Genomic DNA, 56,003 nt, shown 5'->3' with positions numbered 1-56,003 from the left:
GCCACCGGCGAGGTGGTGACGGCCGAGGACCTGGGCGGCGGCGACGTGCACACGCGCCTGTCCGGCGTGGCCGACCACCTGGCGCAGAACGACCTGCACGCGCTGTCGCTGGCGCGCACCATCGTCTCCAACCTGAACCGCGTCAAGCCCCAACAGGGCGCCTTGCGGGAGGCTGTGGAGCCGAGGTATCCGACCCAGGAGCTGTACGGCGTGATCCCGGTCGACACGCGCAAGCCCTTCGACATCCGCGAGGTGATCGCCCGCATCGTCGACGGCAGCGAGTTCGACGAGTTCAAGGCGCGCTACGGCGCCACGCTGGTGTGCGGCTTCGCCCACGTCTACGGCATGAAGGTCGGCATCATCGCCAACAACGGCATCCTGTTCTCGGAGTCGGCGTTGAAGGGCGCGCACTTCATCGAGCTGTGCGCGCAGCGCAAGATCCCGCTGGTGTTCCTGCAGAACATCACCGGCTTCATGGTGGGCCGCAAGTACGAGAACGAGGGCATCGCCCGCAACGGCGCCAAGATGGTGACCGCCGTGGCCACCGCCGCCGTGCCCAAATTCACCGTCATCATCGGCGGCAGCTTCGGCGCCGGCAACTACGGCATGTGCGGCCGGGCGTATTCGCCGCGCTTCATGTGGATGTGGCCGAACGCGCGCATCTCGGTGATGGGCGGCGACCAGGCGGCCTCCGTGCTGGCGACCGTGAAGCGCGACGGCATCGAGGGCAAGGGCGGCGCGTGGTCGGCCGACGAGGAGGCGGCGTTCAAGCAGCCGATCAAGAACCAGTACGAGCACCAGGGCCACCCCTACTACGCCACCGCGCGCCTGTGGGACGACGGCGTGATCGACCCGGCCGACACCCGCATGGTGCTGGGTCTGGGCCTGTCCGCCGCGCTGAACGCCGAGATCCCGGACACGAAGTTCGGCGTGTTCCGCATGTAAGCCATACACCAAGCAATCCATTCAAATACAAGAGAAGGCAGCCTATGTTCCAGAAAATACTGATCGCCAACCGTGGTGAAATCGCCTGCCGCGTCGCCTCCACCGCGCGCCGCATGGGCATCCAGACCGTGGCCGTGTACTCCGAGGCCGACGCCGGTTCCCGCCACGTGGAGATGTGCGACGAGGCCGTCCTGATCGGCCCGGCCGCCGCCCGCGAGAGCTACCTGAAGGGCGACGCCATCATCGCCGCGGCGCGCGCCACCGGCGCCCAGGCCATCCACCCCGGCTACGGCTTCCTGTCCGAGAACGAGGAATTCGCCCAGGCTTGCGCCGAGGCAGGGCTAGTCTTCATCGGCCCGCCCGCCTCCGCGATGCGCGCCATGGGCTCGAAATCGGCCGCCAAGACGCTGATGGAAAAGGCCGACGTGCCGCTGGTGCCCGGCTACCACGGCGACCGGCAGGACAGCGCCTTCCTGCGGCAGCAGGCCGACCGCATCGGCTACCCGGTGCTGCTCAAGGCCAGCGCCGGCGGCGGCGGCAAGGGCATGCGCATCGTCGAGCGCGGAGAAGACTTCGCCGACGCGCTGGCCTCCTGCAAGCGCGAGGCGATCAGCAGCTTCGGCGACGACAAGGTGCTGGTCGAGAAGTACCTGACCCGCCCGCGCCACATCGAAATCCAGGTGTTCGCCGACACCCTGGGCGAATGCGTCTACCTGTTCGAGCGCGACTGCTCGGTGCAGCGCCGCCACCAGAAGGTGCTGGAGGAGGCGCCGGCGCCGGGCATGACGGCCGAACGCCGCCGCGCCATGGGCGTGGCCGCCGTCAACGCGGCCAAGGCGGTCGGCTACGTGGGCGCCGGCACGGTGGAATTCATCGCCAACCAGGACGGCTCCTTCTACTTCATGGAGATGAACACCCGCTTGCAGGTGGAGCATCCGGTCACCGAGATGATCACCGGCACCGACCTGGTGGAATGGCAGCTGCGCGTGGCCAACGGCGAGGCGCTGCCGCTGACGCAGGAACAGCTGCGCATCGACGGCCACTCGATCGAGGCCCGCATCTACGCCGAGAATCCCGAGAAGGGCTTCCTGCCCTCCATCGGCCGCCTGCGCCACCTGCGCGCGCCGGACGCGGTGTGCTTCGCCCGCAACGCCGGCGGCGCGCCCGGCTCCCCGGCCGCGGTGCGCATCGACGCCGGCGTGCGCGAGGGCGACGAGATCTCCCCGTTCTACGACCCGATGATCGCCAAGCTGATCGTCTGGGGACCGGACCGCCAGCAGGCCCTGGCCCGCATGCGCCAGGCGCTGGCGGCCTACCAGGTGGTGGGCCTGTCGACCAACGTCGCCTTCCTGCAGCGCCTGATGGACAGCGAGGCATTCTCCAGCGCCGACCTGGACACCGGCCTGATCGAACAGAACCGCGAAACGCTGTTCCCCGCGCCGCGCCCTGCCACCGCCGCGACGCTCGCGCTGGCCGCCGCGGCGCTGCTGGGGGCCGAGCGGGCGCCGGCTGGCGCGCCGGCCAACAGCAAGCCATGGCTGCTGCAAAACGGCTGGCGCATGAACGGCCAACTGGCGCGCGCCCTCGCCTTCGGCGACGAGACCGGCCCGCGCGACGTGACCGCGAGCTACGCCGGCGACGGCTGGAGCCTGGCCGTCGACGGCGCGCGGCACACGCTGGAACCGGTGCGCGCCGATGGCAGCGAGCTGGCCGTGAAGCTGGACGGCCAGCTGCTGCGCGGCTCCGTGGTGCGCGAGGGCGACGTCTTCCACGTCTACGCCGCCGGGCGCCACACCGCGCTGGCCCACACCGACCCGCTGGCCCACGCCGGCGAGGCCGAGGCCGAGGCGGGAGCGCTCACCGCGCCCATGCCCGGCAAGATCGTCGCCATCCTGGTGGCGGCCGGCGCCACGGTGGCCAAAGGCGCGCCGCTGCTGGTGATGGAGGCCATGAAGATGGAACACACCATCTCGGCCACGCACGACGGCGTGGTCGAGAAACTGCTGTACGAGGTGGGCGACCAGGTGACCGACGGCGCCCAGTTGCTGACCCTGAGCGCCCTGGAGGACTGACCATGGCCACCCTGGATGCGAGGCTCGCGCCGGGCTTCGAATTCCTGCGCATCGCGGGCGGTTTCCGCCGCATCATGAAAACCGAACTGGGCCAGGAGCAGCTCTGCGCGCGCTGCAACGAGCCCTGGCCCATGGACCCGGAGTTCTTCAAGATCACCGGACGCAGCGTCGGCTACGAGTGCAAGGCCTGCATCCAGGAGCGCAAGCGCAAGTAGGCCGCCGGACGCGGCGGCGGGGCGCCCCGCCCGCCCCGTTTCATGGTACGGTTACGGCTATGCCGATCCGCGACACTCCACGCCCGTCCCCGAGCCGAGCCGCGCCCACCATCCGCGCCCGGCTCTCGATCGTGGTGCTGGCGTGCGCGCTGCCCGCCGCCATCGGCTACGGGCTGGTGATCCACCACTTCTACGACCGCGAGCGCACCCAGATCCAGCGCGACACGCTGCTGACCGCGCGCGCGCTGGCGCACTCGGTGGACCGGGACCTGAACACCGGCCTGGTGGTGGCGCAGGCGCTGTCGACCTCGCCGCACCTGCGCCGCGGCGACCTGCCGGCCTTCCACGCCCAGGCCAGGGAAATGCTGAACGACGAGTTCCCCGGCTTTAATTTCGTGCTCAGCGACCGCGACGCGCTGCAACTGTTCAACACGGCGCGTGCCCACGGCGCCGCCCAGCCGGACCCCGGCAGCCTGGAGCGCATCCAACGCGTGTTCGACAGCGGCCGCCCCGTGGTGTCCGACCTGTTCATCGGCGGCGCCCTGGGCAGGCCGGTGGCGGCCGTGCACGTGCCGGTGCGGATCGACGGGCGGGTCGCGTACTGCCTGTCGGTCGGCTTCCTGCCCGAGCGGCTGGGACGCATCCTGTCGCAGGCGCGGCTGCCGCCGGGGCACGTGGCCGCCATCCTCGACGGCCGCGGCGTGATCGTGGCGCGCACCCACCTGCCGGGGCAATTCGTCGGCAAGCCGGGCGCGCCCGCGCTGCTGGCGCGCATGCGCGAGACCGGCGAGGACATCATCGAGACCACCACCTTGGAGGGCATCCAGGTCTACTCCATGTTCAGCCGCTCGGCCATGTCCGGCTGGACGGTGGTGATCGGCGTGCCCCGCAGCGCCGTGTTCACCGAGCTGCTGTACTCGCTGGCCTGGATCAGCTGGACCGTGCTGGCCCTGTTCGGCGCAGGCCTGGCCGCGGCCTGGTTCCTGGCCCGCCGCATCTCCGCCGCCGTGCGCCGGCTGGCCGACGCCGCCGTCGCGCTGGGCACGGGGAACGCGCCGGCCGCGGCGGACGGCGCCACCTTCCGCGAGGCCGAACAGGCCGCCGCCACGCTGCGCCGGGTGGAGAGCGAGCTGCTGCGCCACCGCGACGAGCTGGAAAACCTGATCGCCGGTCGCACCGCCGAGCTGGAACAGGCGCGCGACGCGGCCCAGGCCGCCAACCTGAAACTGCGCCTGTCCGAGCGCGACGCGCTCGACAAGGAGCTGCGCATCCGCACCATGGTCGACAGCGTGGGCGACGGCATCGTCACCATCGACGAGCACGGCACGATCGAGACCTTCAACCGCGCCGCCTCGGCCATCTTCGGCTATCCGCCCGGGGAGGCCATCGGCCGCAACATCGAACGCCTGATGCCGCCCTCGCAGCGTCCCGCGCACCAGGCCGGCATGCGCCGCTACCTGGCCGGCGGCCAGGCCCACGTGATCGGCGGCGGCGGCGTGGAGGTGCCCGGCCTGCGCAGGGACGGCACCGTGTTCCCGCTGCAGCTGGGCATCAGCGCCATGCTCATCGAGGGGCGCCACGTGTTCGTCGGCGTGGCGCGCGACATCACCGAGCAAAAACGCGCCGAGCGGGAGCTGCGCGGCGCCAAGGAACAGGCCGAGCAGGCCAACCGCACCAAGAGCGCCTTCGTCGCCAACATGAGCCACGAGCTGCGCACGCCGATGAACGCGGTGCTGGGCATGGCGCAACTGCTGGCCGGCAGCAAGCTCACGCCCGAGCAGCAACGCTACCTGGACCTGATACGGGTGTCCGGCCACGCGCTGCTGCGGATATTGAACGACATCCTCGACCTGTCCAAGATCGAGGCCGGCAAGGTCACGCTGGCGCCGCAGCGCTTCCCGCTCGACGAGGTGCTCGACGCCGTGGCCGCCGTGATGGGCGTCAACAGCGGCGACAAGGACCTGGAGGTGGCGATCGGCGTCGAGCCCGAGGTGCCGCGGCTGCTGGTGGGCGACGCGCTGCGCCTGCAGCAGGTGCTGGTCAACCTGACCGGCAACGCCATCAAGTTCACCGAGCGCGGCGAGGTGGCGCTGTGGGTGGCATGCGAGACGCGGGGCGCGGACCAGGCGGTGCTGCGCTTCAGCGTGCGCGACACCGGCATCGGCATCGACGAGGAGCAGCAAAAGCGCCTGTTCACGCCCTTCACCCAGGCCGACGCCTCGACCACGCGGCGCTTCGGCGGCACCGGGCTGGGGCTGGCCATCTCCAAGGGCTTCGTCGAGGCGCTGGGCGGCGCGCTGCGCATGCGCAGCGCGCCCGGCCAGGGCAGCGAATTCAGCTTCTCCCTGCCCTTCGGCCTGACCGGGGCCGACGTCGCCCCCGGCCATCCGGACGGCATCCCCGACCGCCTGCGCCTGCTGGTGGTGGACGACAACGCCACCAGCCGCGCCGCGCTGGAGGGCGTGGTCGCCGCCTGCCACTGGCGCTGCGACTGCGTGGACTCCGGCGCCGCCGCGCTGGCCGCGCTGGCCGACACGGCGCCCGGCGAGCCCTACGACCTGGTGCTGGCCGACTGGCGCATGCCGGACATGGACGGGCTGGCCGCGATGCGGGCCATGCACGCGCTGCCCGGGCTGGAGGCGCTGCCGGTGGTGGTCATGGTGGGCGCCTACGGCCGCGGCGCGCTGGCGCAGCTGCCCGACGCGTCCGCCGCGGCCGCGCTGCTGACCAAGCCGGTCACCGCCTCCGGGCTGCTGCACGCGGTGCACGAGGCGCTGGCCCGGCGCGGAACCCGCGCCGGCGGACCGGCGCCGGCGCGGCCGGTGGAGGCCATCGCCGCGCGGGTGCTGCTGGTGGAGGACAACGAGATCAACCAGCTGGTGGCCGCCACCATGCTGCGGCAGGCCGGCGCCACGGTGGAGCTGGCCGACAACGGCGAGCGCGCCGTCGAGCTGCTGCGCGCCGACCCGGCCCGCTGCGACCTGGTGCTGATGGACGTGCAGATGCCCGTCATGGACGGCTTCACCGCCACCCGGCTGATCCGCGAGGAGCTGGGCCTGGAGCTGCCCATCCTGGCCATGACGGCCGGCGTGATGGCGTCCGAGCGGGCCGAGTGCATGGCCTGCGGCATGGACGACTTCCTGGGCAAGCCCTTCGAGGCGGACGAGCTGTACGGCGCGCTGCGGCGGCACCTGCCCGCGCGCGGCTGAGCCTGGCGATGCCGGCTAGTCCGCGGGTTTGGCGGTCGGCAAGCGCCACAGGTAGATGGTGACGCCGCAGGCGATCAGCAGCAGCAGGATGCGCACCGGCAGCAGCGGCACCCGGTACATCGAATAGAACATCGAGGGCCACATCATCGCCATCGCGATCACCTTGGCGCGCAGGGGGATGCCGTGGCCGTCCTCGTAGTTGCGCAGATAGCGGCCGAAGCTGCCGTGGTTGCGCAGCCAGTTGTGCAGCTTGGTGGAACTGCGCGCGAAGCAGGCCGAGGCCAGCAGCAGGAACGGCGTGGTCGGCAACAGCGGCAGGAACACGCCCAGCACGGCCAGCACCAGGAAAATGCCGCCCAGGGCGATCAGGATAGGTTTCATTGGCCTCGAATGGCGTGTCGATCGGCGTCGGGTCGCCGCTTGTGGAACACAGTATAAGCACACATGGGCGCGCCCCGCAATTGCAGAGTTCGGTGTGTCACCAGACATACGGGCCCGTCCGGCGGCCGTAGACTTCCCCGTAACGCAATCAACCGGGGAAACCATCATGCGCCTACCAGGAGGAATCCAACCACACCGCGGCGGTCGCCTCGCCATCGTCGTCGCCATCGCGGCGGTGCTCGTCATGTTGCTGATGTTCGTGCCGTGGTAGCATGCGCGGTCCGCACACACACATAGGCATAGCCATGATCCGTCGCATACTCGGCAAGGCCGTCCTCGCCGGCGCCCTGGGCTTTTCCATGCTGGCCCAGGCGGCCGGTCCCGTCATCCAGGTCTACAAGAGCGCCACCTGCGGCTGCTGCGGCCATTGGGTCGAGCACCTGAAGGGCCAGGGCTTCTCCGTGAAGGCCACGGACGTGCCCAGCCCCGCCGAGTACAGGGAAAAGGCCGGGATACCCGCGCAATACGGCTCCTGCCACACCGCCATGGTGGGCGGCTACGCGATCGAGGGCCACGTGCCGGCCAGGGAAATCAAGCGCCTGTTGAAGGAGCGTCCCAAGGCCGTCGGCCTCGCCGTGCCGGCCATGCCGATGGGCTCCCCCGGCATGGAGGGCCCGCGCAAGGACCCGTACGACGTCCTGCTGATCCAGGCCGACGGCAAGACCTCGGTCTACCAGCACTACAAATAAGGGAGCCCAGACCGGGAACCTGGACTTTAGGGCCATGTTCACCGGCGCGCGCCGCCGCTACACTGCCGCATAGCGCAACCAGACAGGAATCCACCATGACCTCCCCCGACCCCGCCCTCCGCACCAGGCTGACCGCGCTCACGCGCGCGCTGCGCGATCTGCACAAGCAGATGATCCACGTCGAAACCCAGTATTTCGGCGCCGTCGGCAGCCCGCTGGAGCACCTGCAGCTGGTGGCCAACCATCCGCACTTCGCCTGGCTGCAAAAGCTGTCCGGCCTGATGGCGCTGATCGACGAGCGCCTCGACGAGGCCGAACCCCTCGCCACCGCCGAGGCGCTGGCCTTCCGCGGCGCGCTGGAGGCCCTGATCGGCCCCTCGGAGCAAGGCGACATGGAGTTCCGGGCCAAATACAACGCCCTGCTGCACGACTCGCCGGAAATCGTCATGGCGCACGGCGCCGTGCGCCGCGCGCTGGCGGGGCTAACCCTTGCCCATTAGTCATTTATTTATAGCAACTTTACCTGCCTGCGTGATAACATACCGCGAAGAAACTCGCTAAATCACAAAGGATCTTGAACGAGATGGTACAGACGACGACACGCCTTGATTTCGACATTCAAACCTCTATCACAATCAATGGCGTGCCCATCAAGTTCTCTTCCGGCAGCGAGACATCGACATGGGTTTACGCGACCGCCAGCTTCAGGGTCGGAACGACGCCACCGACGGACTTGTCGGCATTGGCCGACTATGCCTACACCGCTCAGTCAAAGATAATATCGGAAGGCGAATACGTCGCGATCAGCAACGGGCTTGGTTCCTACGCCCTGGTGCAGATAGTCGATTCGCAATCCCTGCATCACGGCGGAGTCAAGAACGGCGTCGTCTTCAACAGCTCGACCGTCACCATCACCGCCCCCGCCGTGACGGAGTTTTCGCCGGCCGACGAACTGGTCGGCGTCCCCGTCGACGAGAATATACGGCTGACGTTCAGCGAACAGATTCAACGCGGCTCCGGCAGCATCGTACTGAAAAACGCCGCCGGCTCGGTGGTCGAGAAATATGACGCGGCCACCAGCAAGAACATCTCCATCAATGGAACCGTCCTCACCATCGACCCCGGCGCCAATTTCCAGTACGGCGCCGCCTACACACTCGAACTGGCGCCGGGAAGCGTCAAGGATCTGGCCGGGGAGAGCTACGCCGGCAGCTCGAATTACAACTTCGCGACCGCGCAAGATCCGGCCAGCCATGTCACCAGCACCAGCCTGAATTTCGACGTCCAGACGTCGGTCACCATCAACGGCGTGCCGATGCGGTTTTCGTCCGGCAGCGAGTCGGCGACGTGGATATACGCGAGTTCCAGTTTCAAGGTCGGCGGCACCGCGCCATCCGACCTGTCGGCGCTGGGGAAATACACCTACACCAGCGACTCCAAGCTGATTTCGGAGGGCGAGTACGTCGCCGTCAGCAACGGCCTCGGGTCCTATGCCCTGGTGCAGATCACCGATTCGAAATCGATACATCACGGCGGCCTGCTCAACGGCGTGACCTTCAATAGCTCGACTACGTTCATCGCCCCTCCCGACACGGTGGCGCCCGCGATAGTGGGCTACAGCCCCGCCAACTTCGCGCCGAACATCGCGGTCGGCACCGACATCGCCGTGACGTTCAGCGAGGCGATACAGCGCGGCGCCGGCAGCGTGGTCCTCAAGAATTCCGCCGGGGCCGTCATCGCGAGCTACGACGCGTCCAGCGCCAATATCAACATTTCGGGTTCGACGCTGACCATCAACCCCGCCAAAGACCTCGATCACGCGACCGGATACCGGGTCGAGTTCGGCGCCGGGGTGGTCAAGGATTTGGCTGGCAACGCTTTTTCCGGGACCAGCTCCTACACGTTCACGACGGCCGCGGCGCCGGACACCACCGCGCCGTCCATCTCCGCCTTCAGCGGCGACAACCACGCCAAATTCCCGGTCGCAAACGATATCGTCTTCACCTTCAGCGAGGCGGTACAGCGGGGCAGCGGCTCGGTCATCCTCAGGAATTCCACCGGCGCGGCCATCGCCGTTTATGACGCGGCGAGCAGCGCCAACCTGAAGTTCTCCGGTTCCTCGCTCACCGTCAACCCATCCTCGGATCTCGGCTATTCGTCCGAGTATTCCATTGAGATCACCTCGGGCGCCGTCAAGGACCTGGCCGGGAATGGCGTGGTTTTCAAGTCCTATCGTCTGGCGACGGCGGGCGCGCCCGAGGCGGTCAAGGGCAGCAGCGGCGCCGACCTCCTGCTGGGAAAAAGCGGCGACGATCTGATCGACGGCGGCGCCGGCATCGACACCTTGAAATACAGCGGCGCCAGCGCCAACTTCTCGATCGTCAGAACGTCGTCCGGCTTCAGCGTCACCGACAAGCTCGGCGTGAACGGCAACGACAACGTGACGAACGTCGAACGCCTGCACTTCACCGATTCCAGCATCGCGCTCGATATCGATGGCGTGGGAGGCCAGGCGTATCGCGTCTATCAGGCGGCGTTCAACCGCTCCCCCGACCTTGGCGGGCTTGGGTACTGGATGGCGCAAATGGACCAGGGCGCCAGTCTCAAGGAGGTGGCAAGCGGATTCGTGGCGTCGGCGGAGTTCAAGACCGCGTACGGCGCCAATCCCAGCAACGCGCAGATAGTGAACCAGCTCTATCAGAACGTGCTGCACCGCGCTGGCGAAACAGCGGGGCTCGACTACTGGGTCGGCGTCCTGGACTCGAAGGCCGCGTCGGTTGCGGAGGTGCTCGCGGGCTTCAGCGAAAGCGCGGAAAACCAGGCGGCACTGATCGGCACCATCGGAAACGGCTTCGCCTATACGCCGTATGGCTAGGGAGCGCCCGGCGGCGCGCGGCGGCCTTCAGGGCCGCCCGCCGCCCCGCGCCGCCCATTCCCGCACCGCCACGGGATCGTGCACATGCAGCTCCTTCGCGTCGCGGATCGCCCGCGCCATCGCTCCCCTGCCCGCCCCTTTCAGGTACTGGTCGAGGAACGCCAGCGTCGCGTCGCCGATCGCCCGCTGCGCCGCCTGGGCGTCCAGGCGCCCGAAACGCTGTTCGCTTCCGCCGCCGGGCAGCAACAGGCCGAGGTCGGTGAACCCCATGTGCCGCACGCCGTCGAGCCGCAGGCGCACCACGTGCGGGTTGTTCCCGGCCTCGCGCCAGCGCTCGTAGGCGTAGTCGTTCGGCGAGCCGTTCCGGTAGGCCGGATCGGCCTGCATCACCAGCAGCGGCCGGCCGATGTCCGCGTCGAACAGGGCGGGATCGTAGTTGGACCCGTCCAGATTGATCGCGGCGCCGCAATGGGCGATCGCGCGGCACACCGACGCCGCCACCGCGCCGCCGAACGACATGCCGGCGATCGCCACCCGGCGCGTGTCCGCGTGGCCGAACACCGCAGCCGCGCGGCCGCGCGTCCGTCCGGACTCGATCGCGCCCAGGGCCGCGCGCACGTCGTCGCTCCACCTGGCGTGGCTGGCGCCCAGGCGGGTCGGCGGCAGCGCGGCGGCGTAACGGTCCAGGCCGCGCGTGCGCTCCTCGTGCGTGGCGCCGGCCGAGATCCGCCTGCGCAGCTCGCCGAACGTGGCGTCGGTGACGGGCGCGCCGCTGGTCGGCACCACCCGCCCGTCGGCCAGCGCCAGATCGGCCGCGTCGCCCGGGTGGGAGATCGACACGACGATGTAGCCATGGCTGGCCCAGCGCTCCATCAGCACCGTGTTTTGCTGCGGGTAGCACTCGTAGCCGTGATTGAACAGCACCAGCGGGAACTTGCCCTGCAACGGCGTCGCGTCCTCCCCGCTATGCGCGATCACGGACTCGAGACCGTCGAGCTCAGTCTCGCCGTAGCGCTGATTGCGCGCGATCGCCCTGGCCTGGGTGGCCTGCTCGGTCCTGTTGAAATAGGGGCGGGAGGTTTTGGCGCCGGCCGCCGCCGGATACCACACATAGGCCGGCGCCCCCGCCACGTCGAAGCGCGCCATGCCCACCCGGTGCGGACCGTCCGGCGCGGGCAGCTGCACCGGCGCGGCGGCGGCGAAGCGGAACAACAACAGACATGCGGCGGCGGCGCAAATACGCGTAATCATCGGCTCGATCCCGGGAAAATGAACGGGAAGAGGATATCACTGCATTCTACTAACGTAAAATACAATTTAGTCATTCATCGCCGCTGGTAGATGTTCACCTCCGTCGCGTACAGGAAAAACGATTGCTCCGGACGGTAGAAGGCCGTCGCCGGGTCGGCGTTGATCTCGAGCAGCGCGCGCTCGTAGTCGCGGAACGCGCCCACCGAGGCCGCGTCGTCGAACCAGAGGCTGGCCACGCCCTCGTAGATCGGGACGTCCTTGCCGCCGAAATAGGCCAGCATGGGGTTGAACTCGGCCACCTGGCGGTTGTGCACGCAGCGCCGGACCGCCGCGGCCGCCGTGCGCGACGCCGCCAGCGCCCGCGCGTGCGCGCGCGCCCAGCGCTCGAAGAACTCCGGCAGCGCCATGCCTTGCGCGGCGCGCAGGTAGTGCAGCACCTTCGCGCCAACGCCCACGCCGGGGCCGGGGCCGGCGTTGACCACCGGCTGCGCGACCTCCACCACCACCACGCTCAGCGCCACGCTGGTGTCGCTGAAGTTCGCCCCGTCCGGCCCCACCCTGGTGCGCACGTGCTCGTGCGCGAACGTGGCCGCCATGTCTTCCGCGTGGTCCCAGTAGAGCTCCGTCACCGAATCGCGCGACACCGTCATCGTGTGCGCCGCCTCGGCGCCGGTGCCGAACGCCGCGTCGAACACGTGGTTCTGGTCGTAACGCCGCAGCGTCACCGGGTTTTCCCTCGTGATCGCGCCGTGCACGTCCCGCACGTAGGCGAGGTATTCTGCGTGGGTCATGCCGGGTCGCCGGCAAATGGCCGCCATCATCTTGATCATGTCGATTCCTCCAGGCCGTCCCAGCACAGGTATTTGAGTTCCATGAATTCGTCCATGCCGTAGTGCGAACCCTCGCGTCCCAGGCCGCTTTGCTTGACGCCGCCGAACGGCGCCACCTCGTTCGAGATCAAGCCGCAGTTGATGCCCACCATGCCCGACTCGATGCCGGCCGCCACGCGCCAGATGCGCGCCGCGTCGCGGCTGTACAGATAAGCCGCCAGGCCGAACTCGGAGTCGTTCGCCAGCCGCAAAGCCTCCTCCTCGTCGCGGAAGCGGAACAGCGGCGCCACCGGCCCGAACGTCTCCTCGCGGGCGATCAGCATCGACGGCAGCACGTCGACCAGCACGGTCGGCTCGAAGAAGCAGCCGCCCAGCGCGTGGCGCTTGCCGCCCAGCAGCAGCCGCGCGCCGCCCGCCAGCGCGTCGGCGATGTGCTCCTCCACCTTGGCCACGGCGCCGCCGTCGATCAGCGGGCCTTGCTGCGCGCCCTCCTCCAGGCCGTTGCCCACCTTGAGCAGCGCCACCCGCTCCACCATCCGTTGCGCGAACGCGTCGTAGATGCCGTCCTGCACATAGATGCGGTTGGCGCTGATGCAGGCCTGCCCGGTGTTGCGGAACTTGGAGGCGATCACGCCGTCCACCGCCGTGTCCAGGTCGGCGTCGTCGAACACCAGCGCCGGCGCGTTCCCGCCCAGCTCCATCGAGCACTTCTTGACGGTGCCGGCGGCCTGTCGCAGCAGCAGGCGCCCCACCTCGGTCGAACCGGTGAAGGTGATCTTGCGCACCAGCGGATGGGTGGTCAGCTCGTCGCCGAGGACACGGGTGTCGTTGCCGGTGAGGACGCTGAACAGTCCCGGCGGCACGCCGGCGCGCTGCGCCAGCTCGGCCAGCGCCAGCGCCGTCAACGGGGTCTGGCTGGCCGGCTTGACGACCATCGCGCAGCCCGCCGCCAGCGCGGGGCCGGCCTTGCGGGTGATCATCGCGGCCGGGAAGTTCCACGGGGTGATCGCGGCGCACACGCCGATCGGCTGTTTGAGCACGACGATGCGCTGGCCTTCCCTGGGCGCCGGGATGACATCGCCGCGCGCGCGCTTGGCCTCCTCCGAGAACCACTGGATGAACGAGGCGGCGTAGTCCATTTCGCCGCGCGCCTCGGACAGCGGCTTGCCCTCCTCCAGCGTGATCAGCGTGGCCAGGTCCTCCCGGTGCTGGACGATCAGCTCGTACCAGCGCCGCAGGATCTCGGAGCGGTGCCTGGCGGTGGTCTTGCGCCAGGCCAGGTGGGCCTGGTGCGCCGCCTCGATGGCGCGCCGCGCCTCGTCCCGCTGGCAGCGCGGCAGCTCGGCCAGCGCCTCGCCGGTGGCAGGGTTGCGCAGCAGGTAGCGTCCATGGGGCGTCTCGGCCAGCCATGCGCCGCCGACGTGGGCGGCCTCGCGCCACAGGCCGGGGTCCTTGAGCAGGTGTTTCATGGCGCGCTCCATCAGGCTGGATGACGGCCGGCGAAGAACGCCTCGTCCGCGTCGCCGGTGGGATTCAGGCCGGAAGCCTCCTGGCCACGCCGCAGCGCGGCCATGTCGCGCGCGTACACGCGGGCCGTGGGGTGGCGCAGCGGGCCGCCGTTGTAGCCCTGCAGCCAGCCCTCGTACTTCCACATCATGCGGTTGATCAGGCCATTGCCGGCCTGCGGTACGCTGCCGAAAGCCTTGCGGGCCGCGTCCAGCTGGTGGAAGACCGCCGTGGCCTCGTCGAAGCGGCCCTCCCGTATCAGCTTGTGCACCCTGGGCAGCACCGGGCCGTAGAAGGCCGAGTAATTGGTGCCGCAGAACGGGATGGGGATGAGCTGCGCCAGCGGCACGTACTCGTGCTCCATCGGCGAGGAGATCACGACCTCCTTGTGGAAGGCGCGGTGCACCTCGATGGCCGACATGATGTGCGGCGCCCCGCCCTCGGCCTTGATGGCCGCCACGTTGGGGCAATCGTCGATCAGGCGGCGCAGCAAGGGCAGCGGCAGGTCGGCCGGGTCCAGGCGGGAGAAGCCCCAGGTGGGTATCGGGAACAGCATCACCGCCAGGCTGGTGGCGTCGCACAGCGCCCGGGTGTACCGGTAGACCTCCTCCAGCGACTTCGGATGGAAGTACGGCGGATAGCCCAGCAGCACCAGTTCCGCGCCGGCCGCCTCGGCCAGCTTGAGCGCCTCGATGTTGTCTTCCAGCGTGTTGAACACGGCGTGGTGCACCACGAAGACGCGGCCCGCGGCCTGGTCCACCGCCACGCGCACGAAGCGCTCGTACTCCTCCAGCGTGATGGCCACTTCCGAGCAGGCCAGCGTGCCGACGAAGCCGTGCGCGATGGTGGTTTCCACGTCGTGCCGGATCGCCTTCTCGTTCAGGCGCTTGAAATCGGAGGTCATGGTGGGGATGATGACGTTGGCGACGCCGTCGAGGCGTTCGCGCGCCCAGTCGCGGGCTTCCTTGCGGGTGTAACTGGCCATTGTGGCTCCTTGGTGTGGTGGGTGTTGTGTGTTTTATTTGGCGACCGGCGCGATGGTGGCCGGCAGCGTGACGCCCAGCCCCCGTTCCCTGGCCAGCGCGAACAGCATTTCGGCGATCACCACGTCCTGCAGGGCCGAGCCGACCGACTTGTAGAGCACGATGTCGCCGTCGGCGCGGCGCGCGGCGGCCCCGCCGGCAGCCAGGTCGGCCAGGGAAACCGTCTTGCCGGCGACGTCGACGCCGGCGCGCGCGGCGGCCAGCGCGTCGCCGGTGTCGTGCAGCACCTCCTCCGGCATGTCGGCCACGACGCGGGCGGCGCGCGCCAGCGTGTCCTCGTCCACCTCGCGCTGCTCCGGCAGCGTCGAGCCCAGCGAGACGACCGTGGCGCCGGCCGGCAGCCAGGCGCCGCGCAGCACCGGCGACTCGTCGCGGCTGCGCGCCGCGCAGATCACCACGTCGGCGTCCCGCACCGCCGCCTCGGCGCTGTCCACGGCGGCGATGTCGATGCCCGGGCGGAAGCCCGCCGCGTAGCGCTCCCTGCTCGCCGGCGTGGGGCTGAACACGCGCACCGCGCCCAGCTCGCGCACGGCGTTCAGGCAATCGAGCGCGCCGCGCGCCTCGAAACCGGCGCCGATCACGCCCACGCGCAGCGCGCGGCGCGGCGCCAGCAGGTCCACGGCGAAAGCGGCCGTCGCCGCCGTGCGCAGGCCGGTGACGCGGTTGCCGTCGATCAGTGCGCTCAGGGCCATCGTGCGCTGGTCGAACAGGGAGATCAGGTAGCTGGCGCGGCCCGCGCGGGGCGAGGCGGCGATCAGCTTGCAGCCCAGGTGGCCGCCCGACGGCGACACGGCGGTCAGGCTGCGCAGCCACACGCCGTCGCCGCGCGCCATGGAGCGCGGCGGCACCATCGCGTCGGACACGGGCAGCGCGTAGGCGGCGGCGAGCGCGCGGACGGCGGACGGCCAGTCGGACAGCGCGGCCACGTCGGCGTCGGAAAGGAAAAGGGTGGTGGTATTGGCTGTGGCGGACGGAAGGTCGGACATGTCGCTGGCTCCTTGTTTGGATGCCAGCCACTGTACGGAACCGCACGCCGCGCCGGAACTGCCCGGTATCGAAAGCAGTTATGCGGAAAATCGATGGCCGGACTTGGAGGCCAGCCTCTTATCCAGCCATGTCCCGCGACGCGAGCTGACGGATCAGCCGCAGCACCTCGCGCGAGGCGCGCGTCCGCGGCCGCCGCGGCGACTCCGCCAGCACGACATATCGCTCCAGCACCGGCCGCGCGATGCGGCACGCGGCCAGGCGCGGATCCAGCCCGGCCGGCGGCACGATGGCGATCGCGTAGCCGCCGCCCACCGCCGCCACCTCGTACTGCAGCCGCACCGAATCGACTTCGACCGCCGCCCGCAGGCGCAGGCCGTGTTCGACGCCAAGGCGGTCCAGGCGCGCGCGCAGCACATGCGGCCGGCTGGGGACGATCAGCGGCAGGTCCGCCAGCGCGGCCAGGGGCACGTCGCCGCCGGCCAGCAGGGGATCGCCCAGGCGGCCCACCAGTTGCAGGGGCAGCCTGGCCAGCACGTGGCCGTCGTCCACGTGCGCCTCGTCCTCGCGCAGCACGATCGCCATGTCGAGCCGGCCCTCGCGCAGGTGCTCGTCCAGCTGCGCGCTGGCGCCCTCGGACAGGTGCAGGCGCACCCCCGGCATCTGTTCGCGCGCGGCGGCGAACAAGGCGCCCGCGTACTGCCCCACGGCCGAGGGCAGCATGCCCACCAGCACCTCGCCCACCGGCTGCCCGCGCACGCTGCGCACGTCGTCCGCCAGCGCGTCCGCCTCCTCTGCCAGCCTGGCAATGCGCGGCAACAGCAGTTCCCCCACCTCGGTCAGATGCACGCCGCGGCCGGTGCGCCGGAACAGGCGTTCGCCACATTCCCGCTCCAGCTGCGCGATGTGGCGGCTGACCATGGACTGCGGCATGTCCAGCGCGGCGGCCGCCTTGCTCAGGCTGCCGGAGGCCACCACGCGCAGGAACACCCGCCAGCGCGGATCGATGATGGTTGGGGTGGCTGCGTCCATGTCGGCTGGTCCTCTTGGCGAAAGGCGTATTTAACCACGCCATGCCGGAAGCCGATGGGACGTGCCCCGCCCATCCATGGCATCAATAGCTGGCATCCAAAAACGAAACTGTACAGTTCCTTCCGGGGTTTATATGCTCTGGCGCACTCACACTGAAAGGAACACGCGATGCCGCGCCGCTTTGTCGATCTCTCGATTTACCTGGAAAACGACGTGCTTTCGGACCCGCCCATGCTGGCGCCGAAGATCGAATACCAGACCCACAAGGACACCATAGGCGAATTCATGCACATGCTGCCCGGCACCAAGGCCTCGGACTTCCCCGACGGCGAGGCCGCCGCCGCCGAATGGGTGCGCCTGACCACGCACAGCGGCACCCACTTGGACGCGCCCTACCACTTCCACTCCACCATGAACCGCAAACTGGGCGAGCCGGAGCGCTCCATCACCATCGACGAGGTGCCGCTGGAATGGTGCTTCCAGAACGGCGTGAAGCTGGACTTCCGCCACCTGCCGGACGGCCACGTGGTCGGCGCGGCCGAGGTGGAGGCGGAGCTGGCGCGCATCGGCCATGTCCTCCAGCCGCTGGACATCGTGGTGGTCAACACGCGCGCCGGCTCGCGCTACGGCAGCAACGACTATGTGAACGCCGGCTGCGGCATGGGCTACGAGGCCACCATGTACCTGCTGGAACGCGGCGTGCGCCTGACCGGCACCGACGCCTGGAGCTGGGACGCGCCGTTCAGCCACACGGCCAGGCGCATCCAGGAAAGCGGCGACACCTCGCTGATCTGGGAAGGCCACAAGGCCGGCCGCGACATCGGCTACTGCCACCTGGAGAAGATGCACAACCTGGAAGCGCTGCCGCCGAACGGCTTCACCATCAGCTGCTTCCCGCACAAGATCCGCGGCGCCTCCGCCGGCTGGACCCGCGCGGTGGCCATCTTCGAGGAATAGTGTAGTGTTGCGTTCTTGGTGGGCGCGTATAAAAATGATGCGTTTGCTAGCCAGGCAAGGCGTAAACCGCAGCGGTAGCGAGCGGCCAAAAACCCGAGGGAAACATTTCTCCCGCCATGCGTGGTGCGGCGCTATTCCCAGGACGCTTGATCGCGCGGAAGCGCGTGGTTCGGATCGTAGACGTCGACGGCACACCGGCGCGAACGCCCATTTCGGGTCGTGCACACGATACGCGACGGTATCGAGCGCGGCCAGGATCATCCGGTGAATCCCGCCTGCAGCGATTGCAGGTAGCGGATCACATCCTCAGTGCGGCCGTCCGAGACCAGCGCCTGCGGCGTCTTGTAGTCGAAGGCCGGCAGCGGATGGTTCTTGAACCAGAAAATGGCCTTTTCGATGCTGCCGGAGACGTCGGTGGCGGCGCGCATGACGCGCACCGAATCGCGCAGGTGGCGCTGGACGCTCTCGGCCTCCGGCGCGCGCGAAATAGTGTTGCGGTGCACGTGCGCGTTCGCCGCCAGAGTCTGCATGTCCAGGTTCAGCACCTGGCCGAAGCGCTTCGGCGAGAGCGACGCGCGGCCGGCACCGCCATTGAGGAAATCGAGGAAGCGATCGAAGTTGCGCTCGAAAACAGGAACGGGATCAACCGCGACGGTCACCATACATCCTCCTTGTGCACTAAATCTGCACTATTATTGCACTCAACGCAGTCGGCCGCAAGCGCCCGCCGTTGCGGGAAAATTTAAGCGCCAACCATAGCGCAGCACTAGCCCAGGCCGGCATCCATGCGCAGCACGGCCTCGTGCAGCAGGCCGCGCAGCCACATCATGCCCGGGTCCAGGCTGCGGTACTTGTGCCACTGCATCGCCTGCTCCATGCCGTCGATCGGCACGGGCATCGGCAGCAGCGCGATGGGCAGCGCGGCGCCGAGCCGCCGCGCCATGCGGCGATGGACCGTGGCCACGCGGTCCGTCCCCACCACCAGGAAGGGCGCCGCCAGGAAGCTGTACGTCGTCACCTCCACCCGCCGCTCGATCCCCGTCCGCTTCATCGACAGCGCCTCCAGCGACTGCCCGGTGGAGGGCGGCTGCATCACCACGTGTCCCGCCGCGATGTACTGGTCGCGGCTCAGCCCATTGCGCGCGTGGCTGCTCTGGTCCCACACCACGCAGCAGAACCCCTCGTCGAACAGCCGCTCCGTGGGATGCGCGGGCGAGCAGAATTCCTGCGGGATCACCAGCAAATCGGCGTCGCCCTGCTCCAGCGCGTGCTGCGGATGGCGTTGCTGCGGCAGCAACTGGAAACGCACCGAGGCACCCTGCTGCTGCGCCAGCGCCAGCATGTGCGGCATCAGCACCGCCATCGAAAAGTCGGACACGAAGATGCGGAACTCGCGGTCCGACAGCGTGGCGTCGAAATACGGCGTCGCCGTGATGGTGGTGTCCACCCGCACCAGCACGTCGCGCACCGGCTCGCGCAGCATCTCGGCCCGCGGCGTGAGCTCCATCTGCCGCCCCACCTGCACCAGCAACTCGTCGTCGAAGTACTCGCGCAGGCGCCCCAGCGCGCTGCTGAGCGCGGACTGGCTCATGTGCAGATGCTCGGCCGCGCGGCTCACGCTGCGCATGCTGAACAGCGCGTCCAGCGCCACCAGCAGGTTCAGATCCAGTTTGTTGAAGCGCATGGGGTCTCCTCCTTATAAGTATCCACGCGATAGATACAACGCATGCAGAGAATCAATTTTACACATATACCGTCCATCGGCAAACTGGCGACTCCAAAAACACAATTCGACGGAGACAACATGCAGAACAAGGTGCTAAGGCCGACCGCCATCGCGGCGGCCCTGCTGGCGGCCGGCGCGGTCCACGCGGCGGAACTGGAACTGGCCGACCCGGACTGGAGCCTGCGCTTCGACAACACCCTCAAGGCGAGCACGCTGTACCGCCTGCACGACGCCGACCCGGCGCTGGTGGACAGCGTGCGCCTGCTGGCGCCCGGCGTGGCCGCGTCGGCCTTCCCGCAGGCGCTGAACTTCAACGCCGGCAACGACAACTTCCGCAACCGTGGCCTGGTGTCCAGGCGGGTGGACCTGCTGAGCGAATTCGACGCCGTGTACCGCAAGCGCTACGGCCTGCGCGTGAGCGCCGCGGCCTGGTACGACCACGCCTACGAGGGCGCCACCGACGCGGCCGACCGCGCCAACGGCCAGACCCCGTACAACGCCTTCCCCGAGTCCACCCGCCAACTGGCCGGCCGCAAGGCGGAACTGCTGGACGCCTTCGTCTTCGGCGGCTGGGACCTGGGCGACGGCGCCAAGCTGAACGCCCGCCTCGGCCGGCACGCCCTGGTCTACGGCGAATCGCTGTTCTTCGGCGACAACGGCATCGCCCGCGCGCAGGGACCGATCGACATCATGAAGCTGCAATCGTCGCCCAACGCGCAGTTCAAGGAGATCATCCGCCCGGTGCAGCAAGTGTCTGGCCAGTTGCAGCTCAATCCGGACGTGATGCTGGGCGCCTATTACCAGTTCCGCTGGGAGGCCGACCGCATGGCGCCGGCCGGCAGCTACTTCAACACCGCCAACAACATCTGGGGCGGCTCCACGCTGCCGGAGTTCATCGCCACCAACGTGCTGCTGCCCGGCGCCGAGCGCCAGCCCTCGGACCACGGCCAATTCGGCGCGCAGCTCAAATGGCGCCTGGACGAGACCGACCTGGGCTTCTACGCCGCGCGCTACCACGACAAGTCCGGCGTGTTCTATTCGCGCCTGAACGTGACCGGCCCGGCGCCGGGAAGCTGGTACTACGTGTTCCCGGACGCCGTCACCACGGCCGGCTTCAGCGCCACCCGTTCGCTGGACAACACCAACCTGGCGCTGGAGGTCTCCTTCCGCGACGACATGCCGCTGGTGAACGCCAACATCGTCTACCCCAACGTGCAGGCCGAGCCCCGCTACGCGCGCGGCCGCACCGCGCACGTCAACCTGTCCTGGCTCACAACCCTGGGCCCCAGCTTCCTGTCCCGCGAGGCCACGCTGATCGGCGAACTGGCGTGGAACCGCGTGCTGTCGGCCGACGACCCCGCGCACACGGTGGACGAACTGCGCACCCGCGACGCCAGCGCGCTGCAGCTGATCTTCTCGCCCGCCTACCGCCAGCCGCTGCCCGGGCTGGACCTGAGCGTGCCGCTGGGCCTGCGCTACGCGCTGCACGGCAATTCGGCCATCACTGGCCAAAGCTGGGGCGCGCGCCACACCGGCAGCGCCACGCTGGGCGTGGACGGCACCTACCAGGGCGTGTGGCAGTTCTCGCTCAACTACAACAAATACCTGGGCAAGGCCGAACCCTTCGTCAACTACAAGCCCTTGCTGACCGGCGGCCACGCCGTCTACAGCAGCGGCAACCCGCTGGCCGACCGCGACCACCTGTCGCTGTCCGTGCGCCGCACCTTCTGACCACAAGACACTGGAGACAAGCATGCAACGACACCTGATCCCCGCCATGGCCGCCCTGGCCGCCCTCGCCGCGGCGCTGCCCGGCCACGCCGCCGTGACGCCCGAGGAGGCGGCCAAGCTGAAAACCGAGCTGACCCCGCTGGGCGGCGAAAAAGCCGGCAACAAGGACGGCACCATCCCGGCCTGGACCGGCGGCCACCTGACGCCCATCCCCGGCGACAAGCCGGGCGGACGCCGCGGCGACCCGTTCAAGGACGAGAAACCCCTGTACACCGTGACGGCCAAGAACGCGGACCAGTACGCGGCCGTGCTCACCGACGGCACCAAGGCCATGCTGAAGAAGTATCCGGCCTACCGCCTCGACGTCTATCCCACCCACCGCACCGCCGCCGCGCCGCAGTGGGTATACGACAACACCTTCAAGAACGCCACGCGCGCCAAGCTGGTCTCGGACGCGGTCACCGGCGCCTACGGCGGCGTGCCCTTCCCCGTGCCGAAGACCGGCGCGGAGGTGATCTGGAACCACATCCTGCGCTGGCGCGGCACCTCGTGGCAGTTCATCGTCAACCAGTACCAGCTGACGGCCGACGGCAAGGCGGTGCTCACCACCAGCGGCGCGGCGGACCAGCAGATGCCCTACTACTTCCAGGACGGCACGCCCGAGCAGTTCGCCAAGTCGAACGAGTTCTGGCTGGTGCGCCTGATCAACAGCGGCCCGCCGATCCGCGCCGGCGAGGCCATCATCGGTCGCACCAGCGTCGACCCCAGCAAGGACCAGGCCTGGGTCTACCTGACCGGCCAGCGCCGCGTGCGCAAGCTGCCCAATCCCTGCTGCGACACGCCGACGCCGGCGACGGCGGGCGTGATGAGCTTCGACGAGCTGGAGACGTGGAACGGCCGCATCGACCGCTTCGACTGGAAACTGGTCGGCAAGCAGGAGATGCTGATCCCCTACAACGGCAACAAGCTGCTGCAGCCCAAGACCGACGCCGAGGTGATGGGGCCGAACTTCCTGAACCCGGACTTCGTGCGCTGGGAGCGCCACCGCGTGTGGGTGGTGGAGGCCGCGCTGCGCGCCGGCCAGCGCCACCAGGCGCCGAAGAGCCGCTACTACTGCGACGAGGACAGCTGGAACTGCGTGCTGGCCGACCGCTGGGACGCCAACGGCCAGCTGTGGAAGACGCTGTGGTCGCACACCTTCGTCGCGCCCGACCTGCCCGGCACCGTGATCGGCGCGTTCGGCTTCAACGACCTGATCTCGGGCACCGGCTTCATCGGCAACCTGTACAACAGCAAGAGCGCGCAGTACCCGCTCAAGCCGCGTTTCGAGGACAGCCTGTTCACGCCCGACGCGATGACCGGCGAGGGCGCGCGGTGATGCGACTGCCTTCGACCACCCTGTGCCTGCTGTTGCTGGCGGCGCAGGCCCAAGCCGCCGGCGCGGCGGCGCCGGGGCCGGCCGGCGCCGCCCTCGACCGCCCCGCGGTGATGTCGCCGCGCGCCGCGCAGGCGGTGATGCTGGGCGCGGCCATGGCCGGCGCGCGCATCGTCGCCGTCGGCGAACGCGGCCTCGTGCTCACCAGCGACGACGGCGGGGCCAAGTGGGTACAAGCCGCCGTCCCCACCAGCGTGACCTTGACGGCGGTGCGTTTCGCCGACGCCAAGCTGGGCGTGGCCGTCGGCCACGCCGGCGTGGCGCTGGTCACGCGGGACGGCGGCGGCCAGTGGCGGCGCGCGCTGGACGGCCAGCGCATCGCCGCGCTGGCGATGGAATCGGCCAAGGCCCGCAACGACGCCGCCGCCTTGCGGGACGCCGAGCGCCTGGCCGCCGACGGCGCCGACAAGCCGCTGCTGGACATCTGCCTGATGGGCGGCGGCCGCATGCTGGCGGTGGGCGCCTACGGCCTGGCCTTCGGCAGCGACGACGGCGGCCAGACCTGGACGCCCTGGATGGCGCGCATGGACAATCCCCAGGGCCTGCACCTGAACACGGTGCGCCAGCGCGGCGACACCATCCTGATCGCCGGCGAACGGGGCCTGGCCCTGCTGTCCACCGACGCCGGGCGCAGCTTCCAGCGCCTGCGCGTTCCATACGAGGGCAGCTTCTTCACCGCCGAACTGGTGGCCACGGTCCCGAATGGCGCAGAGGGCGGCCCCGAGGCGGCCATTCCGTCATTCCCGCGCAGGCGGGAATCCAAGGCTTGCTGCGGCGCCGGGGACGCGAACTTGGGCTCCCGCCTGCGCGGGAGCGACGGAATCGCATCCAACCCGGCGCCATCGGCCACGGGCCCCACCATCGTTCTCGCAGGCCTGCGCGGCAACGCCTGGCAATCGGCCGATGCCGGCCGCACTTGGCGGCAGCTCGCCAGCCCGGCGCCGGTGTCGATCACCGCGTCGGCAACCCGCGCCAACGGCAAGCTGGTCTTCGTCAACCAGGCCGGCATGCTGCTGGCCCGGGAAGGCCTGGCACTGGTCCCCATGCCCTCCGCCCCGCTGCCGCCGCTCACCGGCCTGCTGGAACTGAACAACGGCGCACTGCTCGCCTTGACCATACAGGGCCTGGTGCCGCTGCCCGCCCAAGCCGCTGGAGGCAAGCCATGAACATGTCCGACCAACTGGACGCACCCGTCCCCGCCGCCGGCGCCGGGCAGTTCGACAGCCGATCCGGCTCCCCGATCGAGCGCCTGCTGTTCAACCACCGCCTGCTGGTGCTGCTGGCTTGCGCGCTGGTCACCATCCTGCTCGGCTGGCAGACCACGAAACTGGGCATCAACGCCAGCTTCGAGAAGACCATCCCCAAGCGGCACCCCTGGATACAGAACTACCTCGCCCACCAGAACGAGCTGACGGGCCTGGGCAACGCCGTGCGCATCGCGGTCGACAACCCGAAAGGGAGCATTTACGACCAGGCCTACCTGGAAACGCTGCGCAAGCTGAGCGAGGAAGTGTTCCTGCTGCCCGGCGTGGCGCGCACCCAAATGAAATCCCTGTGGACGCCCGCCACCCGCTGGGTCGGCGTCACCGAGGACGGCCTGGAGGGCGGCCCCGTGATCCCGGACGGCTACGACGGCGGCCCCGCCAGCCTGGCGCAACTGCGGGCCAACGTGGCCCGCTCCGGCGAGATCGGCCAGTTGGTGTCCTTCGATGGCAAGTCCAGCGTCATCTACGTGCCGCTGCTGGTCAAGGACGGCGAAGGCAAGGCGCTGGACTACGGCCGCTTCAGCCAGCGCCTGGAAGCGCTGCGCGCCAAGTACGAGCAACAGGGCGTGCGCATCCACGTCACCGGATTCGCCAAACTGGTGGGCGACCTGATAGACGGCGTGCGCGCGGTGCTGGTGTTCTTCGCCATCGCCGTGGCCATCGCCACCGCCATGGTGTATTTCTACACCCGCTGCTCGCGCTCCACCGCGCTGGTGGTGCTGGCGTCGCTGATCGCCGTGGTGTGGCAACTGGGCGCGCTGCCCATGCTGGGCTACGAGCTCGATCCCTACTCCATCCTGGTGCCCTTCCTGGTGTTCGCCATCGGCATGAGCCACGGCGCCCAGAAGATGAACGGCATCATGCAGGACATCGGCCGCGGCATGCACAAGCTGGTGGCGGCACGCTACACCTTCCGCCGCCTGTTCCTGGCCGGCCTCACCGCCCTGCTGGCCGACGCCGTGGGCTTCGCCGTGCTGGCCACCATCGACATCGCCGTCATCCGCGAACTGGCGGTGGCCGCCTCGCTGGGCGTGGCCATGCTGATCTTCACCAACCTGATCCTGCTGCCGGTGCTGCTCAGCTACACCGGCGTGAACACCGCCGCCGCCGCCCGCAGCCTGCGGGACGATCCGCAGCCTGGCACCGACGCACCGAACGACGACGACGCGCGGAAGGCCGGCGCCGCGCAGCGTGGCTTCTGGGCCGCGCTGGCCGGCTTCACCGAACGCCGCCGCGCGCTGCCGGCCATCGTGGTGGCCGCGCTGCTGGCGGCGGGGGCGTTCGCGATGAGCACCCAGTTGAAGATCGGCGACCTCGATCCGGGCGCCCCGGAACTGCGCGCCGACAGCCGCTACAACCGCGACGTGGCCGCCCTCGCCGCCTCCTACGGCGCCTCCAGCGACGTGCTGGCGGTGATGGTGAAGACGCCCGACGGCCTATGCTCTCTGTACGACACCCTGAACAGGGTCGACGCCTTGGAATGGCAGCTGCGCCAGGTGGACGGCGTGGAAACCACCAACAGCCTGTCGCTGCTGAACCGCCGCGTGCTGGCGGGCCTGAACGAGGGCAACCCCAAGTGGTACGAGTTCCTGCCCAACCAGAGCATGCTGAACACCGTCACCGCCGGCGCGCCGCGCGGCCTGTACAACGACAGCTGCGGCCTGCTCACGCTGTACGTCTACCTGCGCGACCACAAGGCCGACACGCTGGCCCGCGTGGTGGCCCACGTCGAGACCTTCGCCCGCGCCAACGACACCAGGGACGTGCAATTCCTGCTGGCCGCCGGTTCGGCCGGCATCGAGGCGGCCACCAACGTGGTGGTGCGCGACGCCTGGCGCAACATGCTGTTCCTGGTGTACGGCGCCGTGGTGCTGCTGTGCTTCATCACCTTCCGCTCCTGGCGCGCGGTGCTGGTGGCCGTGCTGCCGCTGATGCTCACCTCCGTGATGGCGGAGGCGCTGATGGTCGCCTTCGGCATGGGCGTCAAGGTCGCCACCTTGCCGGTGATCGCGCTGGGCGTGGGCATCGGCGTGGACTACGCGCTGTACATCCTCAGCATCACGCTGGCCCAGCTGCGCGCCGGCGCCACGCTGCGGGACGCCTACCACCGCGCCCTGCTCTTCACCGGCAAGGTGGTGATGCTGACCGGCGTGACCCTGGCCGCCGGCGTCGTCACCTGGGTGTTCAGCCCCATCAAGTTCCAGGCCGACATGGGCCTGCTGCTGGCCTTCATGTTCCTGTGGAACATGCTGGGCGCGCTGATCCTGGTGCCGGCGCTTTCCCATTACCTGCTTACACCACGCCCGGCGCCACGCCTGGCCGTGGCAACCCCGATTCAACCACAGGAGTCTTGAATGTTCCGCTATTTCCCCACCAACTACGTCTGGAACCTGTCCGTCGATCTCGCCATCGAGATGGGCGCCAAGATAGGCGAGATCGAAGAGATGTGCGCGCCGCTGCAGGAGGCCGCCCGCCAGCCCGACGCCGCCGGCACCCGCGCCTTCCGCGAAACCTGGGCGCGCATGGCCGACAAGCTGTGCGGCCTGGCGGAGGAGGACGAGGCCCGCGGCCGCCTGATCTCGGCCGGCGACAAATACAGCCGCGCCGCCACCTACTACCTCACCGCCGAACGCCTGCAGGCCCACGGCGCCGAGGGCCGCGAGGCGCTGTACCGCCGCTTCCTCGACGTCTTCGCCAAGGGCGTGAAACTGAGCGGCGAGAACTGCGAGCGCGTCGAGATCCCCTACGGCGACGCCCACATCTCGGGCCTGTACGTGCGGGCCGAGAACGCCACCGGCCCGGCCCCCATCCTGGTGCAGGTGAACGGCCTGGATTCGACCAAGGAAATGAAGCTGCGCGTGGGCCTGCCGCGCTGGCTGGCGCAGCGCGGCGTGTCCTCGCTGGTGATCGACCAGCCGGGCACCGGCGAGGCCTTGCGCCTGCACGGCATGACGGCGGTGTACGACAGCGAGCGCTGGGCCGCCAAGGTGGTGGACTGGCTGGAGACCCGCGCCGAGGTCGACGCCAGGCGCATCGGCCTGGAAGGCGTGTCGCTGGGCGGCTACTACTGCCCGCGCGCGGTGGCCTTCGAACCGCGCTTCGCCTGCGGCGTGGTGTGGGGCGCCAACCACGACTGGCGCGACGTGCAGAAGAAGCGCCTGCAGAAGGAAGGCAGCTTCCCCGTGCCGCACTACTGGGAGCACGTGCGCTGGGTGTGGGGCGCGAAGGACCAGGAGGACTTCATGCGCATCGCCGAGAACGTGCACCTGGACGGCGTGGTCGAGCGAATCAAGGTGCCCTTCCTGGTCACGCACGGCGAGAAGGACTCGCAGATTCCGCTGCACTGGGCGCAGCGCACCTACGAGCAGCTGGTCAACAGCCCCAAACGCCAGTTGAAGATCTTCACCGAGCGCGAAGGCGGCGTGCAGCACTCCAGCTTCGACAATTCCGCCAACGCCGGCGCCTACATCGCGGACTGGGTGGCGGAAACGCTGGGCGGCCGCGTAGCCAACTGACTTTTAAAGAAAGAACACGACATGAACATCATCGGACCCGACGCCCTCGTTTTCGGCGTGGACGACATCGCCGCCTGCGCCCAGTACCTGACCGACTACGGCCTGACGCAGGTGGACGCGGACGCCAACGGCGGCCGCTTCGAAGCCCTGGACGGCACCGCCATCATCCTGGCCCGCAGGGACGCCGCCGGCCTGCCGGCGCCCATGGCCACCGCCAGCATGCTGCGCAAGACCGTGTACGGCGTGGCCGACCCTGCCACGCTGGAGGCCATCGCCGCGGAACTGGGCAAGGACCGCGAAGTGCGCCGCCTGCCGGACGGCTCCATCGAATCGGCCGACGACCTGGGCTTCGCGCTGGGCTTCCAGGTGACCGTGCGCCGCGCCATCACGCTGGCGGCCGAGGCGGTCAACGCGCCGGGCGCCCCCGCCGCGCGCGGCCCGAACCAGGTCGCGGTGGACGAGCAAGCCGTCGCGCGGCCGCGCAGCCTGTCGCACGTGGTGTACTTCGTGCCGGACATCGCCAAGGGCGAGGCCTTCTACGTGGAACGCCTGGGCTTCCGCTGCACCGACCGGCTGGGCGGCGCCGGCCCCTTCCTGCAGCCGGCGGGCACGCAGGACCACCACACGCTGTTCCTGATCCAGACCCCGCCGTTCATGCAGGGCGTCGAGCACTTCACCTTCCACCTGGGCGGACCGACGGAGCTGATGCTGGCCGGGACGCGCTTCGTCAACAAGGGCTACCAGTCGTTCTGGGGCCCGGGCCGGCACAAGTTCGGCTCCAACTGGTTCTGGTACTTCAACAGCCCGCTGGGTTGCCACGTCGAATACGATGCCGACATGGACCTGCACGACGCCAGCTGGACCGCCCGCAGCGCGCCCATGAGCGCGGACGCCTCGCAGCTGTTCCTGTTCCAGTCGCGCGACAAGTGGGCGCCGGGCGGCCCGCCTCCGGGCGCGGCCGGCGGCGCGCCAGGCGCGGCCAAAGGCCCGGGCGCCCACTAGGCCGCGCCATGCGCCCCTCGCCCACCCTGCTCTGCCGCCTGGACGAACTGCCGGACGGCGAATCGCGCGGCTTCGACCCGCTAGGCGCCGGCCAGGACAGCGTGTTCGTGGTGCGGCGGGGGCAGCGCCTGTACGGCTACCGCGACCAGTGCCCGCACTACGGCGACACCCCCATGGCGTGGCGCCGCCACGCCTACCTGGACGCCGCGCGGGACCACATCGTCTGCGCCGCGCACGGCGCGCTGTTCCGCATCGCGGACGGCGCCTGCGTGCGCGGGCCCTGCCTGGGCCAGTCGCTGGCCCCGGTGCGGCTGGTCGTCGAAGACGGCTGCGTTTATCTGGTCCAATAGGAACCACTTCAAGCATCAACCTAGTATCAAACACGGAGACACAACATGGCATCCCCTGCAAAGAAAATCCTGATCATCGGCGGCGGTTTTTCCGGCATGTCCGCCGCCATCGAACTGCGCAAGCGGCAATTCGAGGTGGACGTGGTGGAGATCGACCCCGGCTGGCGCTCCTACGGCGCCGGCATCAGCCTGGGCGGCGCCACGCTGCGCGCCTTCCGCACGCTGGGCGTGCTGGACCAGTTTCTGCAACACGGCTACGCCTCCGACGGCGTGGACCTGTTCCTGCCCAACGGCCACCAGGTGGGCAGCCTGCCCACGCCGCGCATCGCCGGAGGCGACGTGCCGGGCGGCGGCGCCATCATGCGTCCCGTGCTGGCGAAAATCCTGGCCGAAGCCACCCGCGCCAGCGGCGCCAACGTGCGCCTGGGCTGCACCTTCACGGCGATCGAGCAGGACGCGGACGGCGTCACCGTCACCTTCACCGACGGCGCCACCGGCCGCTATGACCTGGTGATCGGCGCCGACGGCCTGTATTCCGCGGTGCGCGCCGCCGTCATGCCGGAGGCGCCGCAACCGCAATACACCGGCCAGGCGGTGTGGCGCGCGGTGCTGCCCCGTCCAAGGGAACTGGAGCGCGCCTCGATGTGGCTGGGCCCGAAAATCAAGACCGGCGTGAACCCGGTGTCGCAGGACGAGATGTACCTGTTCGTGACCGAGGACCGCGCCGAGAACGTGCACGTCGATCCCGCCCGCTTCGCCCCCATGCTGTCCGAGCTGCTGGCGCCCTTCTCCGCGCCGCTGATGCAGCAGTGCAGGGCCCTGGTCAACGAGCACGCGCGGATCGTCTTCCGCCCGCTGGAATCGCTGCTGGTCAAGCAGCCGTGGTACCGCGGCCGGGTGGTGCTGATCGGCGACACCGTGCACGCCACCACGCCGCACATGGCCTCCGGCGCCTGCATCGGCATCGAGGACGCGATCGTGCTGGCCGAGGAATTGTCCGCCGCCGCGGACAGGGCCGGGGACGTGGGCCAGGCGCTGGAACGCTTCCAGGCGCGCCGCTGGGAACGCTGCCGCATGGTGGTGGAGAATTCCGGCCGCCTGGGCGAGATCGAAATCACCGGCGGCGACAAGGCGGAGCACGCGGAAATCATGCGCGCCACGCTGATGGCGCTGGCCGCCCCGATCTGAGCGGAGCCGCCATGAGCGAACATCACGTCAAGGAACGCTGGCCCGGCCGCATCGCGCTGATGGTGGCGCACTGCGCCGGCATGGTGGATCTGGTGGCCCTGCCGGTATGGGTGGGCACCCTGATCTCGCGCTACGGCCTCAAGCCCCAGGAGGCCGGCGCGCTGGCCACGCTGTTCCTGCTGGGCGCCGTGGCCAGCAGCCTGTATTGCGCGCCGCGCTTCCACCGCCTGCGCGGCGCGCTGGTGGCGCCCTGCGGCTTCGCGCTGGCCGCCGCCGCGTTTCTCGGCGTGGCCCACAGCGACGGCTACGCCGGCATGGCCGCGCTGCACGCGCTGGCCGGGGCCGCCGCCGGCGCCGCGCTCAGCGTCACCCACGGCACCATAGGCCGCGGCGCGAGGCCGCACCAGACTTTCGCGCTGGCCGGCCTGGCGCTGGGCGTGTTCGCCATCGCCTTCCTCGGCGCCACGCCGCACATCGTGGCGGCGGCGGGCGGCCCGGCCCTGTTCCAGGTGTTCGCCGCCGTGATGCTGGTCGCGGCCGTGGTGTGCGCCCTCGCCTTCCCGCGTGGCGGCCCGGCGGTCGCCGGCGCCGCGGCGCCGGCCGCCCCCGTCAGCGGCGCCGTGTGGTTCGCGGCCCTGGGCCTGTGCTGCATGGGGCTGGTGCAGGCGATGATGTTCAGCTTCCTGGAACGCATCGGCGCCGACCGGGGCCACGCGCCGTCCGCCGTCACCGGCGTGCTGGTCGCGCTGGGCCTGGTGAACCTGCTGCCGGCGCCGCTGGCCGCGCTGCTGGAGCGCCGCTGGCGGGCCGGCACGGTGGTGCTGTGCGGGCCCGTGATCCAGGCGGCGCTGGCCATCACCATCGCCAACAGCACCGGCTTCGCGGCCTACGCCTTCGCGGGCGCCGTGTTCGCCGCCGTGATGATCTTCACCCACACCTTCGCCTTCGGCCTGATCGCCAGGCTCGATCCGGGCGGCCGCGCCCTGTCCGCCACGCCGGCCATGCTGATGACGGGCGCCGCCATCGGCCCCGTGCTGGGCGGCACGCTGGTCGGCAGCGCCGGCTACGGCGTGCTGGGCGGCGCCGCCGCCGCGATCGCTGCGGTCGCCGTTTTCTGTTTCGCGCGGGCGGGCCGCCAGCCCCTCCCCGCCGCCGTTTGATTTGAGGAGTTCGAACATGCCATTCCCCGCAATCCACCGCGTCGTCACCGGCCACGACGCCGACGGCAAAGCCATCGTCAGCGCCAACGGCCCGCTGCCCACCGTGGTCGAACTGTCGGCCATACCGGGCACCGTCTTCCACGAGGTGTGGAGCACGGACGCCACGCCCGCCGTCCTCGGCAACGGCGCCGACCCGACCACCGGCCCCTTGATGCTGCCCCCGCCCGCGCGGGGCAGCCGCATCCGCTATGTCGACATCCCGCCCGACACCGAGGACTTCCTCGCCCATGGCGCGGCCCGCATGAAGGAGGCCTTCAGCCAGGCCGGCGACGAGGACGTATCCACCGTCAAGGCCAGCTCTCCCCATCCGCTGATGCACCGCACCGAGTCCATCGACTACGGCATCGTGATCGAGGGCGAGCTGACCCTGGTGCTGGACGACAGCGAAGTGCAACTGCGCCAGGGCAGCGTGGTGGTTCAGCGCGGCACCAACCACGCCTGGGCCAACCGCTCCGGCGCGCCCTGCCGCATGCTGTTCATCCTGATCGGCGGCGCCTACGAGCCGGACATCGCCGCCAGCCTGGCGGCGCGCTAACGCGGATCCAGCGGCCATCAACCCAATATAGGAAACGCCAACAATGAAATTCGCCACCCTGCAAGACCACACCACCGACGGGCGCCTGCTGATCGTCTCGCGCGACCTCGCGCGCTGCGTCGAGGCGGGCGACCTCGCGCCCACGCTGCTGCACGCGCTGCAAAACTGGACCGCCGTCGAAGCCGCGCTGCGCGACCGCTACGACGCCCTGAACGCGGGCGCCATCGAAGGCCGGCCCTTCGACCCGCGCGATTGCGCCGCCCCGCTGCCGCGCGGCCCGCAATGGTGCGACGGCTCCGCCTTCCTCAACCACGCCAACCTGATGGAGCAGGCCTTCGGCACGCCGCCCATCCCCGACCTGCAAACCATCCCCCTCATGTACCAGGGCGCCAGCGACGACTTCCTCGGCCCGCACGCCGACATGCCCCTGCCCAGCGAGGCCGACGGCATCGATTTCGAGGGCGAATTCGGCGTCATCGTCGACGCCGTCCCGATGGGCAGCTCGCCGCGGGCGGCGCTGGACAGCGTGCGCCTGCTGGTGCAACTGAACGACTGGAGCCTGCGCGCCCTCGGCCCGCGCGAAATGCGCACCGGCTTCGGCTTCCTGCAGGCCAAACCCTCCACCAGTTTCGCGCCGGTCGCGGTCACGCCGGACGAGCTGGGCGACGCCTGGCGCGACGGGCGCGTGCAACTGGAACTGCACGTGGAATGGAACGGCGAACACTTCGGCCACCCGCACGGCGGCGAGATGCACTTCGGCTTCGGCGAGTTGATCGCCCACGCCGCCCGCACCCGGCGGCTCTCGGCCGGCACCATCATCGGCACCGGCACCGTGTCCAACGCCAGCCGCGCCGCGGGTTCGGCCTGCATCGCAGAGCGCCGCGTGATCGAGATGGTGGACGACGGCGCAGCCCGCACCGCCTTCATGCGCTTCGGCGACCGGGTGCGCATGGAGGCGCGCGGCCCCGGCGCGGCCGCCGGCGCCGGCCCGTTCGGCGTCATCGAGCAGCGCGTGGTGGCGGCGGGGAACGCGCAATGAGCCATATCCTGGTCACCGGCGCCAACGGCTATGTCGGCGGCGCGCTGGTCAGCGAACTGCTGGCCACCACCGGCCACACCCTCACGTTGCTGGACCACCGGTTCGACGCGCCCGCTCCGCCCGGCGCGCGCCAGGTACTGGGATCGCTGACCGACCACGCGGCGCTGGACGAGGCGCTGCGGGACCGTCCCGACACCGTGTTCCACCTGGCCAGCGTGCCCGGCGCGCTGGCGGAGCGCGAATACCAGTTGGGCTTCGAGGTCAACCTGCAAGCCACGCTGGCCCTCGCGCACCGGCTGGCGGACCAGGGCCGGGAATCCGGCCGCGCGGCCCGGCTGGTGTTCGCCAGCTCCGTGGCCGTGTATGGCGACTTGGGAAGCGGCGGCGCGCACGAGCACCAGCCGGCCCTGCCCGCGCTGAGCTACGGCGCGCACAAGCTGATGGCCGAGATCGCGCTGGCGGACCTGAGCCGGCGCGGCGCCATCGACGCCGTCAGCCTGCGCCTGCCCGGCATCGTGGCCCGGCCGCCCGCGGAGTCCGGCCACGGCTCGGCCTTCATGAGCCTCGTGATGCGCAGGCTGGCCGCCGGCGAGCCCTATGTCTGCCCGGTGCCGCCGCACGCCACCGCGTGGTGGATGTCCCTGCCCTGCTGCGTCGCCAACCTGCTGCACGCGGCGGCGATGTCCACCGCCGCGGCGCCGGCCTCCCGCGCCTGGCAGTTGCCGGTGCTCACGCTGAGCGTGGACGGCATCGTGGACGCGCTGGCGCGCCGATACGGCCCGCGATGCCGCGAACTGGTGAGCCACCAGCCGGACGAGCGCATCACCGCGCTGTTCGGACGCATGCCCCCGTTGCACACGCCCGCCGCCCTGGCGGCGGGCTTCCGCCACGACGGCGACGCCGACCAGCTGATACAAGCGGCACTCAAATAAAAATACAAGGAGGGGACATGGGCGTGAATCTAGGCCTGAGGCAGCGGCTACTATTGGGCATGGCGGCGTTGATGCTGCCGTTTACGGCGACATCCCTGCTCGCCCTGTGGCAGCTGGACGCCATGTCGGCGCAGCTGCAACGCGTGGTCGAACGCGACGCGCGGCGGGTGGACCTGGCGCACCTGCTGCACGCCGCCCTGCTGGACATCGGCATGCAGGAGCGCACCCTGCTGCCGATGACGGACGCGGAAGACCTCAAGACCCAGCACGCGCTGCTGCAAGCGGCCCAGGCGCGGTACCGCGACGTGGAGGCGCGGCTGGCCGCGTTGCCGCCCGAGCCCGGAGAGGACAACGGCGTGAGCCGCCAGCTGGCCGCCATCCGCGCCGAGCGCGCGCAGGCCGAACCGGTGCACGCCCGCGCCGTGGAACTGGTGATGAACGGCGCCGGCGCCGACGCGGGCCTCACCCTGCTGCTGCAGGTGGAACGCGCCGACGCGCACTGGCGCACCAGCATCGCCGAAATCGTCGGCCAGATCACCCGCCGCAACCAGGCCACCCACCAGCGGGACCGGGGGCGCGCGCGGCAAGCCCGATTGCTGCTGGCCGCGTCGCTCGCCTTCTCCGCCATCGCCGGCACATTCATCGCGCTGCGCCTGGCGCGCGTGGTCACCCGCCCGGTGGCCGACGCCACCGGCATCGCCGTGGCCATCGCGGAGGGCGACCTGACATCGGAGGTCCGCGCGCAGCGCGGCGACGAACTGGGACGCCTGCTGAAGGCCATCGGCGCGATGCAGGAAAGACTGCGGCGCATGGTGGGCGGCGTGGGCGAGACGGCGGCCGCCGTCGCCAGCGCCAGCCAGGACGTGGCCGACGGCAGCACCGCCCTATTGGAGCGCAACCTGCACGCGGCGGCGCAGCTGCGGCAAACCGCCGCCTCGCTGCGCACCTTGACGGACACCGTCGCGGCGAGCGCGGAAAACGCCCTGCGGGCCAGCGCCTGCACGGACGAGGTGCGCAGCCACGCGCGGGACGGGAACCAGGCCATCGTCCGCGTGCGGGCCAGCATGGACGGCGTGGAGCTGGCCACGCGCAAGATCGACGGCATCGTCGGCATCATCGGCGGCATCGCCGCCCAGACCAACATCCTGGCCCTGAACGCCGCCGTGGAGGCGGCGCGGGCCGGCGAACAGGGGCGCGGCTTCGCGGTGGTGGCCAGCGAGGTGCGCACGCTGGCGCAGCGCGCCGCCGAAGCGGCCAAACAGATCGGGGAGCTCAGCCGCGAGGCCAGCGCCCGCATCGCCGGCGGCAACAGCGACGTGCGGCACGCCGTCGCCATGGCGCGCACCCTGATGGAGCGGGCCGACATGGTGGCCGGCCTGGTGGCCAGCCTGTCCGACGCGGCGGCCAGCCAGAACGAGGGCCTGCGCGACATCGACCAGGCCCTGGGGCGGCTGGACGCCGTCACGCGGCAGAACGCCGGCATGGGCGAGGCCTCCGTCGCCACCGCCGCCACGCTGGCCGGGCAGTCGCGCGAGCTGGTGCGCATGGTGGGCATGTTCCACACCCGTGCCGCCGGGAGCGCCCGCCCCGCAGCATTGACCGCCTGACCCGCGCGGTCGCCCGCGGCGTGGCGGCCGCGCCGCGCCGTCGCCCCCGTCCAACGATAAAACAGCGACATTGTCCACAGGGTTACAAAGTCGCCGGTGCTTCGTCCATACACTGTGCAAGGCGGCCCGGATTCGAACCGCGGGCCGCCGCGGCACCTTGTACTTCGGCTCGACACCACACTATCGATGGAAAAACAAATGAAAAAAACACTGGGGACAATGGCATTGTTGGGCGCGTTCGGCGCCGTCACCGGCGCGCACGCGCAATCGTCCGTCACCATTTATGGAACGCTGGACGCGGGTATCGCCAAAATCTCGGGCACCACGGCGCAAATCACAAAGCGCGACAACAACAAGCTGGGCTTTCGCGGCGTGGAGGACCTCGGCAATGGATTGAAGGCCCTGTTCCAGTTGGAGGTCCGCTTCGAGCCCGACACCGGCACCGTCGAGGCGGGGTCGCGCCCCCTGTTCCAGGGCCAGAGCCGGGTCGGCCTGCAAGGCGGTTTCGGCACCATCCGCCTGGGCCGCGGCTTGACCGCGTACCAGGAAGCCAGCGTCGCGTTCGAGCCCTGGAACGGGCTGCCCACCGTGTCGCCGTCCAGCACCGGCGGCAGCATCGGCCCGGGCTTCCAGCCGGACCTGCACGTCGCAGGCTACACCAGCGATCCACTGGGGCCCGCCGGCAATTCGCGCAACCGCTTCTCGAACGCGGTGTTCTACAACTCCCCGCTGTTCAACGGCTTCCAGGTCAACCTCACGGTGGGCGCCAAGGAAGCCAACGGCAACGCCGCGCTGATCGGACGCGGCACCGCGCTGGCGCCGCAGTACCCGGCCAACAGCGTGCCCTCCGCCGCGCCCTACTCGCTCAGCGCCACCTACAACAACGGCCGCTTCGGCGCGCTGGCCGCGTACGAGCGCAACGCGGTGGAGACCGACGTGTGGGCGGTGGCCGCCTCGTACAAGCCGACGGCGGACTTGAAACTGATGGCGTCCTACCAGAAGCAGGACCAGAGCCACACCATGGCCGCCAACGCGGAAACCAAGGCCTGGGTACTGGGCGCCAACTACACCGTGGGCGCGGGCAAGGTGCTGCTGGGCTATGGCCAGAAGACGCCGGACGCGATGCCGCACACCAAGCAGGCCTCGGTGGGCTATGAGCACAGCCTCTCGCCGCGCACCTATGTGTACGCGGACCTGTCCAACCGCAAATCGCCTCCGGTCGCCAACCAGACCATTCTGCGCAGCTACACCTTCTACGGCGTGGGCGTGCACCACAACTTCTGATCACCCGGCGAATCCCGCGGCGCCAACGGCCCTGGAAACAGGGCCGTTACGACGGATTTCGCCACGCCAAAGCCTTTTTTCGCATGCATGGCCTGTCGGTGGGACACCGGTCCGGTCGATCAACCAGGACTGGTTCGGCGTGCCGTCCATGGTAGACACGCGCATCCCCGCCGGAGCAACACTATTCGTCCGGCAGGGATGCGAACGCGCGCAAGGCCTCGATGTCGAGTATCCGGATCGACCCGTAGCTGGCCTGCAGCACCTTCGCCTCCTCCAGCCGGTGCAGCGTGCGGTTTGCGAGCTGGCGCGACACGCCGGCCAGGTAGGCGATTTCCTCTTGAGAGATCTGCAGCTTGCTGGCCGTTCCCGGATAAAGTTCGGCGTTGAACAGCTCCGCGAGGCAGTGCGCGACGTGTTTTTCAGGCGCGGACGAGCGGAAATGCTCAAGCCGTATCACGAACTGCGCGAGGCGGGCGTTGAGCTGTTCGATCAGGAAGCGGTTGAAGGCCAGGCTCGTGTCCATCAGCCAATGAAACGTCGAGGACGGCACGAGCGCCAGACGGCTCTCGCGCAGCGCCACCACATCATAGGGACGTATCTCGCTTTTCAAGACCGAGCCCTCGCCGAACCAGCCGCCCGTGGGTATGCCGATCAAGGAGGTCGGCCTCCCCCCGCGCGTGACATTGGACACTTTGAGCAATCCGTCGGCGACCCCGTACCAGTATTCGGCACGCACGCCACGATGGCAGACCGTTTGCCCGCCGTCCACCAGCAATTCCGAGGAATCGCTCAACACGCGGCGCAACTCCTCCGCGCCCAGCTTTCGCCCCCACAGGGATGTGGCTATGAAATCCTTGATACTGTCGCTTGCCATTGTCGCGGGTCCACCTATGCGGATTGTCTGTTCTTCGATATCTCCGATTGTGACCGAACTTGGACGCAAGAGCGAATAAATCGCCAATTCAGCGCGCCGATCTCGCCCACGATGCCCCGGCGAAACGCCAGCACGCAGACAATGAAGATGAAGCCAGTGACCATGCCGACCGATTCGCCCAGCGTCCGGAACCACTCGACGCCGGTCAGCGCGCCCAGCGCGTTGCCCAGGTCTCCCAGCTTGTTTTCCAGGACGACGATCAACAGCGCGCCAACCACCGGCCCCGCCATCGTTCCCAGGCCGCCCACCAGTGTCATCAGCACCACCAGGCCGGACATGGTCCAGTGCACGTCGGTCAGGGTCTGGAAACCCAGCACCACGGTCTTGGTGGCCCCCGCCAGCCCCGCCAGGGCCGCAGACAGCACGAAGGCCAGCAGCTTGTAGCGGTCCACGTCATAGCCCAGCGACACCGCGCGCGGCTCGTTCTCCTTGATCGCCCTCAGCACCTGGCCGAACGGCGAGTGCACCGTGCGCACGATGACGGCCAGCCCGCCGGCGCAGATGGCCAGGACCACGAAGTACATGGCCAGGTCGGAGGACAGGTCGACGACCCCGGCCAGCTTCCCGCGCGGCACGCTCTGCAAGCCATCCTCGCCGCCGGCGAACGGCGCCTGCAGGTAGAGGAAGTACAGCATCTGCGCCAGCGCCAGCGTGATCATCGTGAAGTAGATGCCCTGCCTGCGTATCGCCAGGCTCCCCATCAGCAGGCCGCTCAGCGCGGCCACCGCGACACCGGCCGCGATGCCGAGCTCGAACGGCAGCCCCATCGCCTTCAGCGCGTGGCCGGCCGCATACCCCGCACCGCCGAAGAACGCCGCGTGGCCGAACGACAGCAGGCCGGTGAATCCGATCAGCAGGTTGAAGGCGCAGGCGAACAGCGCGAAGCACAGCACCTTCATGAGAAACACCGGATAAATGACAAACGGCGCCGCCAGCGCCGCCCCCAGGACAAGCGCGATTCCTATTTTTTTGTTCATGTTCTTATTTCTCTTTTCCAAACAAACCCGCCGGCCGCACCAGCAGCACCAGCACCATGACGATGAACACCACCGTGGCCGACAGCTCGGGATAGAACACCCGCGTCAAGCCTTCGACGACGCCCAGCCCCAGCCCGGTGACGATGGCGCCCATGATCGACCCCATGCCGCCGATCACCACGACCGCGAACACCACGATGATCAGATTCGATCCCATCAGCGGCGACACCTGGATCACCGGCGCCGCCAGCACGCCCGCCAGCGCGGCCAGCGCCACGCCGAAACCGTAGGTCAGCGTGACCATCAGCGGCACGTTGACGCCGAAAGCCTCGACCAGCTTGGGATTCTCGGTGCCGGCGCGCAGGTAGGCGCCAAGCTTGGTCTTTTCGATCATGAACCAGGTGCCGGAACACACCGCCAACGACGCCACGACCACCCAGGCGCGGTACTTGGGCAGGACCATGAAGCCCAGGTCGAACGCGCCGGACAGCGCGTCCGGCACCGCGTACTGCTGCCCCGACACGCCATACACCGAACGGAACAGGCCCTCCATCAGCAGGGTGATGCCGAAGGTGAGCAACAGCCCGTATAAATGATCGAGCTTGTACAGCCAGCGCAGCATCGTCCTTTCCACGACGACGCCGAACAGCCCCACCAGCAGGGGCGCCGCTGCCAGCATGATCCAGTAGTCGACCTCGAAGTAATTCAGGCCCATCCAAGCCAGGAAGGCGCCCATCATGTACAAGGCGCCGTGCGCGAAGTTGATCACGTTGAGCAGGCCGAAGATGACGGCCAGGCCCAGGGACAGCATCGCGTAGAACGAACCGTTGACCAGGCCAAGCAGCAGTTGGCTCAGCATGGCCTGCAGGGGAATTCCCAATATTTCCATGTCTTTTCACACCCCAAGCAATTGATTCAGTACCGGCATTTTTTCGCGCAAGGCGGAGGCGGCGAAACTCTCGACGATCTGGCCGTGCTCCATCACGTAAAAGCGGTCCGCCAGCGGCGCGGCGAAGCGGAAGTTTTGCTCCACCATCACGATGGTGTAGCCCTTGGCCTTCAGTGTCGTGATCATCCGCGCCAGCGTCTGCACGATGACGGGCGCCAGGCCCTCCGAAATCTCGTCCAGCAACAGCAGGCGCGCGCCGGTGCGCAGGATGCGCGCCACCGCCAGCATCTGCTGCTCGCCGCCCGACAGCCTGGTGCCCTGGCTGGCGCGGCGCTCCTTCAGATTGGGGAACATCTCGTAGATCTCGTCGAGCGGCATGCCTGGCGGCCCGCCGGCCACGAGGGGCGGCAGCAGCAGGTTTTCCTCGGTCGACAGCGAAGAGAAAATGCCCCGCTCCTCCGGGCAATAGCCAACACCCAGATGCGCGATCCTGTGCGTCGCGCGGCCGATGGCCTCGGCGCCGTTGATCCTGATGGACCCCTTGCGCGCGCCGGTCAGCCCCATGATGGCGCGCAGCGTCGTCGTGCGGCCGGCGCCGTTGCGACCCAGCAGGGTGACGACCTCGCCCTGGTTCACGGACAGGTTGACGTCATGCAGGATGTGCGATTCGCCATACCATGCGTGCAGATTGGTGATTTCGAGTGCCGCCGCCATTCAATGCGCTCCTTCCAGCGCGCCCGGGACTGTGCCGGCGGTGGTTCCCGCGGTTGTGCCCGCGGTTGTGCCCATATACGCTTCCATCACCCGCGGATCGCTCGAAACCTCCTGGTATGTGCCCTCGGCCAGCAGCGCGCCGCGCTGAAGCACCGAAATGCGATCGCTGATGCCCGAGATCACGCTCATGTTGTGCTCCACCATCAGCACCGTGCGGCCCCGCGCCACCTTCTTGATCAGCGCGGTCACGCGGTGCACGTCCTCGTGGCCCATGCCCTGCGTCGGCTCGTCGAGCAGCATCAGTTCCGGGTCCATGGCCAGCGTGGTGGCGATTTCGAGCGCGCGCTTGCGGCCATAGGGCAGGTCCGCCGTCACCGTGTCCGCGAACTGTTCCAGGTCCACCTGCGCCAGCAGTTCCATGGCGCGCCCGTTGAGCGCATTCAGCTTCTTTTCGCTTTGCCAGAACGCGAAGGAATTGCCCAGCGGCCGCTGCAAGCCGACGCGCACGTTTTCCAGCACCGTCAGGTGCGGGAACACCGCCGAGATCTGGAACGAGCGGATGATGCCCTGGCGCGCGATCCGCGCCGGCCTGGCCATCGTAATGTCTCGGCCATTGAACAATATCTGGCCCGATGTCGGAACCAGAAACTTGGTCAGCAAATTGAAACAGGTGGTCTTGCCCGCGCCGTTCGGCCCGATCAGTGCGTGTATATGCCCGCGTTGCACCCGCAGGCTGACATTGTTGACCGCGGTGAAACCCTTGAATTCCTTGGTCAACTGTCTCGTCTCCAATACTACCGACATCGTGTCCCTCTTTGATTATTCTTGTGAGATCAGGCATCCATGGCGCCAGCGCCCAGGTCCAGGTCCGTGGTGACTTGCGCGCGCAGCAGATACTTCTGGACCTTGCCGGTCACCGTCAGCGGGAAGCCGTCCATGAAGACCACGTAGCGCGGCACCTTGTAGTAGGCGATCTGCCCCTGGCAGAAGGCGCGGATCTCCTCGGCGTCCGCCTGCATGCCGGGACGCAGGACCACGCAGGCACACAGCTCCTCGCCATACTTCTGGTCCGGCACGCCGACGCACTGCACGTCCAGCACCTTCGGATGCCGGTACAGGAACTCCTCCACTTCGCGCGGATAGATGTTCTCCCCGCCGCGGATGACCATGTCCTTCGACCTGCCTACGATGGTCGCGTAGCCCTGCTCGTCGATGACGGCGAGGTCGCCCGTATGCATCCAGCGCGCCGCGTCGATGGTTTCGCGGGTTTTCTCCACGTCGCCCCAGTAGCCGAGCATGACCGAATAGCCGCGCGTGAGCAGCTCGCCCTTCACGCCGCGCGGCACGATGCGGCCGTCGGCGTCGACGATCTTCACCTCCAGGTGCGGGTGGACGCGGCCTATGGTCGACACGCGCAGGGCCACCGGGTCGTCCACCGAGCTCTGAAAACTCACCGGCGAGGTCTCCGTCATGCCGTAGGCGATGGTGATTTCCCTCATGTGCATGGTGCCGATGACCCGGCTCATCACCTCGGCCGGGCATGGCGAACCGGCCATGATGCCCGTTCTCAGGGTGGACAGGTCGTAGTCGCCGAACTCCGGATGGTCGAGGATGGCGATGAACATGGTGGGCACGCCGTGCAGGCCGGTGCAGCGCTCGGCCTGCACCGTTTCCAGCACCGCCCGCGGGTCGAAGCTCTCGCCCGGGAACACCATGGCCGCGCCGTGCGTCACGCAGGCCAGGTTGCCGAGCACCATGCCGAAGCAGTGGTACAGCGGCACCGGTATGCACAGCCGGTCCTTGTCGCCGAGCCTCATCGCCTCGCCGATGAAGAAGCCGTTGTTCAGGATGTTGTGATGCGTGAGCGTGGCGCCCTTCGGCGCGCCCGTGGTGCCGGACGTGAACTGGATGTTGACCGGGTCGTCGAACTGCAGCCCCGCCTGCACCGCCGCCAGCCGTTCGAGATGGGCCGCGTCGGGCTCCGCCAGCAAGTCGTCGAAATTGAGCATGCCGGGCGTCGAGTCCGCGCCCAGCCGTATCACCTGGCGCAGCCACGGCAGGCGCTCCGAGCGCAAGGCGCCGGGCTCGGCGTGATGGATTTCGGGCGCCACGTCGCGCACCATGGCGATGTAGTCGCTGGACTTGAAGGCCGGCGCCAGGATCAGCGCGCTGCACTGCACCTTGTCCAGCACGTATTCCAGCTCCGAACGGCGGTAGGACGGGTTGATGTTCACCATCACCAGTCCCGCCCTGGCGGTGGCGAACTGCACCAGCACCCACTCCGCGCAGTTCGGCGACCAGATGCCCACCCGGTCGCCCGGGTTCAGACCGAGCTTGAGCAGGCCGGCGGCCAGCCGTGTCACGCGGTCGTCGAATTCCCGGTAGGTCCAGCGCACGTTCTGGTGGGGTACGACCAGCGCCTCGTTGTCGCCGAAGCGGGCCGCCACCGAGGCCAGGTAGGGCCCTATCGTCACGCCGATGAGCGGCACATCGTGGGCGCCGTGCACGTAGCTTAAATCGTGTTGCATATGTGTCTCCTTGAATCGTTTACTTTTTCACCAGCGGGCAGCCCGACTGCGCGAGCGGCCTGAACGCCTCAGCGGCGGGGATCACGTCCACCACCTTGTAGTAGTCCCACGGCGCCTTCGATTCGGCCGGCTTCTTCACCTGCACCAGCAGCATGTCGTGCACCACGCGGCCGTCGGCGCGCAGCGTGCCTTTCGGGATGACGACGTCGCTGACCGGCGTCTCGCGCATCTTCTTCATGACGGCGGTGGTTTCATCCGTGCCGGCCGCCTTCACCGCTTTCAGGTAGTGGGTGACGGCCGAATACATGCCGGCCTGCGCCATCGTCGGCATCTTCTTTTGCACGGCGAAGAAACGCTTGGCCCAGGCGCGCGTGGCGTCGTTCTGGTCCCAGTAGAAGCCCTCGGTCAGATACATGTCCTGCGCGTATTTGAGGCCGATCGAATGGACGTCGCTGATGAACATCAGCAGCGGCGCGACCAGCGCGCCCTTGCCGGCGATGCCGAATTCGCCGGCCTGCTTCACCGCGTTGGCGGTGTCGCCGCCGGCGTTGGCCAGGCCGATGACCTTGGCCTTGGAGGCCTGCGCCTGCAACAGGAAGGAGGAGAAGTCGCTGCTGTTCAGCGGGTGCTTGACCGATCCGAGCACCTTGCCGCCGCCCGCCGTCACCACGTCGGTCACGTCCTTTTCCAGCGACTTGCCGAAGGCGTAATCGGCGGTCAGGAAATACCAGCTGTCGCCGCCGCGCTTGAGCAGCGCCTTGCCGGTGCCGACCGAGCTCGAATAGGTGTCGTACATCCAGTGCGCGCTGGTGGGCGTGCATTTTTCATTCGAGATGACGCTGGAGGCCGAGCCGACCACGATCGCCAGCTTGTTCTTCTGCTGAGCGATGTCCATGACCGCCAGCGCGACGTTGGTCGGCACCAGGTCCATCAGGGCGTCGACGTTTTGCTGGTCGATCCATTCGCGGGCCCGGGCGGACGCGACGTCGGCCTTGTTCTGGCTGTCCGCCGTGAGCAGCTCGATGGGCTTGCCGAGCACGGTCTTGCCGAAATCATCGATCGCCATTTTGGCGGCGACGATGGAGCCCTGCCCGGACAGGTCCGAATACAGGCCGGAAAGGTCGGTGATGATGCCGATCTTGACGACGTCGTTGCTGACCTGCGCACCCGCCGTCGCCATGCCCGCCGCCAGCAAGGCCGCCGCCAGGGATATCTGCTGAATTCTCATTGCTTTGTCTCCATCGTGTTTTTGAATTGAGTTTCCATGTTTACGTTTACGTAAACGTAACAACGAGGCCCAGATTAGCACCATTTTTTTCGGCCAATTGTTCGCGCCATGACAATTGCAGCGGTTTTTCGCGCCCGGCATTCCACTTCGATTGGCCACAACCTGGCGCATGGCGGCGGCGAAGGCCCGGTTCGATAATCGAACACATTCTTTCAAATTTATTTGCAAATGCAAATAAAAAGGCGTTAAATGTATTTGCCGTGACAAATACATTGGAGACGCCATGAACCTGAATGACCAGCCACAATTCAACTACGCCGACCTGGGCCTGCGCGACGCCATGGGACGCATCTCCCCGGTCGCCGGCGCCCCCGCGCTGGCGGCCATCATCGACAACGCCCGCGCCCTGGTGCCCAAACTGAAGGCGCGCGCCGAAGCCACCGAGGCGGCGCGGCGCGTGTCCACGCAAACCACTGGGGAATTCCGCGAGGCCGGTTTTTTCAAGCTGATGCAGCCGGCGCGCTTCGGCGGCTATGAATACGGCTTCACGGCCTTCATCGACATCATCAGCGAACTCGGTCGCGGCTGCACCTCGTCGGCCTGGGGCTGCTCGCTGGGCGCCATCCACCAATGGCTGCTGGGCACCATGCCGCTGGAGGCGCAAAACGACGTCTGGGGCGAGAACCCGGACGCCATCCTGTGCGGCTCGTACGCGCCCGCCGTCAAGGCGGTGGCGGCGGACGGCGGCTTCCTGGTCGAGGGCAAGTGGCACTGGGCGTCGAACGTCGACAACTCCGACTGGGCGCTGCTGGGGGTCATGTTCCCGGCCGACGACACCTCCCCGGCCCCCTATCCCGGCTTCCTGATGGCGCCGCGCAAGGACTGGGACATCGAGGACACCTGGTTCGTCGCCGGCCAGGCCGGCACCGGCTCGAAGACCATCGTGGTCGGCCAGCCGCTCTTCATTCCCGCGCACCGCAAGATCAGCTTCGCCGAACTGTCGTCGAACGCGCCTCCCGGCAGCGCCCACAACCTCAATCCTGTCTACCGCATCCCCTTCCTGTCGGCGGTGCCGGTGTGCCTGGTGTCGCCCCTGCTGGGAACGGCCCAGGGCGCGGTCGATGAATTCATCGCCATGGCCGGTTCCCGCGTGACCCGCGGCGCGGTGTCGGGCGGCGGCAACCGCATGTGCGACTTCTTCCCGGTGCAATCGCGCCTGGCCGAGGCGGCCGCCTCGCTGGACGCCGCCCGCCTGCTCATTTACCGCGACACCGCCGAAGTCGAAAGCATCGCCGCCTCCGGCCAGATCATCAGCGTCGCGCAGCGCATCCGCAACCGGCGCAACCACGCCTACGCGGCGCGGCTCTCGCGCGACGCGGTCGAATGCCTGTTCGCCAGCGTGGGCGGCGCCGGCTTGGCCACCAGCCAGCCCATCCAGCGCATGTGGCGCGACGCCAACGCCATCGCCAAGCACATCAGCCTGAACTGGGACGCGGTGTCGTCGATGTGCGGCCAGCACATGCTGGGCCTGGAGCCCAAGGGCCAGTACTGAGCGAGGAGTCCCGACCATGTACTCCTGGTTCGACACATTCGGCCCCGCCGACACGCCCGCCGACGCCCGCGCCCTGCGCACGGCGTTCAGTAACTTCGCCACCGGCGTGTGCCTGGTGACGACGGTCGCCGCCGACGGCAAGCGCGAAGGCATGACCATCAACTCCTTCGCGTCCGTTTCGCTGCAGCCGGCCCTGCTGCTGTGGAGCATACGCGACGAGGCGCGCAGCGCCGACGTCTTCGTCGCCAGCGGACGCTTCGTCGTCAGCGTGCTGGGCGTGGAACAGCAGGAGCTGGCCCTGCATTTCGCCCGCCCCGCCGAGGACAAGTTCGCGAAGTTCGCGGACCAGTTCGAGGACGGCCTGGGCGGCTGCCCGAGGCTGCGCGCATCCATCGCCACGTTCGAATGCGCGACCTGGTCGCGCCACAAGGAGGGCGACCACACGATCCTGATCGGCAAGGTGGAGCGTTTCTCCTCCAGCCATGGGGCGCCGCTCGCCACTTACGCGGGAAAACTCGGGGCGCCCGGCGAAATCGCCTGACTCCCCGCCACAAGCAAATTCAATAAACCCATAACGGAGATACGCAATGAACGGAAAAATCGCACTCGAGGAACACTTCGCCATCAACGACACCATCGAGGATTCGCGCGTCTATGCGCGTCCGGAAATGTGGGAAGGATTGAGGGCCAAGCTGCTGGACTTCGAGACGGAACGGCTGGACCAGATGGACGAACACGGCGTCGAGTACGCCATCCTGTCGCTCAATTCGCCGGCGGTGCAAGCCATTTTCGACGTGCCGCGCGCCATCGAGGTGGCGCGCAAGGCGAACGACCTGCTGGCCGAGCAGATCGCCCGCCATCCCAAGCGCTTCGGCGGCTTCGCGGCCCTGCCCATGCAAGACCCGGACGCGGCGGCGCGTGAACTGGAGCGCTGCGTGCAGCAACTCGGCTTCCACGGCTTCCTGGTCAATGGCTTCTGCCAGGTCGGCAGCGAAGACCGCGTCGCCTACTACGACGGCGACCAGTACCGCGATTTCTGGTCGGTGGCGGCGGCCCTCAAAAAGCCCTTCTATATGCACCCGCGCGATCCGCTCGCCTCGCGCGAGCCTATCTACGACGGCAACCCGTGGCTGTGCGGCCCGACCTGGGCCTTCGCCGTCGAGACCAGCATCCACGCGCTGCGCCTGATGGGCAGCGGCCTGTTCGACCGCCATCCCGAGCTGCAGATGGTGCTGGGCCACCTGGGCGAAGGCATCCCCTTCAACGTCTGGCGCATCGACCACATCCTGCGCAAGGGCCGCCGCGGCATGGCCGCCGAGAAGGAGATCGGCGAATACCTGCGCAGCAATGTGCACCTGACCACCAGCGGCAACTTCCGCGCGCCCACGCTGCTGAGTTCCATGCTGGAGATGGGGTCGGACCGCATCATGTTCTCGGTCGACTATCCCTTCGAAAAGCACGCCGACGCCGCGTCCTGGTTCGACACCGTGCATATCAGCGAGAACGACAGGCGCAAGATCGGCCGCGACAACGCGATCAAACTGTTCGACCTGAAGCTCTGAGGAGGCGCCGTGCGCGAACTGAATCACGAAACCATCACGGACTCGGTCCTGGAAAGCCTGGCGCGCACGCCCGACGCGCGCCTGAAGCGAATCATGGCCGGCCTGGTGACGCACCTGCACGACTTCGCGCGCGAGGTCGAGCTGACCGAGGCGGAATGGAGCGCCGGCATCGCCTTTCTGACCCGGGTGGGCCATATGTGCAGCGACAAGCGGCAGGAATTCATCCTCCTGAGCGATACGCTGGGCCTGTCGATGCTGGTCACGGCGATGAACAATCCGGGCGCGCAAGGGACCACCGAGGCCACCGTGTTCGGCCCCTTCCACGTGGCGGACGCCCCGCGCTACGAGCACGGCGAGGATGTCGCCAACGGCGCGGCCGGGCCGCCTTGCATGGTCGCCGGCCGGGTGCTGGACCGCGACGGCAAGCCGGTCCCCGGCGCCACCATCGAGGTCTGGCAGGCCGATGACGACGGCCTGTACGACGTGCAGCGTCCGGAGCTGACGCAGGCGCAGGCGCGCGGGGTGCTGCATTCCGGCGACAAGGGCGAGTTCCACTTCCGTTCCATCGTCCCCTGCTCCTACGCGATCCCGCACGACGGCCCGGTCGGCGACATGCTGGCCGCGACGGGGCGCCATCCCTGGCGGCCGGCCCATCTGCACTTCATGATCTCCGCGCCCGGCTATAAAACCCTGGTCACGCACCTGTTCCGGCGCGGCGACCAGTACCTGGAGTCGGACGCGGTGTTCGGCGTGCGCTCGTCCCTGATCGCGGACTGGGAGACGGGCGCCGACGGCGTTTGCCACCTGTACCACGATTTCATCCTGAACCACGCGCCCGCGGCCCGGGGATAGCGCCATGGACAATTTCGTCTACACGACGCAGCCCTTCCGCGTGGTCTTCGGCGCCGGGACCGTTTCCTCGCTCGGCGAGGAGGTCGGCCGGCTGCGCTGCGCGCGCGTATTGACCCTATCGACGCCACAGCAGGAAGCCGGCGCGGCGGAAATCGCGCGGCGACTGGGCCCGCTGGACGCGGGCGTGTTAGCCGGGGCGGTCATGCACGTGCCGTCCGGCTGCGTGGACCGGGCGATGCGGGCCGTCGAGGAAACCGCGGCCGACTGCCTGCTGGCCTACGGCGGCGGTTCGACCATCGGCTTGGCCAAGGCGCTGGCCCTGCGCACCGGCCTGCCCATCGTCGCCGTGCCGACCACCTATGCCGGCTCGGAGGTCACCCCCATCTACGGCATCACCGAGGACCGCGTCAAGCGCACCGGCCGCGATCCCGTGGTGCTGCCCAAGGTGGTGATTTACGACCCGGCGCTGACGCTGGGATTGCCGGCCGCCGTCAGCGTCAACAGTGGCCTGAACGCGATCGCGCACGCGGCCGAGGCGTTGTACGCCCATGACGGCAATCCCATCGTCGGCCTGATGGCCGCCAGCGGCATCGAGGCGCTGGCCAGGGCCTTGCCGCTGATCCTGAAGGACCCGGGCGACGCGGACGCGCGCGCCCAGGCCCTGTACGGCGCCTGGCTGTGCGGCACCGTGCTCGGGCAGGCCAGCATGGGCTTGCACCACAAGCTGTGCCACACCCTGGGCGGCAGCTTCAACCTGCCGCACGCGGAGACGCACGCGGTGATGCTGCCGCACGTGCTGGCGTACAACGGGCCGTCCGCCCCATCCGCCATGGCGCGCATCGCCAAGGCCCTGGGCGCCGACGACGCCGCGCTGGGCATGCACCGCTACGCCGCCGCGCTGGGCGCGCCGCTGTCGCTGCGCGAACTGGGCATGCCGGCGGACGGACTCGATCACGCGGCCGATCTGGCGGTGAAAGCGGAGTATCCGAACCCCCGGCCGCTGGAACGCGCGGCGCTGCGGCGGTTGCTGCAGCGCGCATACGACGGCGCTCCGCCGGCCGCCCCGCCCCGGGCGCCGCGTCAGGGAACCGGCTTGCCGAGGGAGGAAATATTGGCGTAGATCTGCCGCAGGTGGCGCTTGAGCAGCAGCACCTCGTCCGGCGGGATGTTGGCCAGCGCGATCCGCTCGTACAGGTCGGCCAGCGGCGCGACGCGCTCGGCGAGCAGGCGGCCGCCCTCGGTCAGGCGCACGGTGATGGAGCGCCGGTCCTCCTCCGCCGGCACCCTGGCCACCAGGTCTTTTTTCTCGATCGAGGCGACCAGGCGCGACAGGGTGGAGATGTCGGTGGACGTGTGGTCCGCCAGGTTGGTCATGCGCTGCCCGTCCTCATGCAGCAGCGACGCGAGGACGCGCCACATCGGCAGCGTGATGTTGAAGCGGCTTAACTCCGAGGAAAACGCATCCCCGATGCGTACCCCCGCGCGATTGAGCAGGTAGGGGAGCGCGTTCTCCAGGGAGTAGTCGCTCAAGTGGAAGTCGTTTTTTTCAGTCATGGGAAATTATCGCAGAACTTACTTGCTCTAACAATTAACGCGTGCTTTAATTAATTTGCATTTGCAAATAAATGCGGCCAGTCCATAAATTACAAAAACAACAACCACCCAAGGAGATCACATCATGTCCGGTCAACAGACCATCAACGTTTCCGACATCGTCGACAACGGCAAGCTGGGCCCGTTTCACTTCCTGCTTTTGAGTTTATGCGGCTGGTGCCTCATCATGGATGGCTTCGACGTGCAGGCCATGGGCTACGTCGCCCCGGCGCTGATCGCCGACTGGGGCATCGCGAAGACCAGTCTCGGCCCCGTGTTCGGCGCCGGCCTGTTCGGCATGCTGGTCGGCTCCCTGATCTTCGGCGTGCTCGCCGACAAGATAGGACGGCGCCCGGTGCTGATCGGGTCCACCGTGTTCTTCGGCGCCTGCATGGTCGTCACGGCGCACGCCGGCACCATCCAGGAATTGCTGGTGCTGCGCTTCATCACCGGCCTGGGGCTGGGCAGCATCATCCCGAACGCGATCGCGATCGCCGGGGAATACAGCCCCACGCGCATCCGCGTGCGCACCATGATGATCATTTCCGCCGGCTTCATCGTCGGCGCCGCGCTGGGCGGCTTCGTGTCGGCCGCCATCATCCCGTATTTCGGCTGGCGCTCGGTGTTTTACGTGGGCGGCGTCATCCCCCTGCTGCTGGCCGTCGTGATGTTCTTCGTGCTGCCGGAGTCGCTGCAGTTCCTGGTGATGCGGGGTAACCGGGGCGACCGGATCGCCGCCATATTGAAGCGCATCGACGCCGCCTTCGTGGCCGACGCCGGCACCCGCTACGTGGTCTCCGAGCAGCCTAAAAAAGGCGCGCTGGTGGCGCAACTGTTCAGGGAGGGCCGCGCCCGCGCCACGATCCTGATCTGGATCGTCAGCTTCATGAACCTGCTAGTGCTGTTCTTCCTGTCGAACTGGCTGCCCGTGCTGATGAAGGACGCGGGCTTCTCCACCAATTACGCGGTGCTCGCCGGCACCGCGCTGCAGGTGGGCGGCATCGCCGGCACGCTGACGCTGGGCTGGTGCATAGACCGCGCCGGCTTCGGCAAGGTGTTGATCCCGACCTTCGTGGCCGCCGCCACCGCCATCGTCATGATAGGCCAGGTGCACACCTCGCTGCCGCTGGTGTTCGCCACCATCTTCATCGCCGGCTTCTGCATCGTCGGCGGGCAGCCCGCGATCAACGCCCTGGCCGCGACCTATTACCCGACCTCGCTGCGTTCGACCGGCATAGGCTGGAGCGTCGGCATCGGCCGGCTCGGTTCCATCGTCGGTCCCGTGGTCGGCGGAGAGCTGCTGCGCCTTGAATGGTCGATGAGCGCGCTGTTCATGGCGGCGGCGGTGCCCGCGGCGATCGCGGCCCTGACCACCATGTCCATGCGCGGCCCGCACGGCAAGGCGGCGGCCGTCGCCGCCGCCGGCTAACCGCCCCCGCGACCGGATGGCCGATGGGGGGATCCCCAATCGGCCACTTATTCATCCGATCCAAGAAACAATCCATTTCAATAAGGACCATTTATCGAAGCAATGAAAACCGCTACCCTTCATGGATCGTCCCGTGAAGGAAGTTCATGACCACCTTGCACTACATCTTCGACCCGCTGTGCGGCTGGAGTTACGCCGCCGCGCCCCTGATTTCCGCCGCGCGCGGCGTGCCCGGCCTCGGCATCGCCTTCCACAGTGGCGGCATGCTGACAGGCGCCAGCCGGCGCGCCATCACGCCGCAATGGCGCGACCACGTCACGCCACACGACCGGCGCATCGCGCAGCTGACCGGGCAGCCGTTCGGCGCGGCCTACCTCGATGGCCTCCTGCGCGACACCAGCGCGGTGATGGATTCCGCCCCGCCAAGCACCGCCATCCTGGCCGCCGAGGAACTGGCCGGGCGCGGCCTGGACATGCTGCACCGTGTCCAGCGCGCGCACTACGCGGAAGGCAGGCGTATCGCCGACACGCCGGTGCTGGCGGAACTGGCGCGGGAACTGGGCCTGGATCCGGCCGGCTTCGCGGCGGCCTTTGCGCGCCTTGCCGGCCCCGCGACCGATCGGCATTTCACCGAGAGCCGCCAGTGGCTGGCGCGCTGCGGCGGCCAGGGTTTCCCGACGATCGCGCTCGAGCGTGGCGATGGCGCGCTCGAACGGCTCGACCTCGGCCCCTGGCTGGGCCGCGTTGCCGAATGGAGCGAGCATCTTCACCGCCGGATCCCGGCCGCCGCCCAATGAGCACCAACCTCGACCTGCTACGCTCAACCTACGAAGGACTCTCCGGCGAGAACGCGACGCGCCTGCTGGCCGCGCTCACGCCCGAGGCCGAATGGGTTGAAGCGCCGGGCTTCCCGTATGCCGGCACCTATGTGGGCGCGGAAGCGATCGTCGCCAACGTGTTTCAACGCCTGGCGACCGAATGGATCGACTATCGCGCCGAAGCGGCCCATTATCTCGAGCAGGGCGACCGGATCGCCGCCTTCGGCGTGTACTCGGGCACGTTCAAGGCGACCGGCCGTTTCATGCAAGCCTCGTTCGCCCATCTCTACACCTTCAGGGACGGCAAGATCGCGCGCATGGTCCAGTATGTGGACAGCCACATGGTGCAACAAGCCATGCACTCACCGGCCGGATAGCGCACCGGACAGACCTGCCTTGCGTCTCCGACGTGCCTCTTTTTCTCGATACCATTTCCATGTCGCTGATCGGCCGGCGGACCGTCACCAACTGCGCAGCTACACCTTCTACGGACTGGGTGTACACCACTTCTGATCACCCGGCAACCCGGTGACTCATTCGGTCAGGCTGCTGCCATCTGCGACGACCCTGCGGGCATTTGCTATACCATCGAGATGCCAGGCATCAAGGGCCGGTCGAGGTGTTCGAACAAGAACTAGCGCTCACCGCATTCGTGGACGTCGTGCAGGGAGGCGGCGAGCATCAGGTCGGGCCCCGGCAAGAACAGGCCGAACAGGATTTGATCGGCCAAGGCGGCGCGCTTAACATGGCTGGCCCGCAGACCGAAACGCGCCGTCGAGGCGTCGGCGGCGACCAAGCGTAGCCCGCGCCAGCGCGGCACAAACCGATCCTTTTCTGCGCGCCCGATTAGCCAGTCGTTGAGGCCTGGAATGGCGCTCGGCGACAGCTTGGCACGCGCCTGGGCGAATGCCTGCTCCGACACCTCGTGGACTAGTTGGGCTTGTTGGCGAAGGTGGGCGAAGAAGGTGTCCAGTTCGGCTTGGATGCTCATCCGCATGCCCGTCAGCATGATGGCGACCAGCATCGCGAGCGGCAGCTTGCGCGGCGCGAGAATGCAGTCGGATGATCGGTGTGGCGGGCGGCCGAGGAGAAATTCCGGCGAGCATAATCGGGCGGCGAAATCTTGAAACAGCGTGGTCAGAACGGACATGAACCAGAGCCTGATACCGCCACCGAATAGGCGGCAGTGCCTTGAGCGGCTGAAGATCCGTTCTATCCCCGTGACCAGAAGCATAAACTGGTCGATATCGAAAGCAGACTTCCCGACGGCGTGCGGGGGTTAACCTCGTTTGAACATCCAGAGCCAGTGCGGAACCACGGCCCAGCAACTCTGCGTTACTACGCGTGCGACTTTGCCGTATTCGGCGTGGCTGAACTCAAGGATTCCAAATCGTTCGTTGCAAAGGATGACATGGGGTTCCGCGCCTGCTTGAAGTTTCAAATGGAATTATCTATGCACCGTTTAGCGCGCCGCCATTCGAGTCCGGAATGAGTCTGGACAGTGCAAAGGCGTCGGTTCAAGAAGCCTTGGAACAGAAGGGCTGCGAATGAAACTGTTGAAAAATGTCAAGGCGTCCCTACTAGTAATGGCGTTGAAGGACCGCGTCGGCCCGCTGTCGGCAACGACATCGGAGGGAGCGCCCATTCTCGCCAGCGCCATCGGAAACGGCAAAAGGCGGGCGGCGGACCAATTCGTCGAACTGGCCAAAAACACCGCCACCGCCCTCGACGCGCGGGAACGCGGTGCTTTCATCCTGTACATCAGGAATGTTCACGCCGGACGGATCGCGTGCTTAGCGCAGTTCCAGCACCGTGACCGACTTCGCCGGGAACTCGACACCTGGCGTCGCCCATAAAAATTGGCGCCGGGCCTGCGATAACCAAATCGCGGCCCGCGATGAAATATCGCGTGGCGGCGCCAAATGGTCTTCAAAGCGCAACGCGCTGGTGTTACCGTTACCAGCACTAAAAACCTGGAGACCAAATGAAACACTCTTTGAAAATCACCGCCATGGCGATAGGCGCACTGCTGGCGGCATCCGCCGGGGCCGCCACGGACGCCAAGCCGGCCGCCCGGCAGGTACAAATCGTCAAGACCATCACCCCGGCGGCCGGCGCCAAGGCCCCCGGCGAAAAGGAACTCGCCGCCTACCTGTTCGTGTACTTCAAGGACGAGACGCATTCGATTTATTTCGCCACCTCCACGGACGGCTACACCTTCACCGACGTCAACGGCGCCGAGCCCATCCTGCTCGGCAAGGACATCTCGGAACAGAAAGGCGTGCGCGATCCGCACATCATGCGCGGTCCCGATGGCGCGTTCTACCTGTCGATGACGGACTTGCACATCTACGCGCAAAAGGAAGGCCTGCGCGCCACGGAATGGGAACGCCCGGGCGAGCAGTACGGCTGGGGCAACAACCGCGCCCTGATCCTGATGAAGTCCTATGACCTGATCCACTGGACGCATTCACTGGTGCACGTGGGCGAACTCTTTCCCGCCTACGCCGACATCGGCGTGGCCTGGGCGCCGCAGACCATTTTCGACAAGGAGCGGAACAAGCTCATGGTCTACTTCACGACGCGCTTGAAGGGCAGCCCGGACCACATGGTCTACTCCTATGCGGACAAGGCTTTCACCACCCTGACGACCGAACCGAAACGGCTGTTCACCTACCCGGACGCGACCAAAAGCACGATCGACGGCGACATCAACAAGGTCGGCGACAAATACCACCTGTACTACGTCGCCCATGACAAACCCGGCGGCCTGCGGCACGCGGTGTCGAACAAGATCAACGAGGGTTACCAGTTCGATCCGGCCAAGGTGGACCCCGAGACGGTCGCCTGCGAAGCCCCCATGGCCTGGCCCCGCCTGGGCGGCAAAAGCCATGTGCTGATGTACGACGTGTTCGGCGCCAAGCCGAACAACATGGGGTTCTCCGAAACCACCGATTTCGTCCATTACAAAAACCTCGGCCGCTTCAACGAGCCGGGTTCGCCGATGAAGGCCACCAACTTCAGCGGCCCGAAACATGGCGCCGTCATGCACATCACCGCCGAGGAGTTGAAGCGCCTGCAGGGCTATTTCGCCGGCAAGGGCGCCTGAGGCCGCCTAAGGCCGCCAGCACGACGCGAGCCGGTCCATGCTCGGCACGTCCAGCAATTCGGCCTGATATCGGGCGAATCGAAAGCCATGCTCAGCGGTCCTCCAGGGCGGGGATGAAATCGCCGGGCGCCACCGTGCCGGCCACCGTGGCATTGGCCGGCGGCGCCGGATACAACCAGCGGAACACCAGCGTCGCCGCCGCGGCGCCGGCCAGCTGGGCCAGGATGAAGCCCGGCGCGTCCGCCGGCCGGATGCCGGCGAAGGTGTTGCTGGCACTGCGCGCCAAGGTCACGGCCGGATTGGCGAACGAGGTCGACGCCGTGAACCAGTACGCGGCCGTGATGTAGGCGGCCACCGCGAACGGCGTGATGCCGGGCCTGCTGCGCGAACAACCGATGATCACGCCGATCAGGCCGAAGGTGGCCACGAACTCGCTCCACCACTGCGACGGGCCGGTGCGCGCGTGCTCGGACGCGAAGAACAAGGCCTCGCCGAACATGCCGTGCGCGGCGGCCACGCCGGCGAAGGCGCCCGCCACCTGCGCCGCGATGTAGGGCAGCACCTCGCCGGGCGGGACATTCTTCTGCCAGGCCTCGGACAGCGTGACCGCCGGATTGAAGTGCGCGCCGGAAATGGCGCCGAACATCAAGATCAGCGCCACCAGCCCGGCGCCGGTGGCGATGGTGTTGGCCAGCAAGGCGATCGCCACGTTGCCGCCGGCCAGCCGCTCGGCCATGATGCCCGAGCCGACCACCATCGCCAACAGCAGCGCCGTGCCCAGCCCCTCGGCCACCAGGCGCCGTGCCAGCGTCATGGCTGCACCCCGCCGATCTTCGCCAGCTCGCGCCGCAGCGCCAGTTTGTCGAGCTTCTCGATCGGCAGGCTGCGGAAGATGTCCAGGCGCGTCTTGATCTCGCGGCAAACCGTGGCGAAGGCCTGG

At 68.3% G+C, this 56,003-nt stretch carries 53 protein-coding genes (1 of these 53 only partly in view); 32 read left to right on the top strand and 21 right to left on the bottom strand.

The genetic code is table 11. The features are described from left to right. The 4 genes from BM436_RS25550 to BM436_RS25535 form a co-directional block, all read left to right on the top strand. Positions 1–945, top strand: a 945-nt coding sequence (locus tag BM436_RS25550; RefSeq protein ID WP_307666157.1) for a carboxyl transferase domain-containing protein, incomplete at its 5' end; no start/stop codon positions are given. A 44-nt stretch (positions 946–989) separates the two neighbouring features. Next, positions 990–3,017, top strand: a complete 2,028-nt coding sequence (locus BM436_RS25545; RefSeq protein WP_093558356.1) for an acetyl/propionyl/methylcrotonyl-CoA carboxylase subunit alpha — start codon at positions 990–992, stop codon at positions 3,015–3,017. 2 nt (positions 3,018–3,019) lie between these two features. Next, positions 3,020–3,232, top strand: a complete 213-nt coding sequence (locus BM436_RS25540) for a hypothetical protein (protein WP_093558355.1) — start codon at positions 3,020–3,022, stop codon at positions 3,230–3,232. Between the two features lie 59 nt (positions 3,233–3,291). Further along, positions 3,292–6,441 carry a PAS domain-containing hybrid sensor histidine kinase/response regulator family protein gene (locus tag BM436_RS25535; RefSeq protein ID WP_093558354.1) on the top strand — a complete coding sequence of 1,050 codons (3,150 nt, stop codon included), beginning with the start codon at positions 3,292–3,294 and terminating at the stop codon, positions 6,439–6,441. Positions 6,442–6,456: 15 nt separating this feature from the next. Here the strand turns inward: BM436_RS25535 and BM436_RS25530 are convergent, their stop codons facing one another. Then, a complete protein-coding gene (locus tag BM436_RS25530; RefSeq protein WP_093558353.1) occupies positions 6,457–6,822 on the bottom strand; it encodes a YbaN family protein in 366 nt (121 codons plus the stop codon). A 305-nt stretch (positions 6,823–7,127) separates the two neighbouring features. Here BM436_RS25530 and BM436_RS25525 point away from each other — a divergent pair, with 305 nt between their 5' ends. The 3 genes from BM436_RS25525 to BM436_RS25515 all read left to right on the top strand — a co-directional run bounded on the left by BM436_RS25525 (position 7,128) and on the right by BM436_RS25515 (position 10,446). Further along, on the top strand, positions 7,128–7,571 hold the full coding sequence (locus BM436_RS25525; RefSeq protein WP_093558352.1) for a DUF411 domain-containing protein: 444 nt from the start codon (positions 7,128–7,130) through the stop codon (positions 7,569–7,571). Positions 7,572–7,666: 95 nt separating this feature from the next. Further along, positions 7,667–8,071, top strand: a complete 405-nt coding sequence (locus tag BM436_RS25520; RefSeq protein ID WP_093558351.1) for a hypothetical protein — start codon at positions 7,667–7,669, stop codon at positions 8,069–8,071. 83 nt (positions 8,072–8,154) lie between these two features. Next, on the top strand, positions 8,155–10,446 hold the full coding sequence (locus BM436_RS25515) for an Ig-like domain-containing protein (RefSeq protein ID WP_229490707.1): 2,292 nt from the start codon (positions 8,155–8,157) through the stop codon (positions 10,444–10,446). Between the two features lie 27 nt (positions 10,447–10,473). Here BM436_RS25515 and BM436_RS25510 read toward each other — a convergent pair whose 3' ends face one another. From BM436_RS25510 to BM436_RS25485, 6 genes are all read right to left on the bottom strand, one after another. Then, positions 10,474–11,697 carry an alpha/beta hydrolase family protein gene (locus BM436_RS25510; protein WP_143133310.1) on the bottom strand — a complete coding sequence of 408 codons (1,224 nt, stop codon included), beginning with the start codon at positions 11,695–11,697 and terminating at the stop codon, positions 10,474–10,476. A gap of 74 nt (positions 11,698–11,771) precedes the next feature. Then, complete coding sequence (locus BM436_RS25505; protein WP_177307507.1) at positions 11,772–12,488, bottom strand: EthD domain-containing protein; 717 nt, start codon at positions 12,486–12,488, stop codon at positions 11,772–11,774. A 35-nt stretch (positions 12,489–12,523) separates the two neighbouring features. Beyond that, on the bottom strand, positions 12,524–13,996 hold the full coding sequence (locus BM436_RS25500) for an NAD-dependent succinate-semialdehyde dehydrogenase (protein ID WP_093558347.1): 1,473 nt from the start codon (positions 13,994–13,996) through the stop codon (positions 12,524–12,526). Positions 13,997–14,007: 11 nt separating this feature from the next. Then, positions 14,008–15,018, bottom strand: a complete 1,011-nt coding sequence (locus BM436_RS25495) for a dihydrodipicolinate synthase family protein (protein WP_093558346.1) — start codon at positions 15,016–15,018, stop codon at positions 14,008–14,010. Positions 15,019–15,051: 33 nt separating this feature from the next. Continuing rightward, the gene (locus BM436_RS25490; protein ID WP_093558345.1) at positions 15,052–16,062 is read right to left on the bottom strand and encodes an ornithine cyclodeaminase family protein; all 1,011 of its coding nucleotides are present in this window, start codon (positions 16,060–16,062) and stop codon (positions 15,052–15,054) included. A 118-nt stretch (positions 16,063–16,180) separates the two neighbouring features. Beyond that, on the bottom strand, positions 16,181–17,092 hold the full coding sequence (locus BM436_RS25485; RefSeq protein WP_093558344.1) for a LysR family transcriptional regulator: 912 nt from the start codon (positions 17,090–17,092) through the stop codon (positions 16,181–16,183). Positions 17,093–17,260: 168 nt separating this feature from the next. On the opposite strand from BM436_RS25485, the gene BM436_RS25480 reads away from it, so the two are divergent. Further along, entirely contained in the window at positions 17,261–18,049 is a 789-nt protein-coding gene (locus BM436_RS25480) for a cyclase family protein (RefSeq protein WP_093558343.1), read from the top strand. A gap of 257 nt (positions 18,050–18,306) precedes the next feature. Here BM436_RS25480 and BM436_RS25475 read toward each other — a convergent pair whose 3' ends face one another. Together BM436_RS25475 and BM436_RS25470 are read right to left on the bottom strand one after the other, a co-directional pair. Then, a complete protein-coding gene (locus BM436_RS25475) occupies positions 18,307–18,711 on the bottom strand; it encodes an antitoxin Xre/MbcA/ParS toxin-binding domain-containing protein (protein WP_093558342.1) in 405 nt (134 codons plus the stop codon). 104 nt (positions 18,712–18,815) lie between these two features. Further along, on the bottom strand, positions 18,816–19,733 hold the full coding sequence (locus BM436_RS25470; protein WP_093558341.1) for a LysR family transcriptional regulator: 918 nt from the start codon (positions 19,731–19,733) through the stop codon (positions 18,816–18,818). A 120-nt stretch (positions 19,734–19,853) separates the two neighbouring features. Between BM436_RS25470 and BM436_RS25465 the strand changes: the two genes are divergently transcribed. The 14 genes from BM436_RS25465 (at position 19,854) to BM436_RS25400 (ending at position 36,878) form a co-directional block, all read left to right on the top strand. Further along, positions 19,854–21,506 carry a DUF1302 domain-containing protein gene (locus tag BM436_RS25465; RefSeq protein WP_177307505.1) on the top strand — a complete coding sequence of 551 codons (1,653 nt, stop codon included), beginning with the start codon at positions 19,854–19,856 and terminating at the stop codon, positions 21,504–21,506. 22 nt (positions 21,507–21,528) lie between these two features. Continuing rightward, the gene (locus BM436_RS25460; RefSeq protein ID WP_093558339.1) at positions 21,529–22,884 is read left to right on the top strand and encodes a DUF1329 domain-containing protein; all 1,356 of its coding nucleotides are present in this window, start codon (positions 21,529–21,531) and stop codon (positions 22,882–22,884) included. Beyond that, positions 22,884–24,107, top strand: a complete 1,224-nt coding sequence (locus BM436_RS25455) for a WD40/YVTN/BNR-like repeat-containing protein (RefSeq protein ID WP_093558338.1) — start codon at positions 22,884–22,886, stop codon at positions 24,105–24,107. Before BM436_RS25460 ends, BM436_RS25455 begins: the two co-directional genes overlap by 1 nt. After that, on the top strand, positions 24,104–26,560 hold the full coding sequence (locus BM436_RS25450) for an efflux RND transporter permease subunit (RefSeq protein ID WP_229490702.1): 2,457 nt from the start codon (positions 24,104–24,106) through the stop codon (positions 26,558–26,560). Before BM436_RS25455 ends, BM436_RS25450 begins: the two co-directional genes overlap by 4 nt. Then, positions 26,561–27,721, top strand: a complete 1,161-nt coding sequence (locus BM436_RS25445) for an alpha/beta hydrolase family protein (RefSeq protein WP_093558337.1) — start codon at positions 26,561–26,563, stop codon at positions 27,719–27,721. Positions 27,722–27,742: 21 nt separating this feature from the next. Then, on the top strand, positions 27,743–28,723 hold the full coding sequence (locus BM436_RS25440; RefSeq protein ID WP_093558336.1) for a VOC family protein: 981 nt from the start codon (positions 27,743–27,745) through the stop codon (positions 28,721–28,723). Positions 28,724–28,731: 8 nt separating this feature from the next. Beyond that, positions 28,732–29,073: a Rieske (2Fe-2S) protein gene (locus tag BM436_RS25435; RefSeq protein WP_093558335.1), complete on the top strand. Its 342-nt coding sequence runs from the start codon at positions 28,732–28,734 to the stop codon at positions 29,071–29,073. Positions 29,074–29,118: 45 nt separating this feature from the next. After that, positions 29,119–30,261, top strand: a complete 1,143-nt coding sequence (locus tag BM436_RS25430; RefSeq protein ID WP_093558334.1) for an FAD-dependent oxidoreductase — start codon at positions 29,119–29,121, stop codon at positions 30,259–30,261. Between the two features lie 11 nt (positions 30,262–30,272). After that, positions 30,273–31,421 carry an MFS transporter gene (locus BM436_RS25425; protein WP_093558333.1) on the top strand — a complete coding sequence of 383 codons (1,149 nt, stop codon included), beginning with the start codon at positions 30,273–30,275 and terminating at the stop codon, positions 31,419–31,421. A gap of 16 nt (positions 31,422–31,437) precedes the next feature. Continuing rightward, positions 31,438–32,016, top strand: a complete 579-nt coding sequence (locus tag BM436_RS25420) for a cupin domain-containing protein (protein ID WP_093558332.1) — start codon at positions 31,438–31,440, stop codon at positions 32,014–32,016. Positions 32,017–32,059: 43 nt separating this feature from the next. Continuing rightward, positions 32,060–33,055, top strand: coding sequence for a fumarylacetoacetate hydrolase family protein (locus BM436_RS25415; protein WP_093558331.1), 996 nt, complete (start codon positions 32,060–32,062; stop codon positions 33,053–33,055). Then, entirely contained in the window at positions 33,052–33,987 is a 936-nt protein-coding gene (locus BM436_RS25410; RefSeq protein WP_093558330.1) for an NAD-dependent epimerase/dehydratase family protein, read from the top strand. Before BM436_RS25415 ends, BM436_RS25410 begins: the two co-directional genes overlap by 4 nt. A 17-nt stretch (positions 33,988–34,004) precedes the next feature. Beyond that, positions 34,005–35,594, top strand: coding sequence for a methyl-accepting chemotaxis protein (locus BM436_RS25405; protein ID WP_143133309.1), 1,590 nt, complete (start codon positions 34,005–34,007; stop codon positions 35,592–35,594). A gap of 198 nt (positions 35,595–35,792) precedes the next feature. Then, positions 35,793–36,878 (top strand): porin, encoded by a 1,086-nt coding sequence (locus tag BM436_RS25400; RefSeq protein WP_093558328.1) that lies wholly within the window; start codon positions 35,793–35,795, stop codon positions 36,876–36,878. 181 nt (positions 36,879–37,059) lie between these two features. On the opposite strand, the gene BM436_RS25395 is transcribed toward BM436_RS25400, so the two are convergent. The 8 genes from BM436_RS25395 to BM436_RS36460 are packed head-to-tail and all read right to left on the bottom strand — an operon-like array spanning position 37,060 to position 44,455. Beyond that, positions 37,060–37,752, bottom strand: coding sequence for a Crp/Fnr family transcriptional regulator (locus BM436_RS25395; protein ID WP_229490700.1), 693 nt, complete (start codon positions 37,750–37,752; stop codon positions 37,060–37,062). A 14-nt stretch (positions 37,753–37,766) separates the two neighbouring features. Continuing rightward, positions 37,767–38,789, bottom strand: a complete 1,023-nt coding sequence (locus BM436_RS25390; protein ID WP_093558327.1) for a branched-chain amino acid ABC transporter permease — start codon at positions 38,787–38,789, stop codon at positions 37,767–37,769. A gap of 4 nt (positions 38,790–38,793) precedes the next feature. Next, positions 38,794–39,678 (bottom strand): branched-chain amino acid ABC transporter permease, encoded by an 885-nt coding sequence (locus tag BM436_RS25385; protein WP_093558326.1) that lies wholly within the window; start codon positions 39,676–39,678, stop codon positions 38,794–38,796. Between the two features lie 6 nt (positions 39,679–39,684). Continuing rightward, the gene (locus BM436_RS25380) at positions 39,685–40,392 is read right to left on the bottom strand and encodes an ABC transporter ATP-binding protein (protein WP_093558325.1); all 708 of its coding nucleotides are present in this window, start codon (positions 40,390–40,392) and stop codon (positions 39,685–39,687) included. Next, positions 40,393–41,196: an ABC transporter ATP-binding protein gene (locus BM436_RS25375; RefSeq protein ID WP_093558324.1), complete on the bottom strand. Its 804-nt coding sequence runs from the start codon at positions 41,194–41,196 to the stop codon at positions 40,393–40,395. It lies immediately after the preceding gene. 29 nt (positions 41,197–41,225) lie between these two features. Beyond that, positions 41,226–42,920 (bottom strand): AMP-binding protein, encoded by a 1,695-nt coding sequence (locus tag BM436_RS25370; RefSeq protein WP_093558323.1) that lies wholly within the window; start codon positions 42,918–42,920, stop codon positions 41,226–41,228. 19 nt (positions 42,921–42,939) lie between these two features. Beyond that, positions 42,940–44,148: an ABC transporter substrate-binding protein gene (locus tag BM436_RS25365; RefSeq protein WP_093558322.1), complete on the bottom strand. Its 1,209-nt coding sequence runs from the start codon at positions 44,146–44,148 to the stop codon at positions 42,940–42,942. Between the two features lie 46 nt (positions 44,149–44,194). Next, positions 44,195–44,455 carry a hypothetical protein gene (locus BM436_RS36460; RefSeq protein ID WP_143133308.1) on the bottom strand — a complete coding sequence of 87 codons (261 nt, stop codon included), beginning with the start codon at positions 44,453–44,455 and terminating at the stop codon, positions 44,195–44,197. Here BM436_RS36460 and BM436_RS25360 point away from each other — a divergent pair. From BM436_RS25360 to BM436_RS25340, 5 genes are read left to right on the top strand one after another with little or no spacing between them, the layout of a single operon-like run. Then, positions 44,432–45,700: an acyl-CoA dehydrogenase family protein gene (locus tag BM436_RS25360; RefSeq protein ID WP_093558321.1), complete on the top strand. Its 1,269-nt coding sequence runs from the start codon at positions 44,432–44,434 to the stop codon at positions 45,698–45,700. The genes BM436_RS36460 and BM436_RS25360 overlap by 24 nt on opposite strands. A gap of 16 nt (positions 45,701–45,716) precedes the next feature. Then, positions 45,717–46,241, top strand: a complete 525-nt coding sequence (locus BM436_RS25355) for a flavin reductase family protein (protein ID WP_093558320.1) — start codon at positions 45,717–45,719, stop codon at positions 46,239–46,241. Positions 46,242–46,287: 46 nt separating this feature from the next. Further along, positions 46,288–47,262 carry an amidohydrolase family protein gene (locus BM436_RS25350; RefSeq protein ID WP_093558319.1) on the top strand — a complete coding sequence of 325 codons (975 nt, stop codon included), beginning with the start codon at positions 46,288–46,290 and terminating at the stop codon, positions 47,260–47,262. A 9-nt stretch (positions 47,263–47,271) separates the two neighbouring features. Then, a complete protein-coding gene (locus tag BM436_RS25345; protein WP_093558318.1) occupies positions 47,272–48,114 on the top strand; it encodes an intradiol ring-cleavage dioxygenase in 843 nt (280 codons plus the stop codon). Positions 48,115–48,118: 4 nt separating this feature from the next. Next, positions 48,119–49,234, top strand: a complete 1,116-nt coding sequence (locus BM436_RS25340) for a maleylacetate reductase (RefSeq protein ID WP_093558317.1) — start codon at positions 48,119–48,121, stop codon at positions 49,232–49,234. On the opposite strand, the gene BM436_RS25335 is transcribed toward BM436_RS25340, so the two are convergent. Beyond that, on the bottom strand, positions 49,195–49,668 hold the full coding sequence (locus BM436_RS25335) for a MarR family winged helix-turn-helix transcriptional regulator (protein WP_093558316.1): 474 nt from the start codon (positions 49,666–49,668) through the stop codon (positions 49,195–49,197). The two genes, BM436_RS25340 and BM436_RS25335, sit on opposite strands and share 40 nt — an antisense overlap. A 124-nt stretch (positions 49,669–49,792) precedes the next feature. Here BM436_RS25335 and BM436_RS25330 point away from each other — a divergent pair, with 124 nt between their 5' ends. The 3 genes from BM436_RS25330 to BM436_RS25320 all read left to right on the top strand — a co-directional run bounded on the left by BM436_RS25330 (position 49,793) and on the right by BM436_RS25320 (position 52,331). Then, positions 49,793–51,136 carry an MFS transporter gene (locus BM436_RS25330; RefSeq protein WP_093558315.1) on the top strand — a complete coding sequence of 448 codons (1,344 nt, stop codon included), beginning with the start codon at positions 49,793–49,795 and terminating at the stop codon, positions 51,134–51,136. 146 nt (positions 51,137–51,282) lie between these two features. Then, positions 51,283–51,933 carry a DsbA family protein gene (locus tag BM436_RS25325; RefSeq protein WP_093558314.1) on the top strand — a complete coding sequence of 217 codons (651 nt, stop codon included), beginning with the start codon at positions 51,283–51,285 and terminating at the stop codon, positions 51,931–51,933. Continuing rightward, on the top strand, positions 51,930–52,331 hold the full coding sequence (locus tag BM436_RS25320) for a nuclear transport factor 2 family protein (RefSeq protein WP_093558313.1): 402 nt from the start codon (positions 51,930–51,932) through the stop codon (positions 52,329–52,331). The genes BM436_RS25325 and BM436_RS25320 overlap by 4 nt, the downstream gene beginning before the upstream one ends. Positions 52,332–52,588: 257 nt before the next feature. Here BM436_RS25320 and BM436_RS25315 read toward each other — a convergent pair whose 3' ends face one another. Beyond that, positions 52,589–53,104 (bottom strand): hypothetical protein, encoded by a 516-nt coding sequence (locus BM436_RS25315; RefSeq protein ID WP_229490698.1) that lies wholly within the window; start codon positions 53,102–53,104, stop codon positions 52,589–52,591. A 397-nt stretch (positions 53,105–53,501) separates the two neighbouring features. Between BM436_RS25315 and BM436_RS25310 the strand changes: the two genes are divergently transcribed. Together BM436_RS25310 and BM436_RS25305 are read left to right on the top strand one after the other, a co-directional pair. Next, positions 53,502–53,810, top strand: a complete 309-nt coding sequence (locus BM436_RS25310; RefSeq protein ID WP_143133307.1) for a hypothetical protein — start codon at positions 53,502–53,504, stop codon at positions 53,808–53,810. Positions 53,811–53,938: 128 nt separating this feature from the next. Further along, positions 53,939–55,063, top strand: coding sequence for a glycoside hydrolase family 43 protein (locus tag BM436_RS25305; RefSeq protein WP_093558311.1), 1,125 nt, complete (start codon positions 53,939–53,941; stop codon positions 55,061–55,063). A 91-nt stretch (positions 55,064–55,154) separates the two neighbouring features. Here the strand turns inward: BM436_RS25305 and BM436_RS25300 are convergent, their stop codons facing one another. Both BM436_RS25300 and BM436_RS25295 read right to left on the bottom strand, forming a co-directional pair. Further along, positions 55,155–55,877 carry an aquaporin gene (locus BM436_RS25300; RefSeq protein ID WP_093558310.1) on the bottom strand — a complete coding sequence of 241 codons (723 nt, stop codon included), beginning with the start codon at positions 55,875–55,877 and terminating at the stop codon, positions 55,155–55,157. Continuing rightward, positions 55,874–56,003, bottom strand: the 3' end of a protein-coding gene (locus BM436_RS25295) for an arsenate reductase ArsC (RefSeq protein ID WP_093558309.1). The gene runs 371 nt beyond the window's last position; 130 of the gene's 501 nt are visible here — the last part of the coding sequence; its start codon lies off the right edge, out of view; it ends in the stop codon at positions 55,874–55,876. Before BM436_RS25295 ends, BM436_RS25300 begins: the two co-directional genes overlap by 4 nt.

This window comes from Pseudoduganella namucuonensis (assembly GCF_900116645.1).
Classification (GTDB): domain Bacteria; phylum Pseudomonadota; class Gammaproteobacteria; order Burkholderiales; family Burkholderiaceae_D; genus Rugamonas; species Rugamonas namucuonensis.
Note: the sequence above shows the minus strand (reverse complement) of the source record. Positions and strands in the feature narration are given on the sequence as shown.

Excerpts from the sequence above, each read along its gene's own strand:
- BM436_RS25545 (WP_093558356.1), top strand. The coding sequence starts at position 990 with ATGTTCCAGAAAATACTGATCGCCAACCGTGGTGAAATCGCCTGCCGC.
- BM436_RS25540 (WP_093558355.1), top strand. The coding sequence starts at position 3,020 with ATGGCCACCCTGGATGCGAGGCTCGCGCCGGGCTTCGAATTCCTGCGC.
- BM436_RS25535 (WP_093558354.1), top strand. The coding sequence starts at position 3,292 with ATGCCGATCCGCGACACTCCACGCCCGTCCCCGAGCCGAGCCGCGCCC.
- BM436_RS25530 (WP_093558353.1), bottom strand. The coding sequence starts at position 6,822 with ATGAAACCTATCCTGATCGCCCTGGGCGGCATTTTCCTGGTGCTGGCC.
- BM436_RS25525 (WP_093558352.1), top strand. The coding sequence starts at position 7,128 with ATGATCCGTCGCATACTCGGCAAGGCCGTCCTCGCCGGCGCCCTGGGC.
- BM436_RS25520 (WP_093558351.1), top strand. The coding sequence starts at position 7,667 with ATGACCTCCCCCGACCCCGCCCTCCGCACCAGGCTGACCGCGCTCACG.
- BM436_RS25515 (WP_229490707.1), top strand. The coding sequence starts at position 8,155 with ATGGTACAGACGACGACACGCCTTGATTTCGACATTCAAACCTCTATC.
- BM436_RS25510 (WP_143133310.1), bottom strand. The coding sequence starts at position 11,697 with ATGATTACGCGTATTTGCGCCGCCGCCGCATGTCTGTTGTTGTTCCGC.
- BM436_RS25505 (WP_177307507.1), bottom strand. The coding sequence starts at position 12,488 with ATGACCCACGCAGAATACCTCGCCTACGTGCGGGACGTGCACGGCGCG.
- BM436_RS25500 (WP_093558347.1), bottom strand. The coding sequence starts at position 13,996 with ATGAAACACCTGCTCAAGGACCCCGGCCTGTGGCGCGAGGCCGCCCAC.
- BM436_RS25495 (WP_093558346.1), bottom strand. The coding sequence starts at position 15,018 with ATGGCCAGTTACACCCGCAAGGAAGCCCGCGACTGGGCGCGCGAACGC.
- BM436_RS25490 (WP_093558345.1), bottom strand. The coding sequence starts at position 16,062 with ATGTCCGACCTTCCGTCCGCCACAGCCAATACCACCACCCTTTTCCTT.
- BM436_RS25485 (WP_093558344.1), bottom strand. The coding sequence starts at position 17,092 with ATGGACGCAGCCACCCCAACCATCATCGATCCGCGCTGGCGGGTGTTC.
- BM436_RS25480 (WP_093558343.1), top strand. The coding sequence starts at position 17,261 with ATGCCGCGCCGCTTTGTCGATCTCTCGATTTACCTGGAAAACGACGTG.
- BM436_RS25475 (WP_093558342.1), bottom strand. The coding sequence starts at position 18,711 with ATGGTGACCGTCGCGGTTGATCCCGTTCCTGTTTTCGAGCGCAACTTC.
- BM436_RS25470 (WP_093558341.1), bottom strand. The coding sequence starts at position 19,733 with ATGCGCTTCAACAAACTGGATCTGAACCTGCTGGTGGCGCTGGACGCG.
- BM436_RS25465 (WP_177307505.1), top strand. The coding sequence starts at position 19,854 with ATGCAGAACAAGGTGCTAAGGCCGACCGCCATCGCGGCGGCCCTGCTG.
- BM436_RS25460 (WP_093558339.1), top strand. The coding sequence starts at position 21,529 with ATGCAACGACACCTGATCCCCGCCATGGCCGCCCTGGCCGCCCTCGCC.
- BM436_RS25455 (WP_093558338.1), top strand. The coding sequence starts at position 22,884 with ATGCGACTGCCTTCGACCACCCTGTGCCTGCTGTTGCTGGCGGCGCAG.
- BM436_RS25450 (WP_229490702.1), top strand. The coding sequence starts at position 24,104 with ATGAACATGTCCGACCAACTGGACGCACCCGTCCCCGCCGCCGGCGCC.
- BM436_RS25445 (WP_093558337.1), top strand. The coding sequence starts at position 26,561 with ATGTTCCGCTATTTCCCCACCAACTACGTCTGGAACCTGTCCGTCGAT.
- BM436_RS25440 (WP_093558336.1), top strand. The coding sequence starts at position 27,743 with ATGAACATCATCGGACCCGACGCCCTCGTTTTCGGCGTGGACGACATC.
- BM436_RS25435 (WP_093558335.1), top strand. The coding sequence starts at position 28,732 with ATGCGCCCCTCGCCCACCCTGCTCTGCCGCCTGGACGAACTGCCGGAC.
- BM436_RS25430 (WP_093558334.1), top strand. The coding sequence starts at position 29,119 with ATGGCATCCCCTGCAAAGAAAATCCTGATCATCGGCGGCGGTTTTTCC.
- BM436_RS25425 (WP_093558333.1), top strand. The coding sequence starts at position 30,273 with ATGAGCGAACATCACGTCAAGGAACGCTGGCCCGGCCGCATCGCGCTG.
- BM436_RS25420 (WP_093558332.1), top strand. The coding sequence starts at position 31,438 with ATGCCATTCCCCGCAATCCACCGCGTCGTCACCGGCCACGACGCCGAC.
- BM436_RS25415 (WP_093558331.1), top strand. The coding sequence starts at position 32,060 with ATGAAATTCGCCACCCTGCAAGACCACACCACCGACGGGCGCCTGCTG.
- BM436_RS25410 (WP_093558330.1), top strand. The coding sequence starts at position 33,052 with ATGAGCCATATCCTGGTCACCGGCGCCAACGGCTATGTCGGCGGCGCG.
- BM436_RS25405 (WP_143133309.1), top strand. The coding sequence starts at position 34,005 with ATGGGCGTGAATCTAGGCCTGAGGCAGCGGCTACTATTGGGCATGGCG.
- BM436_RS25400 (WP_093558328.1), top strand. The coding sequence starts at position 35,793 with ATGAAAAAAACACTGGGGACAATGGCATTGTTGGGCGCGTTCGGCGCC.
- BM436_RS25395 (WP_229490700.1), bottom strand. The coding sequence starts at position 37,752 with ATGGCAAGCGACAGTATCAAGGATTTCATAGCCACATCCCTGTGGGGG.
- BM436_RS25390 (WP_093558327.1), bottom strand. The coding sequence starts at position 38,789 with ATGAACAAAAAAATAGGAATCGCGCTTGTCCTGGGGGCGGCGCTGGCG.
- BM436_RS25385 (WP_093558326.1), bottom strand. The coding sequence starts at position 39,678 with ATGGAAATATTGGGAATTCCCCTGCAGGCCATGCTGAGCCAACTGCTG.
- BM436_RS25380 (WP_093558325.1), bottom strand. The coding sequence starts at position 40,392 with ATGGCGGCGGCACTCGAAATCACCAATCTGCACGCATGGTATGGCGAA.
- BM436_RS25375 (WP_093558324.1), bottom strand. The coding sequence starts at position 41,196 with ATGTCGGTAGTATTGGAGACGAGACAGTTGACCAAGGAATTCAAGGGT.
- BM436_RS25370 (WP_093558323.1), bottom strand. The coding sequence starts at position 42,920 with ATGCAACACGATTTAAGCTACGTGCACGGCGCCCACGATGTGCCGCTC.
- BM436_RS25365 (WP_093558322.1), bottom strand. The coding sequence starts at position 44,148 with ATGAGAATTCAGCAGATATCCCTGGCGGCGGCCTTGCTGGCGGCGGGC.
- BM436_RS25360 (WP_093558321.1), top strand. The coding sequence starts at position 44,432 with ATGAACCTGAATGACCAGCCACAATTCAACTACGCCGACCTGGGCCTG.
- BM436_RS25355 (WP_093558320.1), top strand. The coding sequence starts at position 45,717 with ATGTACTCCTGGTTCGACACATTCGGCCCCGCCGACACGCCCGCCGAC.
- BM436_RS25350 (WP_093558319.1), top strand. The coding sequence starts at position 46,288 with ATGAACGGAAAAATCGCACTCGAGGAACACTTCGCCATCAACGACACC.
- BM436_RS25340 (WP_093558317.1), top strand. The coding sequence starts at position 48,119 with ATGGACAATTTCGTCTACACGACGCAGCCCTTCCGCGTGGTCTTCGGC.
- BM436_RS25335 (WP_093558316.1), bottom strand. The coding sequence starts at position 49,668 with ATGACTGAAAAAAACGACTTCCACTTGAGCGACTACTCCCTGGAGAAC.
- BM436_RS25330 (WP_093558315.1), top strand. The coding sequence starts at position 49,793 with ATGTCCGGTCAACAGACCATCAACGTTTCCGACATCGTCGACAACGGC.
- BM436_RS25325 (WP_093558314.1), top strand. The coding sequence starts at position 51,283 with ATGACCACCTTGCACTACATCTTCGACCCGCTGTGCGGCTGGAGTTAC.
- BM436_RS25320 (WP_093558313.1), top strand. The coding sequence starts at position 51,930 with ATGAGCACCAACCTCGACCTGCTACGCTCAACCTACGAAGGACTCTCC.
- BM436_RS25315 (WP_229490698.1), bottom strand. The coding sequence starts at position 53,104 with ATGTCCGTTCTGACCACGCTGTTTCAAGATTTCGCCGCCCGATTATGC.
- BM436_RS25310 (WP_143133307.1), top strand. The coding sequence starts at position 53,502 with ATGAAACTGTTGAAAAATGTCAAGGCGTCCCTACTAGTAATGGCGTTG.
- BM436_RS25305 (WP_093558311.1), top strand. The coding sequence starts at position 53,939 with ATGAAACACTCTTTGAAAATCACCGCCATGGCGATAGGCGCACTGCTG.
- BM436_RS25300 (WP_093558310.1), bottom strand. The coding sequence starts at position 55,877 with ATGACGCTGGCACGGCGCCTGGTGGCCGAGGGGCTGGGCACGGCGCTG.